This is a genomic window from Psychrobacter sp. FDAARGOS_221 (assembly GCF_002313155.2).
In the GTDB taxonomy this organism is placed as follows: Bacteria; Pseudomonadota; Gammaproteobacteria; order Pseudomonadales; family Moraxellaceae; genus Psychrobacter.
In genome coordinates, this window is sequence record NZ_NWFK02000001.1 from 1,499,461 (window position 1) to 1,557,131 (window position 57,671).

The window sequence follows — 57,671 nt, forward strand, 5'->3', positions numbered from 1 at the left end:
TACCAATGCAAAATTGATTTTCGTAGATGAACCAACTGAGATATCAAGTGCCATGGATAGTGCTATGCAAAGCTACTCTAGTGCAGGAGGTAACCCTTACTATCTATGGGGTGGCGGTCATTCTTTGGTAGGGGCAAAAGCATATATTGATGCAGTTGAAGAGTTAGCTGACTTTCGAGAAAAAACACATTGGTCACCAAAGTATATATTTCTTGCCTCAGGTACAGGGTCTACTCAAGCAGGTATAATGGCCGGTTTAGATAAATATGATTTTAATGATACGTCAGTTATTGGTATCTCCATTGCAAGAACTAAGCAGAATGCTGAAGCTATTATCAGTAAATTCTACAAAGAACTGTGCCTTAAATATAATATTACGCCTCGCCAAAAGACTATAGTTGTTGATGATTATCTTTTTGGAGGATATGAAAAGTTTAATTCTGGAATAGCTGAGCTTTCTAGAAACTCTTTAAAGTATTACGGTTTTATTTTAGATACGACCTATACTGGTAAAGCTTTTTATGGGATGCAGAACTACCTAAACAGTATGGAGGAGGACGTATTGTTTTGGCATACGGGTGGTTTATTAAATTACCTTAAATAAAAACTCTCTACATAAAGAGCAAAATTATATGAACATTTTATTCACATGCGCCGGTCGCAGGAACTACTTAATTAATTATTTTAAAGAAGCTTTAAATGGTAATGGTTCAGTTTATGCTGCAGATATGCAAAGCTCAGCTCCTGCTTTGATTGATGCAGATCATTCAATTATTGTTCCTTCTATCTATGATGCTAATTATATCAACACTCTCGTTGATAATATTAAAAAGCATAATATTGACGCTGTAATATCGCTTAACGATCTCGAATTACCTATATTATCAGAACACCGTACTCTCATAGAGAATGCAGGAGCAAAATTACTCGTTTCTAACGAGTCAGTCATTGATATTAGCTTTGATAAATGGAAAACCTTCCTCTTCTTAAAAGACATAGGCCTTAACTCACCGCTAACATTTACTAACTACCATGACGCCTTAACTGCTATTGAGAATAACACCTTAAAGTTTCCTCTAGTATTAAAGCCAAGATGGGGCAGTGCTTCTATAGGTATAGAGTTTCCTGAAAGCTTAGAAGAGCTGGAGTTAGCATATAAGCTACTGAAACTGCGGCTCGAGAGAACGATCTTAGCTAAAGCCAGCCAAGAAGATATTGAACAAGCTATTCTTATCCAAGAGAAAGTTTCAGGTGATGAGTATGGAATGGATGTTCTAAATGACCTAGATGGCAATTATAAAGGCTCTTTTGTTCGTCAAAAGCTATCTATGCGCTCAGGCGAAACAGACAAAGCAATATCAGTAATTGATCAGCGCTTTAATGAAATAGGAAAAACTATCGGAAGCAAACTAAAGCATATTGGTAATCTAGATTGTGATGTTCTAGAGCGCAATGGTGAACTATATGTCTTAGAACTAAATCCTCGCTTTGGAGGTGGTTATCCTTTTTCACATGAAGCAGGAATGAATACTTGTAGGGCTTATATATCTTGGTTAAAAGAACAAGACACCTTTGATACTGATAATCAATATCAAGCAGATGTGCAGTTTGCAAAATGTGATCGACTATTAAAAATAAAATAGCAAAGCATTACTATATTTTTTGAATAGATAAAAATCAGGCTAAAAACTATGCTAAATACCCCTTTTCAACCTTGGCCTAGCTTTACCAAACAAGAAGCTGATGCCGTTAGTCGTGTATTACTGTCTAATAAAGTCAACTACTGGACGGGCACTGAAGCTCGTGCGTTTGAAAAAGAATTTGCTCAATTTTCAGACAGCAAATACGCCATTGCTGTCAGCAACGGTACAACAGCACTTGATTTGGCGCTACATGCCTTAGACTTACAGCCTGAAGATGAAGTTATCGTTACGCCACGTACTTTTATTGCCAGTATCTCAAGTGTGGTCAACGCTGGTGCTAAGCCTGTATTTGCAGATATTAATGAAGATAGCGGGAACATCTCACCTGAAACTATTGCTGCTGTTATCACAGACAAAACTCGCGCTATCGTCTGTGTACATTTAGCTGGTTGGCCATGTGATATGGATGGCATTATGGCATTGGCTGATAAACATGATCTGTATGTGATTGAAGACTGTGCTCAAGCGCATGGCGCTAAATACAAAGGCCATAGTGTGGGTAGTATCGGTCATATTGGTGCTTGGAGCTTCTGCCAAGATAAAATTATGACCACTGGCGGTGAAGGCGGTATGGTCACTACCAATGATGAGCGATTGTGGCGTAACATGTGGGCTTATAAAGATCATGGAAAGAGCTATAAGGCAGTCTATGAAACTGAACACCCACCTGGCTATCGTTGGTTGCATGAGAACTTTGGTACCAACTGGCGTCTGACTGAAATGCAAGCAGTTATTGGACGTATTCAGCTGACTCGTATGCCAGAATGGACTGCTAAACGTACTGCAAATGCTCAAGCCATACTTAATGCTTGCAAACCTTGGGAAGAAAAAGGCTATCTGAATGTGCCTGTGATGGAACAAATAGCCGGCTTTGAAGACTGTGTACATGCTTATTACAAGCTGTATGTCTACGTCCGTTCAGAAAACTTGCCTGAAGGGTGGTCTCGCGATCGAATCATCAGTGAAGTCAATGCATTAGGCGTCCCCTGCTACTCCGGCTCAGCTTCTGAGGTATATTTAGAAAAGGCGTTTGATAATACTGGATTACGTCCCGAGCCAAGATTACCTATCGCAGAACAGCTGGGCGAAACCAGTTTGATGTTCCTTGTACACCCGACACTATTGGATACTGAAGTTGAGAAGACAACACAAGCGATACAAGAAGTATTTACTAAAATCGACAGTATCCCTTAAAATAGCGGCGCTTAACAATTAAGATCGGACTCTACCCCTTCACTGACTTTAAGGCTTTTCATGAAGACTTATAAACTAATTCATACCACTCCTTTTTCATCTAGACTGTGTCAGCTTAGTTTGGTTGTAAGCCTAGGCTTAGCCAGTAGCCTTGCTAGTGCACAGAATATGCAATTGAATGACATGAGCCTTAAGTCAGAGCTTGACTGGCTACAAGCGCAAGGGGTGATTCAGATCAGCACCAGCACGTGGCCAATGACTGCGAATGAGATCAATCGTGCGCTAGATAATGCCAATGTTCAAACCCAAGCGCAGCAGCAGATCGTACAGTCTATTCGCTACACTTTAGATCAACAACCTAAATCACTGGTCACTACCAAACTGTCGGCTTATGCTCAAAGTGATAGAGAGCAACTACCACAAAGTTTTGCTGATGACAAAATGTCAGATTTCCAAGCCAGTGCTCAAGCAGGGATGAGTGAAGACGAATGGGAGTTTAACTTACAGGTTAATGTCAAAGACGATGACCTCATCGATGATGAAGATATTAGCTTTGAGGGCTCTTATATCGCGGGTAAATATGCCAACCAATGGCTAGTGGCTGGGCAAATTCCGACTTGGTGGGGACCTGGGCATGATGGTAGCTTAATCCGTGGTGATGCTAGCATCCCAGTGATGGGGCTAACCATGCAGCGTGACACGCAGACAGCGCCGAATAACCGATATCTGAGTTGGATTGGTCCATGGCAATACCAACTGTTTGCGGGTCAATTAGATGACTATAAAGCTGTCGATCATACTAAGCTCATCGGGATGCGCTTAACTGCTCAGCCACTAGACTGGTTAGAAGTTGGAGCTTCACGTAGCTTTATGTGGGGTGGTAAAGGACGTCCAGAAAGTGCCAGTTCTTTTTGGGATGCACTTACCGGTGTTAAAGATAATAAGCCAGGCAGCCCATCTAATCAACTGGGAGGCTTCGATGTTAGAGCTAACTTATCATCCCTGATTAGTCAACCTATAGGCATCTACGCCCAATATATAGGTGAAGATGAAGCTGGTGCGATGCCTGCTAAGAATATGTATCTTGGTGGTATTGACTATGCTTCTAGCTTAAATACGACTCAATTAGGCACTGTTCCTTATCAGCTGTATACTGAGTATACTGATACTCGCACCAGTGGTGATGTTCGTGGTATATCTTACAACCACAGCTCTTATACAGATGGGTATTATCAGCATGGCTACCCTCTAGGTTATGCGCTTGGTGGGGATACTCAAAGCGTCGCTGTAGGTGGCAAGCTGTGGCTAGATAATCAAAACTTTATTACCACTAAACTGCAGTACGCTAAAGTAAACCAATCTGGTGAAGTGGGTAGTAATTCATACCGTAATAACAAAGCCTTCCCTGAGTCAGACAAACTAAAAGTGGTTGATGTCGCTTGGGAACACCGTCTAAACCCAAAAACTAAAATCTCAAGTCGTATTTGGGCATCAGACTCTGATATCCACTCGACTGATGTCGGTGGTGGCGTAGGTATTGAATATACTAATTTTTAATTAATTAAACTCTTACGTTTATAAAATAATTAATAGTTACTATAACCACACTACTTATTTTACTGTATAATTATTAAAAGGTGCTTAATAGCACCTTTTTTTATTCTAAATTAGTTGGATTAGCGTTTACATATACTCAGGAGTAGTCTCAACATGTCTATTAAGCAGTTTCTAATCTTAACCATTAACACCCTAAGCCAAATATAACCACATCAAGGAAAATTAACATATGTCAGATATAGGCAAAAAAGAGATATTTACAATAGCATTAGGATCAGTCATTGGTTGGGGCGCATTTATGCTGCCTGGCAATGTATTTTTACCGGATTATGGAGTCAGTAATACTCTAGTCGGTTTTATCATAGCTATCATGATGCTGGTCTTTATCGAAAAAAGTTATACCAAAGTTATGCAAAAAGTCCCGAAAGCTGGTGGCGAATATAGCTTTGCTACCGAATTACTTGGTAGGAAATCGGGCTTTATAACCGGTTGGGGACTACTACTGGCCTATGTCTCCATCATTCCTCTCAATGCAACTGCCGTACCTATGGTTCTGGATGCTGTGTTCCCTGCCTACTCGAAAGGTAGTTTACTCTACACTGTCTCTGACTACCCTGTTTACCTCAATGACATCTTAGTATCTTTAGCTATTATTGGCCTATTTACCTTTTTGAATTTAAAAGGCATAAAAGGCGCGCTACAAGCACAAAACCTATTAGTCTTTGCTTTATTGGGTTCATTACTACTCATTTTAGTAATGGCTTTCTTCAATATTGGCTCAACTCAAGTTGATAACCTGAGCTCTAATATGAGTGAGTTGAATACATCTTCTATTATTAGAATTATTGCCTTTGCTCCTTGGGCGTTTATTGGTTTCGATGCTGTCGCTCAATTATCTGGCGATCATAAAGTCTCCTCAAAGACAGTATCACGTATGACCATGCTAGCCATCATCTTTGGTGCTATCATCTATAATTTATTGAATGTCATTACCGCTCTAGGAGTCAATCACCAACAACTATCCGACTCATCGTGGGCAACTGGCGCATCTGTAAAAGCTTTAGTTGGTAATGGTGTATTTTACTTCTTAGCAATTGCTATGTTTGGTGCTGTGGTATCTGGGTTAAACGGCTTTTTCATCAGCTCTACTCGCTTAATTACTAGCATGAGTGCGGACTATGATATTGGCGGTGTTAAACCAATGAAAAGTGAGAGTGGTACAGTGCATATCCCCAAATGGATCATGTACTTCATTGCAGTCTGTGCAATGGTAGTACCTTTCTTTGGAAGAACTGCATTATTATGGTTTGTAGACTTGTCATCAGTTGGTGCCTCAATTGCCTACTTTATGACCTGCTTATGCGCCTATAAAATTGCCGAAAAAACTTCTGACTTTATAATTAGTGGCATAGGTATGCTAGTTTCATTGGCCTTCTTAGTCTTTTTATTAACCCCTATTTTCGATTCAAATATCTCTATGCCTTCATATTTCAGCCTTCTGTTCTGGATTGCTCTTGGGACTGTCGTTTATATCTATATTAAGAATAGAAAAGTATCAGTGATCACAGTATAACTTAATGAAATAAAGCTAACTTAAAGCTCGATTTTAATAAAAAAAGCGCTAGATCCTATGATTTAGCGCTTTTTTTACTACTGAAACTTCTTATCTCCCAATCCGACTAATCGTTAACCCACTAAACCCAAACGCAATGGTTAACAATAACGACAAATAACAAAAGAAGGCATAAGGTAAGTACTCAAGTACCGGCACGCCAAGTGCTTGACTGATAAACACCCCACACACACTCCAAGGCACTAATGGGTTAATCACTGTACCCGCATCTTCAATGGTGCGTGATAAATTCTTCGGGTGCAATTGTAGACGCTCAAAGGTAGATCGAAATGTCGTACCTGACAATAAGATACTTAAATACTGCTCACCGATAAGCACGTTGATACTCAGTGCTGACATAGCGGCCGCAAAGATGGCCTGGCCGGCAGTGGTTAAATGGTCACGCACGCCTCCCAGCAACGCCGGTAAGATACCTAATATCTTTAATAGGCCGCCTAAGCTTAATGCCAAGATAACGATGGTCTGAGTAAAGAACATACTCTGCACACCGCCGCGTGACAGCATGCCACCTACTTTGCCCAGCTCCAACGATTCTGCTGGTGCATAACCGCCGAATAAATATCCGCCCAACTGCTCAAGCGTCGGTGAGCTATGAGTATAGGTCACTATTAAGGCGGCTATAATAGTACAGATAATGGTATAAATCGCATTAACCCGCAACAGCGCCAACAGTACCAGTACCACGAAAGGTAACACCGCATGGGTGTGTACGAGGCCACTGTCAATCAACTGGTTTTGTAATAACACCACTTGGCTTAAATTAGCGCTATGCGTCTGCCCAGATAATGCCCAAAATAACAACACACTGATAACCCAAGCTGGCACTGTGGTATACATCATATTGCGCAAGTGCTCGAACAAATCGATACCGACCACAGATGATGCGATGGTGCCTGTATCTGATAACGGAGACATCTTATCACCAAAAAAGGCACCTGATACCACTGCACCTGCGGCAATAGCGATATTGGCATCGAACGCCTGACTCATACTGATAAAAGCGACCCCTAAGGTCGCTACAGTGGTCAAGCTACTTCCTAAGGCAATACCAATAATTGAGGTCAATACAAAAGCGGAGATGTAATAATAACGAGGCGATATAATCTCAAAGCCGAAGTACATTAAGGTGGGAATAGCACCTGACATCATCAGCGCTGCCACCATCAACCCAATAAAGAAGAACAAATAAATGGCGCCAATACCACTCATCACCCCGTCTGCCATTCGTGCCTGCATTTCTTGAAACGAAATACCACGGATCACGCCGATTAATAGCAGCAGACATATCACCAGTATTAAAGACAGATGTGGCACCCACCCAAAGTGAATCATGGTGACACCCATCACCAGGATCACCAGTCCAGCGATACAGAACGCTGACTTTGCTGACAGTTGGTGTGGCGATGGAGGCTCTGGTTGTGATTGGGGTTGGTTGGCTGATTGAGTGTTATTGATGTTGCTATCTGCAGTGCTGTTGCCAGTGGTCATAGGGGTACCAATTATACAAAATAGGCGGATTTAAAGAGTGTGATGTAAACCCAACCTATCATAACAACTTTTACATTATTCTGAAACGTTAACCATATTTAATTGACCGTTTATGGCAACAGCTAAGCCACTACAGAGAGCGTTTTTTATCATATTTGTAGTCTTTAGAAAAACATATAGCTATCAACAAACTCCTAAACAAACATCGTCGCAACGTATGATTATTTTAAACGATCATTTTTAATTGATTTCACACTTAATTTCATGATCAATTCAAGTCAGTATATGTTGCTCGCTGTCGCATAAATCAACATTTTGCCTAAATCTAACATTGAGTTAAAAGCCAATCTGGTTTATTCTTAATCCTAGTGTGACCTACAACCCTCTGTAAGGAAAAAAAATGTTTGAACGTGTCGAATTTTATGCCGGTGACCCAATCCTTGGACTGATGGTCGAATATGCCAATGACAACAACCCAAATAAAGTAAACCTAGGGGTTGGTGTTTATTATGATGAAGACGGTAATTTGCCTGTGCTAGAGTGTGTGAAAGCCGCTGAGCAGCGCATTGCTGATCCTATCTCACCTCGTCCTTACCTACCAATGGAAGGCTTACCTGGTCATCGTAAAGGCTGCCAAAACTTATTATTTGGTAAAGATGCCCAAGTATTACAAGACAATCGTGTCGCAACCATTGCAACCATCGGTGGCTCAGGCGCCTTGAAAGTGGGTGCTGAGTTTATCAATCAATGGTTCCCACATGCCAAATGCTACGTCAGTGACCCAACTTGGGGCAACCACATTTCTATCTTTGAGGGCAGTGGCATGGAAGTGGGTAAATACCCTTACTATGACAAAGCCACAGGCGGCATCAAATTTGACGCTTTGATTGAGTTCTTCAAAACCTTAAACAAAGACGACGTGGTGCTATTACACCCTTGCTGCCACAACCCAACCGGTGTTGACCTAACTCAAGAACAGTGGGATCAATTGCTACAAGTGGTACAAGAGTGTGAACTGATTCCATTCATGGATATCGCCTACCAAGGCTTTGGCGAAGACATCGACGCAGACGCTTATGCGATTCGCAAAGCGGTTGAGATGGGCTTACCATTATTCGTGAGTAACTCATTTTCTAAAAACTTATCGTTATACGGTGAGCGTGTCGGCGGTCTATCAGTAGTATGCCCAAACTCAGAAGAAGCAGATTTGGTATTTGGTCAATTAAAATTCACTGTACGCCGTATCTATTCAAGCCCACCATCTCACGGTGGTCGTGTGGTTGATATCGTTATGAATGACGATGCTCTACATGAGCAATGGGTTGGTGAAGTTTACGCCATGCGCGATCGCATCAAAGCCATGCGCTTAAAGTTAAAATCAGTACTTGAAGCCAAAGTACCCGGCCGTAACTTTGATTATCTAACCACTCAAAACGGTATGTTTAGCTTCACCGGCCTAACGCCTGAGCAAGTTGAGCGCCTAAAAACTGAGTTTGGTATCTACATGGTCTCTAATTCACGTATGTGTGTGGCTGGCCTAAACAGCAACAACGTTGATTACATTGCTAATGCGATGGCAGAAGTATTAAAAGACTAATCTGCTATTAGGTTTAACTTAAAAAGTAAAAGCTGAGCATCTCATTGATGCTCAGCTTTTTTATTAGCTACACATAGGCTAGATAATTTAGTTAACTGTCTCACTCTAGACAACTATTCCTTAATTACCTTAAATCAGGCACAATAACCTCTTTAGCCAAAATATCGCCACACTCTAAACAACCTATCCATTCTGTCAGATAGTATTCAACACTGTTAAAACTCAGCCCTGTAGGTGACTCATGCTTGTCTTACTTGCGAAACCAAACTCAAGCTCGCGTCTAAAACCAAAACAGCATTCAGCGTTTGCTATTAACTTAAAGTCTGTCGCTTATATAACGATTATGCTGCTACTGGCTAGCTGCTCCAATGATTCGCAGCCGAGCATTAAAACTACTGAAAGTCAGTCACAAACAAAGTCGACACCTTCATCTGACGTTTTACGTATCGCTGCTGCTGCAAATTTAGCAGGGGTACTACCGTCGATTATTGAGGCTTATAATCACGATGAGATGGCACAGAGGGAAGTAGCAGCAACCAAGACTGAAGTCACCTACGCCTCATCCGGTAAGCTGTACGCTCAGATTAACTCAGGAGCGCCCTATGATGTGTTTTTATCTGCTGATCAGCAGTATCCAGCCCAGTATAGGCAGTCGCATCCTAGCACTAAGTCAGACAAGCAGACTTTTACTTATGCGCGTGGACAACTGGCGCTATACAGCGATATCCAGGATTTAAGTTCGGTCAGTAGCCTAAATCAAACCAGCTTACAACAGCTGTGGCTCACCGATGGCATGCGAACAGGTAAAGCCAGGCATCAAGCCCTATCGAAAATCACGCTGGCCAATCCAGAGTTAGCACCTTACGGTGCATCAGCGAAGGCTTTTTTGCAACAAACTCAGCTATACGAGCCATTACAGCAACAAAAAAGGCTCATCCAAGCTGAGAACATAGGCCAAGCATTCCAATATACTTATACCGCCACTACTGACTATGGGTTTGTGGCGTTATCACAATTAGTCAGTGCCAAGATTAACCCAGCCAAATATCGGATACTCGCAGCAGACAGCTATCCTCCAATTTTACAAGATGGCGTTGTAATTAGTGACCACCCGCAGGCAGTTCGTTTCGCCCACTATCTACAATCTGCAGCAGCGCAAATGAAGTTTTCCGAGGCTGGTTATCTAGCCATAAATAACTAGTGGCTGCGCAAAAGCTTAGATTGAGATAGGCCCTGCTTTACTCTATACTGATACTCAAATATTTGGTCTCGAATACTAACTTCCAGAAACCTCTAAACTCACCGTTGCGGTCGTACCCAACCTATGTCACTTGTACCCTTTCATCTCTCTGACATGCTGCTTCCGCTATGGCTGAGTATTAAACTTGCCGGCATTACTACCCTTTGTCTTATCTTATTTGCCACGCCGCTAGCCTATTGGATAGCAAAGCCCTCTGGCAACACCCTAATTGCACGCCTAAAAATCATGTTAATGGGCGCTATTGCTATGCCGTTAGTACTACCGCCGACTGTGCTTGGTTTTTATTTGTTATTACTACTAAGCCCTAACTTTGGTCTTGGACAATGGCTGATTGCTCATAACATAGGCGCACTCGCCTTTACCTTTCAGGGGCTGGTGATCGGTTCAATCATTTATTCGCTGCCATTTTATATGCAGCCGGTATATGCTCAGTTCCTACGTATCCCGAGCAGTGTCAGAGACATGGCGCTATTGATGGAACCCAATCGTTTGCGCCGCTTTACTGCTGTGGCACTGCCGCAAGCCAAGAGCGGGATTATCTTGGGCAGCTTGATTAGCTTTGCGCATACCATTGGGGAGTTTGGGGTGGTCTTGATGATCGGCGGTAGTATCGCTGGTGAAACCAAGGTAATCTCGATCGCCATTTATGAGCAGGTCGAAGCGCTCAACTATGGTATGGCGCATACCATGTCGCTATTATTGGTGGTATTGGGGATTGCTTTGGTGAGTTTGATTGCCGGTATTAATAATCGGATAACGCGCGATAGATAATAAAATGCATGCTTATGAATAATCTATCCATATATCTAGAAACGTTAACAATTCATCCCCAGCCCTGGGAAGCTAAGCTGTGCTTGACTGATAAAAAAATCCATCCCCAACCCTTCCTTTGAAAAAGGAAGGGGGCACACTGTTATAAAAGTTAAAGCTGTGTTTTATCTCTGCTCAAGGGTTTTAGAAGGTTATCGCGTTGAGTGTGGGTTGAAGACGGGGTTTAGCCTTGATTGAAGCGGATATACTTGGTAAAGCACAGGGTTGCAGGCGCTTGCTCAGAGGTGGTATCGCAAAGTCAGGAACGCATCTGGGCTTAGCGCCTGCCGCTGTGCGTACCAAGATAGTAGCGAAAAGCGAGAATAGCTGCGACTTAAATTAAAGATTACGCTGACTGGAATTAAAGCCCACGCTTAAGTCTACAAGTAGCTAGTCACCGCTATTCTATTAAACCCAAACTAACCTCAAATCAACCTCAGACTAGCCCTAAAGCAACCCAATGCTAACCATTGTTACTGAGCCACTTTGACGGCTCATCGACATAAAACTCTTGTTTCCAAACCGGAATGTCGGCCTTAATGGTGTCCAAAATCCAACGGCACGCATCAAATGCCGGATAGCGGTGCTTGGATGACACCCCGACCCACACCGCCATATCGCCGATATCTAACGCGCCAATGCGATGGATGGCGACTGCGTTTTCGATATCAAATTTGCGTTTGGCCTCTTCGATGATGTGTTTGCCTTGGTTGATGGCCAGTTTTTCGTAGCCGTAATAGGTCAGGTTGGTGACTTGGCTGTCGTTGTTATGATTGCGCACCCAGCCTTCAAAGGTGGCTAACGCGCCGCATTGCTCGTCTTGCAAAAAGTCTTTTAGGCGTTCAGCATCGATGGCCACATCCAGTAAGGCAAAGCCTTGTTGCTGTGCAGTTTCATACGCTTGCTCGACGCTTAAGCTGATGCGGCTGGCGTGTTGGTGTATATCGCTGTTGTTGGTTTGGTTTGACATAATAAGCGGGCCTTTCCTTTATCAATCAGTCGGTCAGTGTGATGTGTTGCGCGGTGTATTAGTAGTGAATGGTTAATAATAGCTGTCAATTAACCACCTGCTACCGGAGGAATAAAGGCCACCGTGTCACCCTCTTCAATCGTATCGTCCCAACTGGCAAACTCATCATTAATTGCCACTCTCACCTTTCCTGGCGTCAATTCAAAGCCATGCTGAGACTGCAGCTGACTGTATAGCTCAGGCAAAGTGAGCGCCTTATCTAGGCTTAACTGCTGCTGTCCTTGCTGAGCTTGATCGGCCAAACTGGCAAAATATAACACCGTGATATTCATAGTGATGCTTACCTTCGATTATTATGTACTGTTGTGTTATTTATACTGAAATGCGGATTAGTTAGTGCTTGCTGGTTAATGCTTATTGGCTACAGCTCCAGAGCTTAACCTTGATAATCCGATTTACCGCCCGTTTTACGCAGCAGACGCACGTCACTAATGACAATGTCATGTGACAGCGCCTTAGTCATGTCATATAAGGTCAGACAGGCAGCGCTGACCGCAGTAAGCGCTTCCATCTCCACACCGGTTTTGTGAGTGACGCGCACCGTGGCATTGACCGTAATCGCATGCTTTGCATCGTCATATTCAAAGCTAACGCCGACCTTATCCAATGGCAATGGATGACATAGCGGAATCAAATCATGAGTACGTTTGGCACCCATAATACCGGCAATGTGCGCGGTTTGAGTGATACTGCCCTTTTTGGTCATGCCGTCAGCGTCTTTGATTTGCTGATAAATCTGCGGCGGGAAAATAACCTGCCCTTGAGCAATGGCTTCTCGCGTGGTCACCGTTTTGTGCCCGACATCAACCATATGAATGTCACCATCGGCATCCAAATGTGACAACTGCTTGTTGGTTAAAGGCTGGTTTGACATAACAAACGACTCCGATATTAGGAACTAACAATAATTTTAAGCGCAACCTAACCAAATAACTGCTGACAGGCTGCCTCAAATTGTTCAGGGGTATTCAGATTGGACAAGCTATACCACGCCTTTGGCATGGCCAGCGACTGACCGATAGGACTAATAAAGCGCATCACTCTGCGCTCTCCACTGTCCAAATAGGCTTGTAGTGACTGAGCCAAATCAACTTGATACAACGCCAGTAACGGATAGTCTCGCTCATTATCAGCCAGACAATATATTTGCGGCTGTGGTTGAGTATGTTGACCCATTAAGCGTTGAGTATTGAAAGCATCAGCAGTTAAAGCATGAGTCGTCACATACTGCCAGATATCAACAGTATTGACCAAGCTATCGCAACTCACAACCAGCAACCATTTTGAGTCGCTGTCATTTAAATCATTTGAATCACTTGAACCAATATTAGAACAGCTTGAACCCAATAACTGCTGCATGCCAGCCACAATCGCACCCAACGGACCCGCCGAGTGCTTTTGCTTAAACTCAGAGTGGCTACTACGTGGCTGATAGTCTTTAATATGCGTTATCGCGCAGTCTTCAACGTCTAATTCAGTGGTAAATCCTTGCTGATTGTCAGCAATCAAGATGGGCACCCCAAGTTGTGCCGAACAACATACATGATAGTCGAGCAGCGTCTCACCAGAAGGCAAAAGCAATTTCGCCTTTGGAGAGCCCATGCGTGTTGATAAACCACCGGCTAAAATCAATACGCCGGCCAGTAGCTTCTGAGCTAAATAGTTTTCACAGCCACTATTAAACTCAAGCTCACTATTAAGCTCAGAGCTGCTATTAATCATGCCCTGGGTTAACACGCATCAAGTGCGGCACAAAGTTACACGGACCAGTGCGGCTATCCAGTTGCTCTTTAATAATCTTTGTCCAACCTGTACGGCACGCACCTGATGAACCAGGTAAGCAGAAAATAACCGTATTATTGGCCATGCCCGCAATGGCGCGCGACTGAATGGTAGACATGCCGATTTCATCTTTTGAAATTAAACGGAACATCTCACCAAAGCCATCAATGGTCTTATCAAACAACACACTGACCGCCTCTGGCATGCTGTCACGGATATAAAAACCAGTACCGCCAGTGGTAATCACCGCATGTACGTCAGTATCAGCAATCCAGCTACTAATCACCGCACGAATCTTATAAATATCATCGCTAATCAACTGACGATCAGCCAAATGATGGCCAGCTTCTTGTAGCGAGTCGGCCAAATATTGACCTGAAGTGTCTTGCTCTATGCTGCGGCTATCAGATACGGTTAATACCGCAACATTAAGTTTGGTGAATTGTTTTTCTTTTGACATAACTTATTGTCCTTTTATGTTTAGATCTGCTGTTCTGATATTGGGTATTTATTGTGTTCAGTTTTTAGCCGCCAATCATCGACAAATTATCCATGATACCGCTATTTGACTGTTCTAAATGATGATGTTCCGGCTTTATCGGCATAAAACCATGTAATACTTGCATTAAGCCCTCGACATCTTGGCGCTGTAGATAATCACGGATGTCATAATTGCCCTGATCGAATAAGCACAGATGCACTTTGCCCAAGCTGCTCACGCGAAGACGGTTACAGCTTTCACAGAAATGCGGTGCATAGGGCGCAATCATGCCAATACGGCCCACATAATCAGGATGGCTGTATTCAATGGCAGGCCCATCGGTATGGCCTCTTTGATGTGGACGCCAACCATTTGCAAGCAAATACTGAGTAATTAAATCCGACTGCGCATGCTGAGCAAAAAATAAATCACTATTGTCACTGGTCTGCATAAACTCGATAAAGCGGTAAGTCACCGGCCGCGTCTTGACATACTCTAACGCAGACAGCAGGGTCTCATAAGCGGTGTCTTCCATTAAGATACCGTTTAGCTTTAGCTTAATATCGGTGCTCTCAAGCAAGGTATCTATATCGTGCAGCAGCTGCGGCAACATATCAAAGCCAGTCATCTGCTTAAATACTTGAGGCTCAAAGCTATCAATACTGATATTGAGCTGATCCAATCCTGCTTGCTGCCAATCGGCAATGTGCTTGCCCAGCTTATAACCATTACTGGTCATCGCCACCGTTTCGACACCCGGCGTGGCTTTGACCAGCTCGATAATGTCACTCACATCTTTACGAATCGATGGCTCACCGCCAGTTAAGCGCACTTTCTTAGTGCCGACATTGGCGAAGGCCTGAATTAATACCTTTATTTCATCTAAGCTCAGCTCATTTTTGGGACGTTTGCCTTGATAACCATTGGGCAAACAATAGCCGCAGCGAAAGTTGCAAAAGTCGGTAATAGATAGACGCAAATAAGTCAGTTGCCTAGAAAAACCATCAGTCAGCACTTGCTGGGTTAACGCTTGATACGAATTAGGTTTGGCTGCTGAAGATATCGCAACTTTGGCTGAGTTAGCTGATTCATTAAACAACTGAACCGCCGGCATATTGGCAGTGGGATCAAACAGACGAACAGATCGCTGAAGCACAGGCGACTGTCTGTTTGTAATGGGTTTAACCGTACCATGACCATCAAATACAGCAGCTTTGGAGGAAGAAGGATATAGCCTAGCATTCACTAGGTTGGACTTTATAAGGGTCATATTGGGTACCGTTAACCTAATAAATAAAAGTGTGCTCTAAGCGTTGCCTCAGGTTGTGAATGGAAAATAATAATAAACAAATATCAGACTACTTATTATAGCAGTTTGCCAATCAATAAATACTCATCAAAAGGAGCGTTACTCTTATCGTTACTACTGCTTTGGTAGTATTGTATTATTTGAAATATTATATTATGTATACCAAGGGAACAGCTGAACGTCAACGGTCTCACCAGCGTTCATACTGCCCGCCTGTTGCGGCAATACCATCAGGCAATTGGCAAAGCTCAGCTGCTTGATACGATGTGAATCTTGCTTGCCGGCGGGCACCACCACATAGCCGTCTGCTTCTCGACTTAAAATACCGCGCTGAAAGTCGGTGCGCCCTGGTCTTTTTTTGACATCGGCTCCGAGCTTAGCCTGCACGCTTAGGGTCAACGGCATATCTGATGCATTGATGCCCGATAAGCACCATAAGGCGGGAATAATAAACTGCAACGTGCCTACCACCGATGACAGCGGATTGCCTGGTAAACCAAAGTACAACACTGGGGTTTCTAGATTCTGTGTCAATTCACCAAACACAAACGGCTTACCTGGCTTCATCGCCACTTTGTAATGATTAATCTGCCCCAGGTCTTCTATCACAGTGGTCAAAAAATCATAATCACCAACTGATACGCCAGCGGTCGATAGTATCACGTCACACTCTTGCATCGCGCTCAGCACGGTTTTGCGTGTCATTTCTAAATGGTCTGGCACGATACCATAGTCATGAATGACGACCGGTAGCGAGGCGAGCATACTCTTCAATGTTGGGGTATTGGAGTTATAAATCTGTGCCAAGGTTTCTAAGGGCTCTCCAACTGTGACCAACTCATCACCTGTGGCTAGAATTCCAATTACCAATGGCTTATACACGTCGACTTCAGCGATACCAAGATTAGCAAGCAGGCTAATATCTGCTGGGTTTAGTCGCTTACCGGCTTCTAATACCACTTCGCCTTGGGTGATTTCTTCGCCTTGTTTACGGATGTTTTTATCGACACTGGCAGTTTGGGTGAGTTTAATCGCATAGTACTGAGTTTTATCAATAGATTCGGCAATCTCGGCAAAATTGGTATTCTCTTGCATCACTACCGTATCACAGCCTTCAGGCACTACAGCGCCGGTAAAGATACGCACACCCTGCCCTGGCTTCAGCTCACCGTTATAAGCGGATCCGGCCTGTGATTCTCCGATAATTTCGATTGCAGTACCTTCATCAAGTTGGCTGCCTTTGGCCAGTGCATAACCATCCATAGCAGACAAGTTTTGTCTGGGCACATCAAAGCCCGACTTAATATCGGTCGCTAAAATGTGGTTTTGACTGTTCATCAACTCACGCCTCTCTTTGGCTCGCGCCGTTAAAGGGACGTCTTGCTGATTGTAATGGTCGATACGCTGGGTAATGGCCGCTTTTAACTCAGAAACACTAATCATCACAAGCCTCTCATTTTCATTATTGTTATCATTGTTATCATTGTTATGACGTTACACACGCGATTTTTCAACCCTTAAACTGTTTCATCTTTCAGGTTTGTCTATTTCAAGACGACACTAATCTATTGGCATCTATCACTAAGCCAAGCCATCCACTATAGCAGTTCAGTAAGCGCCTGTCTGTCTGCGTCAACGAAAGCCAGCAACAGCTCAGTTAATGCCGGATACACATCGGTTTTAACTCCAATTTTTTGGCAACGTGCACTAAACTTAGGTAGCCAATTTAACAACGCACTGTCTAAAAACTCACCTTGGCGATGTGCAATACTGGTCTGCTGCTCTTCTACAGTTCCGGGCTGCTCCATACTGGCATTAATCCATACCGCCATCACTTGCAAATAGACGCTGATATGATCTTTTGGCTCACGAAAATCGGGATGCAAATCAAGCTGATGACTTTTTAAAAACTGAGCCATTTGTTGCGCCGGTTTACCATAGAGCATTTTGTCAGCTTCAATGTAATAAGAGGCATAAGGCGGTGCACTGTCTTGACCGCTTAATAAGAATATTTGTGCAAAATCTGCAGCCAACTCTAATGCCCGATCAGACTGAACAATCACACTGAGATGACTTAACGCCTGCTGCAAGCGCACACTTTGCTCAGCAAGGCCCATACCTGAGAATGCCTGATGCATCGCCTGATAATGGTTATTTAGTTGCTCTAGATTAGCCGGCGTTAATTCACGGGCAAACATATCTGCAAACCAGCGATATATCGCAGCACGCCCCTCATTCACTGCTTGCCACTGGATATCCTGATTGTCCAATTGATCTGAGCTTAAGCTTTGTTGAGTATTGTTATTAACCAGCGTTTCGTTGTTTGTTGTGCTGCTTGTTGTATTGCTTGAAGAAGACGTTGTTTTAGCTGTCATTAGGGAGTCCCTATTATTGTTATGTTCACGGTTTGCTCATTATACAATCTGGGCTAGCGTTTCTTTAATTAACTGAGCTTTGAATAAAAAAGGACCTTGCTAAACAACAAAGCCCTATATTTAAATCATAACAGTTATAAAAATTAGCCTATCAATCAGAGCGTTAACACACTAAATAAACAACTAATCTGTTTTTATTTACCGGCAATGTTAACCTCTGATTCCAATGACACTTAGTTACTTGGATACTAGTACTAGCTAACCATTAACCCTTGGTTTCTGGCGCTGGTGTACCGTCTGGATTGACGTAAGTTGGACCACCAAACGAAGTCACTGCCGGTGCTTTACCGGTAAACTTCTCAATCTCAACCAAGCAAGTATTAGCACTTGGGCCTTGAGCCAACATAGAAGTACCAATGTCTAAGGTCAAGGTATTGGGGTCACCATAGGTGTCAATAGCACCGATTTCAGGGCCAGTCGGACCATACCAAGCACCCTCTTGGATGCGGATAATCCCTGGTGGGAAGTTGTCCGATATCACCGCGCCTGCCAATAACTGGCCACGGTCATTAAAGACGCGAACCAAGTCGCCATCTTGAATGCCACGAGCTTTGGCGTCTTCAGGACCAATATAGCATGGCTCACGGTCTTGAACGGTATAAGTGGCGCGGCGCTCTTCAGACTCACAAGTTTGTGAGTGCAAACGGGTGTCTGGATGCACAGACTGTAACCATAACGGATACTTGTCTGAGCCTGGACCGCCATGCGAACGTTCTGTTTTTTCCATCCAAATCGGATGACCTTTACAGTCTTCATAGCCAAAGCTAGCGATTTTACGGCTACTGATTTCAATAAAGCCGGATGGCGTGCCTAACGCATTCACCTCTGGATCTTCACGGAAGTCAGCGTGACGTACCCAAGGATCGCCTTCAGGGAATAGCACATAGCCTTTTTCCCAGAAGTCTTTAAACTCAGGCATAAAGAAGTCTTTTTTCAGGTTCTCAGCGCGGCAGTCTTCATAAATCTGCTCAATCCACTGCATTTCATTCATGGCGCGGCTGTACTCTAACTCACGACCCATACGCTTGGTAAATTCATACCAGATATCGAAGTCCGACTTAGAGTGATATAACGGGTCAATCAGCTTGTGCATCGCAATCACACCACGGTTACTATACGAGCCGTAAGCATCAATGTCATTGCGCTCATAAGGCGTACAGGCTGGCAATACGATATCAGCAAAGCGGCAAGTCGCGGTCCAGTTGTAATCAACCGCTACCACCGTCTCCATATTGCGATAGCCTTTTTTCATGCGGTTGCGATCTTGGTGACGGTGCCACTGGTTACTACCGGTAAAGATACCCATCTTCAATGGCGGCAAGGTAACCTCATGACCATTAAAGTTAATCTTTTTACCAGGCTCAAGCAAACAATCTACCATACGTGCAACAGGAATAACCGAGCTATAACCGTTGTAATCGCTGTTGTCATATTTTGGCTTACGACCGGTATCCAAGTTCAATGGGAAAGCGCCTGGCATCGACGCACCTGAAGTTGGAACCCCAACCGAGCTGTAGTGATGCGAGTAACTGATACCACCGCCTGGCAGACCGATTTGACCCAATAAGGTAGCGATAATCGCACCCATCCAATAAGGCTGCTCACCATGCTGCTGACGCTGAATCGCCCAACCAAAACACAACTGAGTGCGGTTGCTGGCCATTTTACGTGCCAGCTCACGGATTCTGTCGGCACTGACGCCACAGATTTTCGCCGCCCATTCTGGTGTTTTTTCGACCTTATCTTCGGTTTTACCCATCAAGTAAGGAATAAATTCATCTAACCCAAGCGCATACATATCAATGAATTCTTTATCATACAAGTCTTCAGTGATTAAGGTGTGCGCCAGACCCAGCATAAACGCCACATCAGTCATTGGGTTAACAAACTGATGCTCACATTCTAAGTAATTTTGAGTTTTGCTTTTTACCGGGTCAATACAGATGACTTCGATTTCTTTATTTCTGACCTTATCGCGTAAGATTTCGTAGTATTCATACGCTTCGTGGGTCTCTGTGTTCCAGCCCACTTGTAGGTTTTTGATCGGGTCATTGGCCCAGAAAATAATCAGCTTTGAGTTTTCTAAAATTAGCGGCCAAGACGTGCCTTGCGAATATACTTCGGTTGAACCCAAGATATACGGCAAAATCATCTGACCAGCACCAGTTGAGTAGTCACCGGCAGTACCGACACTGTTGCCATGCATACCCACCGCACGTAGCATGTGGTTACCACAACTGTGAATATTACCTACCGAGCGCCAGCCGACGTTGGCGGTGTGCAGTGCCCAAGGACCGTAATCCTTTTGGATGCGCTCAAGCTCTTCGTACAAAATATCTAATGCTTCATCCCAGCTGACACGCACAAAGCGGTTATCACCACGTTGCGAGGTATCACTGTTTTGACGGTTTTTGTACCAATCGACACGAATCATCGGATAGCGAACCCGTGACGGACTATAAATAATCCCTGGCACACCATCTAGAATCTTAGTCGGATACTGGTCAAACTCGAACGGTTTGATTTCAACCAGCTTATCGGCCTCAACTTTGGCTCGGAACGCACCCCAGTGCGCGCCAGACATTTTCCAACCGCTCCAGTCTTGTTGCTCACCACCGGTTGCTTTGGTTAAGACACTGTCGTCTGCAAGTAGTGGCATCGGTAATACCGCTGAGCCAGACAAAGCCGCCAGTGATTTTAAGAAGCCCCTACGATTTATCGTTTTCATAACTTACCTCTAATATTTTGATGCTTATTGCGGCAATGCATTAAGGTCTGGCCATTTGAATGGTGTTCTCTAGCGAACCTGCTCCGTGTGAGCTTGATGCGAAGTCAGATGAATTTAACTGTAAATACTTCAATACCAAGCCGCCGGTGTCATCATCTAAGTTGGTAAATCCAACCATACCACTCCATAGACCAGGCCACTGGTTGGCATCATGTCCAGCTGGATCTGGCTGACGGTGACACACACTACAGTTGTCATCATAGGTCTGACCCGCGATATCCCAAGCAGTCTCAAGACTGTCCATCAATAGACCATCTTCTACCCAGAACTGACCACTCACGTTCTGCCACTCAAGTCCTGTCATTGGGTCTTCTTTGGACTCTTTAACAGTGACAATGCTTTCATCACGTGACAGCTCTTTATCAATAATGGCATCAACAATATTCAAACCGAAATGGGTATACCAAACACGGCCGAAGCCTTTATTCTTACGCCACATATCCAGCTCAATCTGAGTCATCCCGTTTTCATGGGCAATCACTTTTGCTGGTGCGGCTACTTCAATAATACCCACTTGTTTTGATTTACCAGAATCTAAATATAATGGCTGTGGCACAACATTATAGTAAGTTTCGCCGACATTAATCTTAGTGCTGCCTGCTTCTGAAACCAATGAATCAAAGGCTGGGTTGTGCATACCTTCCATCTCTGGCAATTCATGCGCAATACCTTTGTGACAATCGACACAGCTGGCATCACGTTCTGCCGCACTACGCATAATCATCTGTGAGGTCACACGCATTTTGCTGAAGTCCATACTGTCATAGTCGTGACAGTTACGACATTCTTTTGAATTATTGGCTTTAAAACGCGCCCATTCACGTTGAGCTAGCACCCCACGGTGTGCCAAAAACTTCTCACGCGTACCAATATCGCCCATCACATGTGACAACACCTCACGCGACGCTTGCATCTTACGCGCTACTTTATCAGTGAAATCATGCGGTACGTGACAGTCCTGACACTCGGCACGAACACCGGTACGGTTCTGCCAATGCACGGTTTTTTGTAGCTCTGGCAGCATATTGTCTTTCATGGTGTGACAAGACAAACAAAATTCTTCACTGTTGGTGGCATCTACACCGGCATTAAACCCGGCCCAAAACCAAACACCACCGGCAAAACCGATAATGATCAATAGGCCCAAACCAATTTTGGTTGACGGTTGAAATATAAGCCGACGCAGCCAGCTAAATAGGCGTTTAATTGCGTTCATGATAATTCCTTGCCAGTTATATCGTATCAAGGTCGAGAATTTAAATAATTAGCGTAGTTTTATGCGTATCAGGTGATAGTTATTAGTTAGTAGATACTGTTAGATTAGCGGCTATTAGGTTGGCGGACCCCAAAATAGCATTTGGCCAAACCAAACAATAAAGCCATACGCACAAATAAATAATAAAGCGATGATTGGCAGGGCAATAAAAGACATAACCAGCGCTGTTAACCATTGACGCTTGATAGGTTGTTCCTTAGTTTGCATACGTTACCCCTTCATTTTTAATGATAAATATTTGAATGAATCCGTTGATAGCTAACCATTGATATCCGTTAGACCCATACTAGAAAGTATAAATAATTAGAAGGTATGAATACGCACTTGAATCAGCAGTTATATCAAGGATTAGATCAATGTCTGAGCTTATTATTAACAATCTATTAGCAACGATTTATCAAAGTATTAACCAGTTGTTGTTAGGTGCTATCGCCTATTTGCGACAGTCGGACTTATTGGTTTTGATATTACTGGGTTCAAAAGTACAGATATCAGGTTTATTGCTAAGTTGTTGCTACTAGATTATTAACTACAAGCTATTTTAATTAGGACAACTAAAGAGTATTACAGAAATATTTGATGGTGATTTTTTGTCGAAGTCAATGCAGTTGATATGACATAAATGACTAACGATGGGTAAGAGTATGTCAGTATGGCAATTAGACCCATACCTAATGACGCCTTATAGATTAAGGCTTTCAAAAAACCACAATATCCTTATTATAGATAAGGTTATTATAAATAACCAGTATTAAAACCCTGTTTTTTTTAGTATTTTAACTATAAACCGCTACTAAATAAAAACAGGGTTTTGAGAAACTTAACAATATTGCTTGAGCATTAAGCTAATGTTAAATAATTATTTCTGACTAAGTTTTGACCCTACTTGAAACGGCCTGCTCGATTAGATTGTAAGCATCAGACTGTTAGATACAGAACAAGTTTGTTAAATCGCAGACATAAAAAAAGCCCCACTATGACAGTGAGGCTTCTTTTAGATCTAGGTTGCTCTAAGAGCGAATTTGGAGCGGGAAACGAGATTCGAACTCGCGACCCCGACCTTGGCAAGGTCGTGCTCTACCAGCTGAGCTATTCCCGCTTAGGGTGTAGATTGCGCTATTTATCTTTAGCTAAGACAGGTATTATAAATGAAATTAATACGCTGTCAATATGCTGATTTACAGCATTTGCTTTACATGGATAAAATAAATCAATGTAAAAGCGAATTTGGAGCGGGAAACGAGATTCGAACTCGCGACCCCGACCTTGGCAAGGTCGTGCTCTACCAGCTGAGCTATTCCCGCTTAAGCAATTAAAGAGACTCGTTTAACTTTAAAATCGATAGTGCGTCTCGATAGGTTGGCTATTATAGATTATATTTGAATTCTGTCAACACTTTTTTGCACGGATAGTTAATTTTTATTGATTGGCGGCTCAAAACCAGAAAAAACAACAGAAAAATGTGCTTAAAATAAGCCTAATAGCACCACCTCAACAAGCTTCAGCAACAAAACTAAGTTAACTTTACAATTTACAGCTGTTTTATTATTGAAGATTCGCTAAGATTAATTTCCATTAAGCCCTATGCTTGTCGTGATTTTGTACTTGTCAAACTTTATATTTGATTTTATTTTTAAGTCGCTTTATCTTGGATGATAGATAAATATTTTACGCCCCCTACTAACGAGGACCGTTATGAAGAAATTTTTAATTCGAAGTACCTTAGCTGCATCATTGTCAGTGATGGCCTTAACCGGCTGCAGCTCTACTACTAACTCAGGTGTGTTAGGTAGTGAAAGACAGCAGCTGCTACTGGTATCAAATGAGCAAATCATGCAGGCAGCTACTCAGGGTTACAACGAGTTGATACAGGATGCCCAGCGAAAACGTATATTAGATACCGACCCAGCACTAAGCGCCCGTTTAAATCGCATTTCACGTAACTTAATTCAGCAAGTCGGATTATATCGTGCTGATGCCACCAAATGGAATTGGGAAGTTCATACTATTAAGTCTAATGAAATGAATGCTTTCGTATTACCCGGTGGTAAAATTATGTTCTATACCGGTATTGTTAATAATCTACAGCTAACCGATGCTGAGATTGCAGCGATTATGGGTCATGAAATGGCGCACGCTATTCGTGAGCACTCACGTGAAAAAGCCTCTAGCCAGCAGCTAACTCAGGTTGGCTTAGGTGTGGCAGCCAGCGTATTTGGTCTGTCTCAAGGTCAAGCCCAAGCAGCATCTATTGTCAGTGACTTAGGTATTAACTTGCCTAACAGTCGTACTCAAGAGTCTGAAGCAGATAAAATTGGTTTAGTATTAATGGCGAAAGCGGGTTACGATCCAAACGCTGCAGTAACTCTATGGGAGAAAATGAGTAAAGCTAGCCAAGGTGCGCCACCACAATTCTTAAGCACTCACCCATCAAGCACCACACGTATCAATACTTTAAGATCACTTATCCCTAGCGTGATGCCTTACTATAAGAATAGCTAATGCTAATTGCTAATATAGTAGAGCAACGCTTACGATAGCTCTTATCGTATGTGTATTGTAGAAACCAACAGCCAGTCGCTTAAGCACTGGCTGTTTTTTTATGCCTTTTTACTCAATTTATAGCAGCCAATCTTTATCATGTGCTTTTATTTTTGGAATAAATCGTTTACACTTGTTCACTGAAACTAAGATTGCTTAAATACCCCGATTCCAGGTTTGGGGAATTTAAGATGATTTTTGATAGTTGAGTTTCTAATTGCTGAACTTAGATTAGTTTGGGTTTAGCAACATTTAGGTTTAGGTTTGGAGTTTAAATTTAGGTTTAGAGTTTAGGTTTGGCATTTAGATATGAGGATAGGCTGACTTCTGTTGCATTCGGATACTAGAGTAAATAAGCCATTAACTGATATCATAGTTAATTATTTATCTTATATTAATTTGGTATTCATTTTGGAGTCTGATTTTGCAAGTATATAATGAAGTGATTGAGCGCATGCAGACGCTTGAGCCTGAGCATATTGAGCTGATCAATGAGTCGATGAATCATGCCGGCTATTTTGAGGGTAAAGAAAGCCACTTTAAGCTAACCGTGGTGAGTGATGCCTTTACTGGTAAGCGTCTAGTGGCAAGACATCAGCTGATTTATCAACTGACTAATGAGCTTATGACTGCTCAAGGTGGCACCATTCACGCGCTTGCGATTCATGCCTATACGCCAGAAGAATGGCAGCAGTTGCAACAAGATAATCAAGGTGTGCCTGCCAGTCCACAGTGTGCGGGGCAAAACAAACCTTAACGGTTGCATCTTGGCCTCAGCATCTAAACTTTTAGCATTTGAACCTCAGCAATAGGCAAGCGTGGATAAACGCTGCTTGCATTGAGTACAACCAAACCTACCTGGGAAGCTTATGAAACACTTTCACCTACTTATGGTGTTAATCACGCTTATATTGTTTGTATGGCAGGCTTATTTGGCTTTATCTGGAACCGCCGGTTTCAGTAAAAAGTTAAAAATAGCGACCCATATTGTGTACACCTTTTTGATTGTTTCTGGTGCATTGACCGTCATGCCGCTGTTGTCGACCAACGCCCCACTACAGTGGGTAATGGCCAAAATTATATTACTCCTAGCGGCAATAAGTGCTAGTATTAAAGCATTTAGAGCGACGGCAACACCAGCGCAAGTGAAGGCAGGTGTGTTTATCGCTGCGATTGCCTATTTTGGTATATTGGTCTTGGCCGTGGTCAAACCAGCTAACTTTATATAGGTTTTATATATTAACTTAATATATAAGTTTAATAATAAAACGTTATAATCAATAGGCTACGACTTATTTAGACAGTCTGTTTTAGACAACCAGTCGTTTAGATAAACCGCAAATTTAAAACAAACAATACGAGAATTTTTATGTCAAAACTTAATTTAAAATCAGTGTCAATGACCAGCTTAGCTTTAGGCGGCTTACTGTTTATGTCAGGCTGTGCCAGCACAGGTAACGTTACGCCTCAGTACATTCCGCCAAGTAACTATCAAAGCTATGACTGCTCTGGCTTGTCGCAAGAGTACAACCGCTTGAACAACTATATTGCCAATGAACAAGGCAAGGCGTCATCAGGTATTACCACCACTGGTGTTGGCGTGGGTATCTCAGCTGGTCGTTGGGGCATTTCACCTAATATTAACGTTGGTCTAGGCCGTAGCAATAACAACAACGCACGAGATGCTAAGCTATCTCGCTTATATGGTGAGCGCGATGCAGTGATTCAATCAGCACATATGAAGCGCTGTGCGTTTGCTAACGACTTAAAAGTGTATGGCGAGAAGTAAACCGTTGTTAGAAAGATAAAATATCGTTAGAAAAAAGTATCGTTAATAATAAAGTGCTTTGAACAATAAAATGTTTTGAACAGTGTTTTAACAATAGAAAGTAGCGTTATCAACCATAGCGCTACCGATTTAGTAGTAACACCTGCATGACCATAACAACAAAACTAGATAATAAAACTAGGACTACATTAGCATTAAGACTAAGTTATAAGGCAGTAACATCATGAGTCAGCCCGTATCAAACGTCAAAAACAGCACCACACCAACCAAGCCTGCACACTTCGAGCGTGATGATCATCAGCGTGTGGTCATTACTGGTATGGGTGCGATCACGCCTTTGGGATTGGATGTCGCCACTACTTGGCAACGTCTTATCAATGGCGAAAGTGGTATCAAGCCCATTACTCACTTTGATGCCTCCGATTACCGTACTCAGTTCTCAGGTAGTATCGAAGGCTTTGATGCCAGCCAGTATATGGCAACCAAAGAAGCGCGCCGCTATGATACGTTTGTGCATTATGGTATAGCCGCAGCCAGTATGGCACTGAAGCAAGCCGGATTTATTGATGGCGTATCTGCAGAGCCTGCACTGGTAGAAAATGTCGACCCAAACCGCATTGGTGTCATCATTGGCTCAGGTATTGGCGGTATTCAAACCATTGAAGACAACCGTGATACTTTGGCTCAAAAAGGCCCACGCCGAGTATCTCCTTTTTGCTTACCTGGCTCTATTATCAATATGGCCTCAGGTATGGTAGCCATCAAGCATGGCTTACGCGGTCCTAACTTAGCCACTGCGACAGCTTGTACCTCTGCAGCACATGCCATTGGTCTAGCAGCACGTTTGATTGCCTATGGTGATTGTGATGTTATGCTAGCGGGCGGCAGTGAGAAAGGCTCAAGTAACTTGGGTATGGCCGGTTTTGCCTCTATGGGCGCACTGTCTACGCGCAATGATGACCCTACTCGTGCCAGCCGACCTTTTGATAAAGACAGAGACGGCTTTGTTCTCGGTGATGGCTCTGGCGTCCTAGTATTAGAAAGCTTGGCCCACGCCAAAGCTCGTGGTGCGACGATTTTAGCAGAGCTGGTTGGCTTTGGCATGAGTGATGACGCGCACCATATTACAGCGCCACCAACCGATGGTGATGGCGCCGCTCGAGCGATGCAAACCGCTATTAATGATGCCGGTATTGATGCTTGTGAAGTCGGTTATGTTAATGCGCATGGCACCAGTACACCTGTCGGTGATATTGCAGAGTCGCAAGCCATTGAAGGTTTATTTAGCCAGTGCCCTCAAATGCCGTTGGTCAGCTCAACTAAGTCTATGACGGGTCACTTACTGGGTGCCGCAGGTGCAGTAGAAGCCATCTTTACGGTGATGGCACTGCAAGAGCAAATCATACCGCCGACCATTAATTTAGATAATGTCGATGAGCAGTGCCGTTTAGACTATGTTCCTTATAAGGCGCGTTCTGTGTCTGACCTCAACTATGCGTTATCGAATAGCTTTGGCTTTGGCGGTACCAATGGCTCGTTATTGTTTGCGCGTTGGCAGCAGTAATAGACCATTCCCCCATTATCAATCAACAGCAACATTGCATAACATAGGCGCAAAAGGTATTTTAAAACCGCTGATTACAATAAATCAGTGATAATAAATACCTTGTTGCGCCTTTATTCATCGTGGTACTTTGTACTTTTGCAATAAATAGACTATATTATTAGCCAGTTACTCATTATTAGTCAGCTATTCGCATCAGTATCAACTCATTCCGACACGGAGACACCTTTAGATGACCCAAGTTGCTTTCTCGCATCAATTCTCACAGCGCTGGATTGATACGCCTGCAGAAATTAAAAGTGCATTAATACAAAGGCTGGATGACATCGTTCGTCTGTTAGATGTAGAAACCGACTTGCAAGATTTTCAGTTTAGCGTGCCCGACTTAGACGCTCATCTTGATGAGCTATACAGCCAATTAGCAGCAGAACGACAAGCGCTGGCTGAAGAGCAGGCACTGGCGGAACAGCAAGCTGCTGAAGAAGCACAAACACTATCTGATACTGCAGATGCTGACCACGCTTCGATGGCTTTAGCCGACGCGGATTCAGAACAGACCTTTGATGTGGATATCGATGAGCTTGAGTCATCAAATAATGAAACCGCTGTTGAAACTGAAAATGGCATTGAAAGTGATATCGAAAGCGATAATAGCGCTGATGTCGAAACAGACACGGAAGAAAGTAACGCCGGTGTGGTTGAAACTGAACCGGCACCTGCAACTGCCGTTGATACAGTAGACGATAACTCTGTCTCAACCAACCCAGTATCAAGCTCCGCGCCACCTGCCTTTGCCTTTGAGCAGAGCCAAGGTGAAGTCGATGCTGAGTTTATCAAAGGTTTAGAGCGTAGTATTGATGACTATCTAAGTGAACAATTGAGTAGTATGTCTGAAGACCTGAAAGCTTGGTTGCGTGAGGCGATTAATAGCCGCCTTAATGAACAATCTAACAAATAAGCCGAGCCAAAACCAAACAGACGGGCTTAAAAGTTTAAAATAAAAGCAGCTAATATTAAAAAAGTGCCACTTGTGTGGCACTTTTTGTATTTTGCATCTTGTTTATCTATTTTATCCTGCTTGTAAGCTATACCGGTCTTTATTCATGCAATACCTTATAGATGGTATTGGCCATGACTTTACCGATGCCTTTTACACCCTCTAGCTCTTGCTGAGAAGCACCCAATAGTTGCTGTAACCCACCAAAGTGATTCAGCAAATCACGGCGACGCTTCTCACCTAGGCCTGGAATAGCTTCTAATACCGAAGATGAGCGGCGCTTATCACGCTTTTTACGGTGCGCGGTAATCGCAAAGCGGTGCGCTTCATCACGGATATTCATAATTAAATGCAGCGCTTTTGAGTCCATCGGTAAGTCTAAAGGCTCATGCTCAATAAAGTGCAGTACCTCAAGCCCAGCTTTACGACCCTCGCCTTTGGCCACACCAATTAGCAGCGTTTCATTTAAGATACCCAGTTCAGTGAGTACCTCTTTGGCCATATTCAGCTGCCCTTTACCGCCATCTACCAGTAAGATATCGGGTAATGGATGCTTTTTATAGCGGCGGGTCAAGGCTTGCGCCATCGCTGCATAATCATCACCGTCTTGCACGCCATGAATCGCATATTGACGGTAATCACGCTTGCGCGCCCCACCTTGGTCAAATACCACACAACTGGCAATGGTCGCCTCACCCATGGTATGCGAGATATCAAAGCACTCAATGGTACTGATATTACTCTGGCTGACCGGCTCAAGTACTTCTTTTAAGGCGCTAAATCTGGCATGTAGCTCTAGATAATCACCGAGTTTGGTTTTTAGCGCATTATTGGCATTTAATTTAGCCAAGTCCAACCACTCTGCTCGATGCTCACGCACCACAGTCTTAATCACTGTTTTACTGTCAAAGTGAGTCATTAATGCTTGCTGCAAAGCTTCTTGATCCGGTAGCTCATGGCTAATAATAATTTCTGGTGGCAAGTCATCCGTGACCTGAAAGTAGAACGAGCTAATAAAGGCCGATAGATTGTCTGCTAGTGGTTCACTGCTATCCACGTCAGGGAAGTAGTTCTTACCACCCAATACCCGTCCACCACGCACAGTCAATACGTTGACACAGGTAATGCCTGCTTGACTGGCTATAGAGATCACGTCAGCCTCACCAGCAACGGTATACACCGCTTGTCGCGATTGCACTTCACGCAGCATCGACAGTTGGTCTCGATATAACGCCGCTTTTTCAAACGCCATCTCTTCAGCGGCAGCTTCCATCTTATTAATTAATACTTGGTGAATGTCGCTCGACTCACCTTTTAAAAAGCGGATGGTGTTATTAACATCTTCTGCATATTCTTCTGGCGTCACTAAGCCCACGCAAGGCGCTCGGCAGCGTTTGATTTGATACTCTAAGCAAGGGCGTTTGCGCTGACGGAAAAAGGTATTGGTACATTGACGCATTTGAAACATCTTTTGCATCAAGGTCAGCGTCTCTTTTGCCGCATAAGCAGAGGGATAAGGGCCAAAGAACTTACCCTTTTGATGTTTGGCTTTACCGCGTCCATAAGCCAATCGTGGAAACGGCTTATCAGCAGAAATAAAGACATACAGATAGGACTTATCATCACGCAGCAAGACGTTATAAGGCGGACGATGCTCCTTGATTAAGTTTTGCTCAAGCAGCAAGGCTTCAGTCTCGCCGCGGGTAATAATGGTGTCGATATTGTGTATGCGTGATACCAGTGCACGTGTCTTGGGATGATCAATAGTCTTTGCAAAATAACTATTAACTCGGCTCTTAAGTGACTTTGCTTTGCCCACATACAGAATGTCGCCATTTTTACCGAGCATTTTATAGACGCCGGGTAAATTTGGCAGACGCTTAATCATATGTTTAAGACGGGCTTGTTTATCATCAACTGCTGATGCAGATTTATTAACCATGGCTTACCAAATAATAAATGGGTGTATATGCTTATTAATGGGGCGACATCACCGCTATTACAAGCAGTGACACAGATTAGCAACAGTCAGATGCAAGGCTGTATCGCTTCAAAGCACTATACTGTCGATTATAAATAAAACCTATTAGCGACCATGCTCTAGGCAGTTTTTAGGGTGTATAACAGTACAATGCCACCAGTAATGGCAGCCATGCCAAAAATAATCAGCGCTATGGCCAGTATTCTTCTCATGATAGGTGTCCTTGATTTCATATCTGATGTGCTTATAAGCAACTTTTGCACAAACAACTACTTGGTGAGCAGTAAAGTAATGTTGTCATAATGAGCTAAAGCAATTGGCTGAGCAAGTTAGCAGTGGATTAAAAAAAGCCGGCACCAAGGCCAGCTTTTTTATTTTATCTATAACTTATGTGGTTTCAGCATATCTGCCTAACTGAGTGCTGTCACTCAAAATGAGAAATCAATATGAGCAACTCTAGGTAGACCTATTAATGTCTAAAGCTCGACATTAATGCTGGGATACCTGGCAACATACCGACCATTGCCATCACCGCTGTCAATAAGATGAACATAAAGGCTGGAATAATCCAACGGCTCATGCGGCTTAGGCCAGCACTACGCTCTTTAGAACCAATCAGACCCATATTATCAAGTAACACGGTCAATGACCAACCAAAGGCTGGATTAACCAAAGCTGATGCGAAAACAACAATAGCAGCAGACTGAGTGGTTTTACCTTCACGTGTCATTTCCATACCCGCTTCTAGAAGTGGAATAAATACACCCACAACTAACGCCACACACATCACAGGCTCCCAAATAGCTAAGTCCATTGGATAGCCCCAAACTGCAGCAATGATACAGAATAAACCAGTTAAAATCGCACCAGCTGGAATCGGACGCTTGGCAATAGCTGCCGGTACAATATAAGTACCCCAAGATGAGGTAAAGTTAGCGCCACCTAGCACAGAACCGACAACCTGACGTACTGAAGCACTGGCCATAGTATCGTCAATGTCCATGATCACACGCTCAGTGCGCTTTGGATAACTGATCTTTTGGAATACCTGGTGACCTAAGAAATCAGGCGACCACATAGCAACTGCCAGTACCGCAAAAGGTAGTACAACCATAAAGCTTTCAAGGTTAGGCAAACCTAGCATCCAACCTGTGTTCTCACCCCACCAATACATAGGGCTCAATTCTGGCATACCTGGACCAGTTTCAAAATGAAAAGGTGCGCCTAACAGATAAGCGGTACAACCACCTAAGAAACAGCTTAATGGTACTGCCAACCAGCGTTTTTGGTAGTTCTCTAGAATCGCATACAACACGATGGTGCCTAAAATAACAATAAACGCGATATGCGGCATATTGATATCTTCAGACCATGCCAATAGTTTAGAAACTTGCGAAGTGGTTCCAATAAACCCGAGGTACAGCAGTAGTCCCCCACACACCCCTTTACTGGTCAAGTTAGCGAGCAAACTACCACCCTTACTGATCGCCAGTATTAAACCAAATAGACCAATTAATAAACCAAAGGCCATTGGGTGACCTCCGGCTAATACCACAATCGGAATTAGTGGAATAAGCGGACCGTGCGTCCCTGCTAAGTTCGCAGTGGGTAGAATGAAACCAGAGAATAAAATAACAAAAAACGACACGATTAATAATTCATAACGGACGTTTTCTAAGATGAAAGCATCACCTAAATTTAGCGCACCTGCGAAAGTTGCTGCAATAGCCCCCACCATCACAACTTTACCAATCGTCGCTGCTAAGGCAGGAATGGTATCTTCAAATTCAAAATTGTAGTCGCGAAAAGGAAGGTTGGGACGCCAGCGCTTCGGCTGCATGATTTGAAGCTCATGATTCAGATAGGCATCACGGCTTTCAAAGCTAGAGCTGGGTTTATGGAGTTCTTTATAAGTGCCTGAGATAGGCGTGACATCGTCGTTAAAGGCCTGCCCTGAGTCCTTATTCATAATATCTCCTTATACGGTAGTTTCATCCCTGATTGGAATTGGAGGTTGTGTCAATTCAGTACACTTGTTACCTTATTGTAAGCCAACTTTACAAAAAATACGAGTAGAAATTAAGACTAAAACACTGATTTATTGGAATAAAATACAAAAAAAACCCCCAGCCCAATTTGGACTGAAGGTTTTTTGTTATCTGCTATTTTAACGCTTATCTTTAATGCTTTGTTAACTCAGATAACTAGTTCAGATAGCTAGTATAGTCAGGTCTTAATAGACCGACTCAATTAAATACCTGGTGCTGTTTCAGTTGCGTCTGGAACGCCAGCATCAGTTTTGCTCTGAACACCTTCACGGCGTAGAGACAGCTTCTCACGAATACGTGCAGATTTACCTGAACGCTCACGTAAGTAGTAAAGTTTCGCACGACGTACGGCACCACGGCGTTTCACTTCAATGCTGTGGATGATTGGTGAATGTAGCTGGAATGCACGCTCAACACCGATACCGCTTGAGATTTTACGAACGGTGAAAGATGAATTCAAACCACGGTTACGCTTAGCGATAACCACACCTTCAAAAGCCTGAAGACGCTCACGCTCACCTTCACGAACTTTTACTTGAACCACTAGCGTATCACCAGTAGAGAAGTTTGGACGCTCTAATAGTTGAGAATTTTCAACTGCTTGTACTAATGGGTGTACATTACTCATGAGATTGCTCCTCACATGGGATGGCATAGGCTAAGGCGCGTACCACCCGTTTATAATAATTACCTCTTTTGCTCCGTCAGAGTCAAAAGATGGAAACAGGAATAAGAAAAAGCTTTAAAGCGACTGTCAAAATAAAGACTATAACCAGAAAAGGTCTATCGGCCTTCTCTTTTAGGATACATCCTTTACTTTTTGTTCACTTTTTTGAGCAAGCGGGCTTGCTCTGGGTTTGGCGTAAATTGTTGCCACAAGTCAGGTCGCCTTTGTTTGGTGCGATTGACTTGTTGTGTAAAGCGCCACATTGCGATATTGGCATGATGTCCAGATAACAAAACTTCTGGCACCGCCAAACCTTCAAATTCATGAGGCTTGGTATAGTGTGGACAATCAAGCAATCCTTCAACAAAGGAGTCTTGCTCAGCAGATTTTGCATCACCCATCACATCGGGTAATCGCCGAATCACACTGTCCATTAGCACCATCGCAGGTAGCTCACCTCCGGTTAATACAAAATCTCCAATCGAGATTTCCATATCAACATAACGCTGCAAAAGTCGCTCGTCGATGCCTTCATAACGACCACATAGTAAGATCATGGCATCATAATCACGCAACGAAATCACTGTCTCTTCATCTAACTTATCACCTTGCGGGGATAAATAGACTACAGGACAATGTTCTGCTTGCGTACGGCAGCCATGTTTACTGGCTTGCGACTTAGCAAATTTAATGGCTTTTGCCAAAGGCTCAGCCATCATCACCATACCGGGACCGCCACCAAAGGGGCGCTCATCTATACGGCGATAATTATCAGTCGTAAAATCACGTGGATTTATACAGTCGATGACTACTTGCTTATTTTGAACCGCTCTACCAGTAATACCATAGTCACTAATAGCGCTAAACATTTCTGGCAAAATGGTGATGACAGAAAAGTACATTAGGTCACCTCCATCTTATGAATGGGTCAAAAAATAGGCAGTTAATTGAACATTTAGAACACTAATTATTAAGCTTTAACCTAAATTATCAACTTATGTTGTTGGCTTAAAAATCTCGTTCCCAATCAACAATCATCTGTCCTGCAGTCAAATCGACTTCGCCGACCGTTTGTTTATGCCAAGGAATGAGTCGTGGCTCATCATCGATACTGTCACTAGTCGGTACTACCTTCATAATAGGATGGGCACCGGTTTCGAACAGCTCTTTGACGCGACCTAGACATTCCTGTTGCTTGTTAATCACACTTAGGCCAACCAAATCGGACCAGTAATACTCGTCTTCTTCAGTGGCAGGTAAGCTGCCTTTGTCAATCCAAATGCTCACGCCATTCATGGTTTCAGCAACGTTACGATCAGGAATCTGCTCAAACTGAGCCACGATACCAGATCCTTGCTTTCTCCAGTTGACGACGGTCAAAGGCTTAAAGCCTGTTGCCGTTTTCATCCACCAAGGTGAGTAACTAAAAATAGCTTCTCGCTCCTCAGTTTCACTAAAAACCCATAACCAGCCTTTAATGCCGTATGGTTTTTTTAGCTGTCCTATTTGCATAAGACTGTCAGCGTTTGGGGTTGTCATAAGACTTACTCAGCAACGATAATCATTATGAATGTAAGCATTCACAATATTTATTAAAAAAGAATTACTCAAAACTGTATTGCGATGCGGTACTATCTAAACAGAAGACCGATTACAATACAAATATGTCTTAAGCTTCTTCAGTTGCAGGCTTGTACCCTTTTGCTAGTGCTTTAACGCGATCTGAAGGCTGTGCACCTTTTTCGATCCAAGCATTATAAGCTTCCATATCTAAGCGAAGTTCAACTTCTTGACCTTTCGCTAATGGGTTATAAAAACCTAGATTTTCGATGTAACGGCCATCGCGTGAACGACGTTGATCTGCTACAACAACTTGATAGAATGGGCGTTTTTTGGCACCGCCCCGTGCTAAACGAATAACAACCATTTGAGTTCTCTCTTCCGTAGGTATACCAAAAAGGGCATAATTATATCAGAATACTACTGACTTGGAAACCTTAAAGTTAATAAAATTATTAACTCTCGTTAAATCTTTTACCACATAGACATAAATAATAAAGCGATTTTGCCAATGACTAACTCTTCATCTCGTTCTTTTTTATCTCGGCTCAGTTTAAAACCCAGATCCAACACTTGGCAAACTACCATAGCAGTGATGCTAATGGTCAGTATTAGCGTGGTTGTCTCTATTTGGTTTTTCTGGCGAAGTTTGTATCTACCCGAGTTAAAAAACCACGCGCGTTACTTAACCACTGAGTTAAAACTAGTGACAGCAACCCGCGAACACTGGGCAGACAACGAGGAAGTCAGCGATTGGATTCTCACTAATAACCATATCGTGGTCGTTGATGATCCAAATGAGTTTCCTGATGTTTCAGATAAAGCTGTGGCTGAATTCTTTACCGATGTTATTCAGAAAGAAATCAGTCAGCAGCTCGGTCGCGAGAGTGTGGTCTACTTTAAATTCAAACCAACACCCCAGCTCTGGGTTCAGGATACAGCATCTCCAGAGTTTTGGATACGTGAACCTGTTATATTTTATGCACAATACAGTCCAAGCACCTTCGCTTTCTTCATATTGGGCATCCCATTATTTACATTAATTACCATTTTACTACTGGTACGTCAATTAAATCGACCCCTGCGTAAGCTACAACAAGCCGCGACTAACTACATGCGCCTTGGCACAGCAACCAGCTTGCCAACCAAAACCGGTACCACCGAAATTCGCCGGGTTAACATGGCGTTTAACCGTCTGTTTACCACGTTAAGCCAAGCACAAAAAGAGCGTACCATCATGCTTGCTGGTATTTCACACGATCTGCGCACGCCATTAACCCGCATGCGTTTGACTGCAGAAATGCTACCAGACGAGTTTTTCCGCGAGGGTCTCATTTATGACATCGAAGATATGGATGCCATTTTAGAACAATTTATCTCATTTATGAAGGATGGCTCAGATGAAGCAGTCAGTCTCACTGATCTTGATAGTATCTTTAACGAAGTCATGGTGCAGTTTGCGCCGCTAGAATTCATTTATCAGTCTGAAGGTCTGCGTAAAGTCGCCGTGCGTCCTTTATCGATTAAGCGTTTGATTATTAACCTTATTGTGAACGCTCAGCGCTATGGTAAGCCGCCAATTTATCTGACCGCTACCATTAACCCGACGTTTAATGCTCATGAAAATCACGATCAAGATGAGGAAAGCACCGTCTCTACCCCAGGCATGGTACGTAACGCTAAAGAGCAGCTTATTATCTGTGTGCGTGACTGTGGTCCTGGTGTGGCAGATGACCATCTAGAACGCATTATGCAGCCGTTTGAGCGTGGTGAGTCGGCACGTACTACCCAAGGTAGTGGTCTAGGTCTAGCCATCGTACAGCGCATCACAGCACTGCACCACGGTACCGTTGAAGCCATCAACCATCCTGAGGGCGGACTGCAAGTATGCGTGCGTATTCCACTGTTGTCTGAAACCCTGCCAGAGGAATCAGAGGATGAGAAAAAACAACAAGCGCTTCCAGAACCGGTCGATCCTACAGAAAAAGAGACTGATGCCGATATCGCTGATGACACTGATCAGGAATTAAAGCCATTGAGTGAAGATGATAGCTTTGATGCTGAAGACAATAGCTCAGACGTTAATTATGAGGCTTCACAAGCTGAACAGCATCTGAATGAACAGGACGATCAACCAAAGCGTTAATCACAACCTGCTGATAAGTAACACAGTCAGTAACCATAAAAAAAGCCAGAGACGATTAAACGCTCTGGCTTTTTTGATTTAAATGTAGCTATGTTTAAAAAACGATAAGCCTAAAAATTAACTACTCATACTAACTATTTATCATCAGCAATAATCTTGCGCTCGCCCTTCTCTTGCGTCAACTGATCGGCAGCGATAGTCTGGGTCAACGGACGTACTGGCCAACGCATAATAAAGCGTGCCCCGCCCAACTCTGGGCTTTCATCGACTGACATTTTACCGTTAAACCAGAAAGCAATACGCGACACAATCGACAGACCCAGACCATAACCACCTGAGGCTCTGGTACGGCTGTCATCTAAGCGTGCGAAAGGTACGAATACTTTATCTCTGTCTTCCTCAGGAATACCGTGACCATCATCTTCAACACTGACAAAGGCATCACCCTTGTGTACACCAGCGCTGATGATAATCTTAGTTTCGGCATAACGCAGCGCATTACCCGCCAAGTTCTGAACCACACGGTGCAAGTAGCGTCTATCGGCAACGGCAGTAACTTTGGCAGACGGCGGATTACCAATCACTTCAATAGGCTTACCTAACGCATTGGTTTCACGCACAATTTGCTCGACCAATTCACGCAGATTCACTGGCTCAAGATCAAGCTTAGGTGAGCCCTCTTCAAGCTTAGCGTAAGTCAAAATCTCATCAATGAGACTGTTGAGTGACTCGATGTCCTCGTCAATGTAGTCGCGCTGCATTTGACGTGATTCTTCATCATCGGTATCAGCTAACATATCTACCGCAAAGCGAATACGCGCAACTGGCGTTCTAAGCTCATGTGATACCGCTCGAGTAAGCTCACGTTGTGATTCAATCAAGCGCTTAATGTGCTCAGTCATGGCGTTAAAGGTCGCTGCCAAACGCGCAATCTCATCTTGACCAACGACTTGCACTCGAGTATCTAGGTTACCCTCGCCTACCTCATTAACACCGGACTGAATCAGCTGTAGCTTACGCTCTAGTGGGAAAATTAAGGCATAGACGCCCAAACTAATCAGGAACATACTGATCAGTACCACACTAATAATTAGGTTAAATGGGAACCACTTAAACAGGCTGACAGGACCAATCACCACTACCATGCCTTCTAGCTCAGATGGCGCAATAATCTTAATGGAAGAATCGTCGGTGCGGGTACTGTCACGGAATAGCATCACCACTTCATCACGCTCTAAACGGCGCATCTGGTCGTCATCTAACTCCATCTGCTCAATGGTTTCGATGCTCAGCGGGAACGCAAATTTATCCGATATTTCAGTCAGGCGCTCGCGCTTGGCTTGCAACCCCTTATAATATGATAAATCGTTGAGTAACAGCACTGCCATCGCTCGTACTTGCTGCTCTGTGACTTTACTGATACGCACAGTAATGACATTATCTTCACCTTCGATAGGATGAAAGATATCGGCATGCGCGGGCTGTGCAACATAACGCACCACCGTTTTTTCTTCTTCTAAGCGCTTAAGTTCACTGGCTTTGAAGTCGATTTCTGAGGCTGGCTCAATACTAAAACTATTACCGAATAATTGGCTAATGTCATTTAGCCAATACTCACGCTGTGTTTCAGACGCCTGCTGCTGCAACCCTGATCCAATAAGGTATAACGCCCCAGTTGCGACGTTTTCGCGGTAGGCTTGGATGCGTTCTTTATTAATGGTATCTACTAATAATTGCGCAAACATGGCCACAAACAAACAGACCAATAACAGCCCAGCATAAATACGCAAAAAGATACTGTGTTTTAAGGATGAAAAGATTGGCATATGGCAGCTTATTACACTTCTTTTTTTAGTCGTTTTTTTAGTAGTTTCATTTTAACTTAAAAAAGCCAGCTACATAGCTGGCTTTCTTATTCTGTAACACAAACAATCTAAAAAATAACTTATAACACCATAGCCATCATAGATTGTGCGTACATTAGGTTCCAGCTCGGGCTTAACTACCCTCTTTTACGAATAAGTAGCCTTTACTGCGAACGGTTTTAATACGTTTTGGATTTTCTGGATCATCACCAATCTTCGGACGAATACGTGAAATACGCACGTCAATCGAACGGTCTTGACCATCATATTCAATACCACGTAGACGCTCGAAAATATCTTCACGTGACAGAATACGACCAGCATTAGAGGCTAATAACCACAATAGGTCATACTCGGCACTGGTAAAGTCAACTAGCTCGCCATTTAGAGTTACTGAACGGCCACCGTTATCAATAATCAGTTCACCAAACTCTAGGCGCTGTTGCACCTCTTCAGATGGTGCATTTTCAGAACGGCGCAATAAGGCACGGATACGCGCTAATAACACACGTGGCTGTGCAGGCTTAGCAACATAATCATCTGCACCCATCTCTAGACCCAATACTTGGTCCATATCTTCGGTACGGGCAGTTAGCATTAAGATTGGGCTATGATAGTGTGGACGAACTTCACGACAAACCGTTAAGCCATCACTACCAGGTAACATTACATCTAACACAACTAAATCTGGTTGCTCATTAATGATACGGCGAATAGCACGGTTACCATCAGTTTCTATAGCAACATCCATACCATTTTTAACCAAGTAATCCTGAGTCAACATCGCCAGACGTTCATCGTCTTCAACAATCAGAATTCGTGGGGTTTGTTCTTCTTCAGTATTAGACATTATTATTTCCTTAAAAAAGTTAAAATCTTAACCGTGGTCATCATAGGTTATCTTAATGTAGGCTCAATTATTGATATTAAAACAACCGTGCGCCCCCAGTATATATAATTTTCAGACTAAATGTAATTAGTATGTTTATGATATGAAATTCTAAACAAAAAAAACAGCCTAGAGTAAGGCTGTTTTTTATTGTTTATTTAAAATTGCTGAGACTTCATGCTCAACAGTATCTATTTAACACTTTTGTGTTATCGACTTAAGCACGGTTACGGTACTTTTTCAGTGTCTCTAACTGTGCAACAGATTCTGCAAGTGATGCCAAGGCAGCATTGGTTTGCAATGTTTGCGATTGGTTCACCAGCATTTGCTCAGCTTTTTTACGAGCTTCAACAATCTTAGCTTCATCTAAGTCGTGGGCACGTACGGCAGTGTCTGCAAGCACAGTGACTAACTTAGGCTGAACCTCAAGAACGCCACCAGAGACATAGACTACTTCTTCATTGCCATCTGGTGTTTGAATACGCATTGAGCCCGGCTTTAATAGAGTGATGAGCGGGGTATGTCCTGCTAGAATACCTAGCTCACCTTCACTACCCGTCGCAATTAACATACTGATTTCACCAGCATATATCTCTTCACGAGCACTGACTACTCGGCACTGTAAGGTTGCCATGCGACTCTCCGTTTTTAACTCATTATTTAAATAAATTTACTGATTACTTAAGCACTAATTGCTTAGGCAGCAGACTTTAACTTCTCAGCTTTAGCCACTGCTTCATCGATGCTACCTACCATGTAGAATGCTTGTTCAGGTAAGTCGTCGTACTTGCCTTCGATGATATCACGGAAGCTTGAAATGGTGTCACGTAATGATACGTACTTACCAGGTGCACCAGTGAATACTTCAGCAACGTGGAATGGCTGTGATAAGAAGCGCTGGATCTTACGCGCACGGTATACAACCATCTTATCTTCTTCTGAAAGCTCATCCATACCTAGAATCGCGATGATGTCTTTAAGCTCTTTATAGCGCTGTAGAACTTCCTGAACACCACGAGCAACGTTATAGTGCTCTTCACCGATGACTAATGGATCTAGCTGACGTGAGGTTGAATCTAGTGGATCTACCGCTGGGTAAATACCTTGAGAAGCAATGTCACGGCTTAGTACAACAGTCGCGTCTAAGTGAGCGAAGGTTGTGGCTGGTGATGGATCCGTTAAGTCATCCGCAGGTACGTATACCGCTTGGATAGAAGTAATAGAACCTGTTTGAGTTGATGTAATACGTTCTTGAAGAACACCCATCTCTTCAGCTAGTGTTGGCTGATAACCAACCGCTGATGGCATACGACCTAGAAGTGCTGATACTTCAGTACCTGCTAGAGTATAACGATAGATGTTATCAACGAATAATAGAACGTCTTTACCTTTACCGTTCTCATCTTTTTGATCACGGAAGTACTCAGCCATGGTCAAACCAGTTAGTGCAACACGTAAACGGTTACCTGGTGGCTCATTCATCTGACCATAAACCATCGCAACTTTAGAGTTGGTGAAGTTTTCAGTATCAACAACGCCTGCTTCTTGCATCTCGTGGTAGAAGTCGTTACCTTCACGAGTACGCTCACCCACACCAGCAAATACTGATAAACCTGAGTGTTTAAGAGCAATGTTGTTAATCAACTCCATCATGTTAACGGTTTTACCAACACCGGCACCACCGAACAGACCAACTTTACCACCTTTCGCGAATGGGCATAGTAAGTCAATTACTTTAATACCTGTTTCTAACAGGTCAGTACTGTTTGACTGCTCATCGTAAGAAGGGGCTTGACGGTGAATTGACCAATGGTCTTCTGAATTAACAGGACCTTGCTCATCAATAGGACGGCCTAGAACGTCCATAATACGACCTAGTGTCGCTTCACCAACAGGAACTGTGATAGGCGCATTGGTATTTGAAACAGTTAAACCACGTTTCAGACCTTCAGTAGATCCCATGGCAATAGTACGTACAACACCATCACCCAGCTGCTGCTGAACTTCTAATGTGGTATCTGTACCATCAACTACCAAAGCATCATATACTTTTGGTACTTCAGTGCGGTTAAACTCGACGTCAATAACTGCGCCAATAATCTGTACTATACGACCGCTACTCATAGCGTTCTCCTTGAACTTCTAAAATATGGGCTTTCTAAATAAGTGGGTCAATTAGGAAACAGCAGCAGCACCGCCGACAATCTCCGAAATCTCTCGGGTAATTGCCGCTTGACGCAGCTTGTTATAAACTAACTGTAAATCATTAATTAGGTCACCAGCGTTATCAGTTGCTGCTTTCATAGCAACCATACGTGCTGACTGTTCTGAAGCAATATTTTCCATGACCGCTTGATAGACAATAGACTCAACATAACGGCCTAGTAAGCCATCAATTAAGCTCTTCACATCTGGCTCATAGATATAATCCCAGTTGGTTTCAGTACGTACACCAGAGCTGTCATCAATCGCATCTTCAGGTAAAGGCACCAACTGATTAACAGTTGGCTTCTGAGTCATCGCATTCACAAACTTGTTATAAACAATGTAGATACGATCTAAGTGGCCTTTGGCGTAATCATCAAGCATCGCTTGCACAGGGGCATTTAACTGCTCGAATGATGGGTTATCACCATAGTCAGTAACGGCTGAAGTGACTTTACCACCAAAGCTTTTGAAGAAGCTAACGCCTTTTGAGCCAATAACCGCAAATTCTGCTTCTACTGACTGCTTTTCATAGTCTTGTACGTGATGCATCACCTGTTTGAACAAGTTGATGTTTAAGCCACCAGCCAAACCACGATCAGAAGTTACTAAGATATAGCCTACACGGTTTACCGAGCGACTAGTCATATAGGGATGTTTATAATCTGAAGACGCATGGACCAAGTGGGAAACCACACGACGCATACTCTCGGCATAAGGACGACCAATCTCCATACGCTCTTGAGCACGACGCATTTTACTGGCGGCAACCATTTGCATCGCACGCGTAATCTTCTGCGTACTCTTAATGCTGGTAACCTTAGCACGAATTTCTTTTAAACTTGCCATAACATTTCCAATTCGGCGGGGTTTAAATGAGGTTAAATCTTAAGCTCAGACAACTTACAAGCTCACACTATTTAATAGTGCGACCAGCCTAGCCAGTCGCACCCATTAAATTAGAACGTGTGGTTTTGTAAAAAGGTTTCAACTGAAGATTTTAAACGGCCCGCAATATCATCATTATAGTTTGCAGTGTCATTGATCTCTTTCATCAAGTCTGCTTGCTCATCAAACATGTAACGTAGGTAAGCTTCTTCCCAAGCACCAATTTTTTCTACTGGGATATCAGCTAAGTAGCCTTCGTTCGATGCATAGATAACAGCAGCTTGTTCAGCGATTGACATTGGCTGATACTGCTTCTGTTTCATAAGCTCAGTTACACGCTCACCATGGTCAAGCTGTTTCTTAGTTGCATCATCAAGATCTGATGCAAACTGAGCAAAAGCAGCCAATTCACGATACTGTGCTAGAGCTGTACGAATACCGCCTGATAGCTTTTTGATAATCTTAGTCTGAGCGGAACCACCAACACGAGATACTGAAATACCGGCGTTAACAGCAGGACGAATACCTGAGTTAAATAGGTTAGATTCTAAGAAGATCTGACCGTCAGTAATTGAAATAACGTTGGTTGGTACGAATGCAGATACGTCACCCGCTTGGGTTTCAATAATTGGCAATGCCGTTAATGAACCGGTTTTGCCTTTTACTTCACCTTTGGTGAACTCTTCAACATAATCTGCGTTTACACGAGATGCACGTTCTAATAGACGTGAGTGAAGATAGAATACGTCACCTGGATAAGCTTCACGACCTGGTGGACGACGTAATAATAGTGAAATTTGACGATACGCTACCGCTTGTTTTGACAGATCATCATATACGATTAATGCGTCTTCACCGCGGTCACGGAAGTATTCACCCATGGTACAACCAGAGTATGGAGCGATATACTGAAGTGCTGCTGGCTCAGAAGCTGAAGCCACAACAACTGTTGTATAAGCTAGTGCACCAGTCTCTTCTAGTTTGCGAACCACGTTAGCGATAGTTGAACGTTTCTGACCAACGGCTACGTACACACACTTAATACCAGAATCTTTCTGCGCGATGATAGCGTCAATGGCCATTGCTGTTTTACCAGTCTGACGGTCACCAATGATAAGCTCACGCTGACCACGACCGATTGGAATCATGGTATCAACCGCTTTATAACCGGTCATTACTGGCTGATCAACTGATTGACGAGCAATAACACCTGGCGCAATCTTTTCTACTTTATCAGTAAGTTTTGCGTCAATTGGGCCTTTACCATCAATTGGGTTACCTAAAGCGTCAACGACGCGGCCTAATAATTCAGGACCTACTGGAACTTCAAGAATACGGCCAGTACAGTAAGCTTTTTGACCTTCTTGTAGGGTTAGGTAATCACCTAAAACAACGGCGCCTACTGAGTCTTGTTCAAGGTTCAATGCCATACCGTAGACATCGCCTTCAAACTCAATCATCTCACCGTACATCGCATCTTCAAGACCATGAATCTGAACAATACCATCAGATACTTTGACAATAGTGCCTTCATTTTTAGCGGTTGCACCCGTATCAAGGTCTTGAATTCGCTGCTTAATCAGTTGACTGATTTCTGCTGGATTCAATTGTTGCATTGCCTTGTTTCCTTTAATTTGTGATTGCCTGCTTACTCGCTGGTTTATTGATGCTTTCGTAACCCATTCATTTATATTCAAAGTCACTATAAAAGCACGTTAATGATAGTGAGCTTTGATTACAAATTAGCAAATAAACCTTAGCCACTTTCATTAGTTTTAATTATGCGTTAAGCAGTTAGCTGTGTTTTTAACTGTTTTAATTTTCCACGCACCGAGTCATCAACAAGCTTATCGCCAATTTTGATAGTGGCACCCGCTAATAAACTAGGATCTACCTCTTCATGAATAATAACAGATGCTTTTAACGATTGTTCTAATCGTTGTTGAATCATGACACGCTGTGTCTCACTTAGCGGATATGCAGACGTCACATATGCGTTGACTTCTTTGAGTGCTTCAGCACGAAGTATTAGAAACTGCTCATATACCTGAGGTATTAAGCTTAAACGTTCCTGTTCGGCCAATTGATGCACAAAGTTTTTGATTTGAGTAGTAGCGGCCGGAAGTGAATCAGATGGCTGCCCTTCTCTTTTATGACCTTGAGCAGTAAAAAGCAACGACTTAAGTGCCGTTGGCTCATTAGAGGTAACTTGCTCATCATAGATGTTAACAAGCATCTCAGCTTTTTGCTCAGCATTAATAGCAGGGTTGTCTAACATGTGCACAAAGGCAGAATCCCTGACCACGTTGCTGGCGATCAGCAAGAAATCTACCCATTCACCAATGACTGAGTTTTCATGTGCGTAGTCAAATGCTGCTTTGGCGTAGGGTCTCGCTAGTGTAGATAATTCAGCCATTATGTCCTCTTAGCCACATTTTGTATGAAAAACTTTGTATAAACAAACCAAACCAGATGATATGTATTGACCAATTGTAAGTTCATGGACCAGCTGCATATATGTTTTCAACCAGTATAAATTGAACCATTGTGCTTAGCTTTAATGTTGATGTATAAGATAGAACGTTTCAAGAACTTGTAAAATAAGAAAAGATAACCAATTTAAGTATCAGTGATAATCATAAGCGGCTGTTTAAATGCGACCTTGACTCACAGCAATGCTTTATTTTTGACTAACAATCAAACTGTTAACGAATAGGATTATCTGCTTAAAACTGAATAAATCAGCTCAATCACAAATAAGCCAATGCCAACAATAGATCGTCATAAAAAATTGTTAAAGGAGGATATTGTTAGCTTGAGTTATAGAAAAAAGAGGACGGGCCTCCTTGACCATAACCGAACACTGACAACAAAATACTTATAACAAATAAGCTGGGCTGTAAAACCACTGATGACCTAACTTACCTACCTAATCTATTTAACTCTTTAATGTTCTTAACTGTCTCTATCGACATCATTCGATTAAAGCTTAGCTGCCAACTCATCTAGCATACTGGCATGCTGCTGCATATCGATTTTTTCTTTTAAAATTTGTTCAGCACCTAGTACTGCAAGTTCTGAAACTTGAGTGCGTAAGCTCTCACGTGCTTGACTGATCTCAAGATCGATCGACTCACGGGCTTGCTGACGAATGCGTTCGCCTTCCACTTGTGCTTGCGCTTTTGCTTCTTCAATAAGCTGGTTTGCGCTCTTATTTGCTTGTTCAATAAGGGCAGCAGCTTTTACTTTAGCAGTAGCAAGTTCTTCTTCTGCTGATTTCTCAGCACTTGCTAGATCTTCTTTTGCCTTTTCAGCAGCATTAAGACCCTCTGCGATTTTTTGCTGACGTTCATTTATGGCACCCATTAAGAATGGCCATATAAACTTCATACAAAACAAGACAAAAATTGCAAACGCTATGGACTGACCGATTAGGGTTAGATTAATATTCACACGATCACCTCTTTATTAATAAAAATCAGTATCATTGACCATCCGGTATCTGATAAAAGTCAAACGCTACATCGAATGGTCAACAGGACTCACTGATGTTTAAATTAAGCTAGAGGGTTAGCGAATAATAATAACATCGCAATACCAACACCAATCATTGGTACCGCATCAAGTAGACCGGCGACAATGAACATGCGAGTTTGCAACTGTGAGCCTAGCTCAGGTTGGCGTGCAACGCCTTCTAGAAACTTACCACCTAAGATAGCAAAACCAATGCCTGTGCCTAGTGCGCCTAGACCGATTAGTAATGCAACTGCGATAACTGTGTAACCACCTAATACTGGATCCATTGATGTATCCTCATTTACCTATAAATAACTTTTGATTAATGTTCGGTTTGTGACGCTAGTGATAGATATACTATCGTTAACATCATAAATACGAACGCCTGAAGTGTAATAACTAAGATATGGAAAATTGCCCAAGGTACTGATAATGCCCACTGAATCCAAAATGGCATCAAGGCAATCAATACAAAGATCAGCTCACCTGCATACATGTTACCGAATAAACGCAGACCAAGAGAAATTGGTTTAGCAATTAAAGTAACAAATTCTAAGATAAAGTTGATTGGAATTAAAATAATTTTTGCAATAGGGTTGCTGGCACTGAACGGATGTAGTGTTAATTCACTGATAAACCCGCCTAAGCCTTTTTCTTTGATACTGTAGTAAATAATAAGTGCAAATACCGAGAACGACATGCCTAACGTCACGTTCGGATCTGTACTTGGTACAATTTTAAAGTAGACATGGTGTGGATCATAACCCATCGCCGCACCAATCTTCTGTGCTAATACTGGGATGTAGTCGATGGGCATTAAGTCCATCAAGTTCATCAAAAATATCCACACAAAGATAGTTAATGCCAATGGTGCAATCAGTTTTGACGTACCATTGTAAGAGTCACGCACGTTTGTATCAACAAACTCGACAATCATTTCGACTGCTGCTTGTAACTTGCCTGGTACCCCAGAAGTTGCGCGTTTTGCTACGAACCAAAACAAGGCACAAAATATAACACCAAGTCCAACTGACCAAAGCATAGAATCCAAGTGAATGGCATTAAAGCCCATTTTACCTGCTTCTTCAGCAGTATGAGCAACTTTCCAGCCTTCACCTGGCAAATAGCCAAAGGTCCAGTTAGTTAAATGGTGTGCAATATAATCAGACGAGGATATTTCAGCTGCCATAATCTAAGCTTCTTATAAGTTTGTGTTAACCATTAATTTATTTAGCAAAAAATATTAAATTTCATGCTTATACTTTGCTAAATAAACCTGGCGCTTAAACCAATCTCTATATTAATGCAGGCAAAGAGAAGTGTAAAGAAAACGTTTAGTTTTGACACAACCTTTTCTGGATTATTATAAAAATTAGACTGTAAATTTAAATACTGGATAAAACTGCAACGTATCATACACTATTTATACATAGTTATCACACACTATTTATACATAGTTATCATGGCCTTATACTTTCACTTTCTTACAACAGATAGACAACAAGAGATAGCGTAAAAAACACATAATAAATTTATTATAATGTATCACATTTACCTAAAGATTTCGCCTTTGTTTGTCCTGCCTGTTGTGTCATTTATCGGATACGCCATAGGCTAATAAAATGCGCAAGCTGCATGAGTACAAACCCATAAATGACTGCGCCTACAGAAAGTGGTGACGCTGCATAAAAGACCAATGCAAAACCAGCTAACGTTACTATCCATTTGGTTATTTGACCAAGATAAAGCTGGCCAACGATGCTATGTTTTGCTTGTGCACCCGTATATCTAAATACAAACCAAGCAAAAACCGACTGTGCTGCCCAATTGATAAGCGCGCCACAAGTGGCACCTTTGGTTACCAATAAGTCACTTTTTATTAGAGTCGCATCTACCAGCCAAGTTACCACGATAATAGCCAGCAACATAGTCGATCTTAACCGAGCTTGTCGTCTAAGCTTAATTCGTTGCAGCTCTTTTCGTTGCGACGCGCGTAACGGCGTATTTGAATGAGTAAACATAGCTATTCTATGACACAAAACGCGAACTATTATAGATATGCAGTCATAGTAAAGCAAGAAAAAAAGTTGTATTTGTCAAATAGTTTTTATATATCTTGTGTAATCAAGGCTGTAGGATTTTATTTGCTTTCAGGCCTTTATTTTATTAATCAATAATACTTTATTTGTTTGAAATTTTATTAATATTAATTTAATAAAAGCCTATGCATTACACACAGGCTTTTGCTAATTGACTGCTATTTAAATCTGATTTGGCTAGTAAATAATTCACTATTTAATGAACGATTTGATGAACTGTTTAATTAATGACAGAAATAATCGTTTTTTTGGCTATTGATTGAAAATGATCGGTATCTTCAACTTTCTATGTCATTAACCCCTACCAATACATTGATTGATATCTTGGGCTAAACTTCGCCAGCCACTTAAAAAGTCATCAGAGCCACTCATATCTTCTTGCTGGATGGTGCTGGTCACAGGCTTTAATTTGCTTAATACGCCTTGATTGCTGTCGGTCTGTAGCACCATACACATCTTAGGCTTAGGTCGGTTTTGTCTTAACCAATGAAATTGACTGGCCTTAGGCGGCAAGTGATGATCGGTAGTCAACGCACCAACCATGTTAAGCCGCAGTGTCGGCTCTATATAATGAAAAGCATCGTGATAGGCCCAGTAAGGTTGCTCAGTGCTTGCCTTCAACTGTGACTGGCGTACAGCCTCATCCATCTGCTGTGCAAACTGGCGCACATTATCAGCATATAATGCTTTATATTGTGGATTGGCACGACTAAAGATAGCGCCCAATGCTCTAGTAATGGCCTTGGCATTGTCTGGATCTAACCATATATGAGGATCTAAAGTATCTTTGATTGGCTCGCCTTTGACGTCACGCAAGGGCTGACGATTAAAAACATTTAGCTCAAATAGACTGATGCTATTGGCGCTGCCACCCAGAGATTTGACCAGATTAGACTCTAACTCATTACCAAACCAAACCACATAACGGCTGTCACGAACGTTCTTCATATCACCTGGGCTTAAGCTGCCATGATGGCCTACGTCACCTGGATCTAATAATAAGGTGGCATCAGGCGCGCCTTTAGTGACGGCTTGACTTAACAGGTATAAAGGATAATTACTGACCGCCACTTTTGTTCTATTACGGATATTCTCAGGCAGTGCGTCAACACTGATATTACGCCAAGATTTTGGGGTTATCTTTTTTGCCAAATGACTGTTATCACTACTGCTAGCTGTTGTGGCAGATTCAGCAGCATGGGCTGTATTGGCGATATTTGGCGCAGACATCGCTAACGGTGCCAGTGTTAATAGTACCATAGGTAGGCCACGACGGATTGTCGTCATTAACTTTTTTTCTGTTGTCGATTGTTGTATGGTTAGCGACTGATTGATTATCGACATAGCTGCCTCGTTTATTATTGTGTATGAGTATATATGAACTGGATGTATGTGCTAGGGAAATAATTATCAGATATGTTATACTATAACTCATAAAAAATTAAGTCATTTCATTTAAATCGTTTTAAACGCTTAATTATCTTTAGCAATCGCTATTCACGATATAATCATTAATACTAAAAATTAAACCCTAATTATTTATTTATAAATTAATGGTTCCCCTGACTAAGGAGGTAGGCCATGACCAACTCGAGCAAGCTGACTAATAGCAGCCAAACATACAGTGTTGAGCAGGCGACGTGTGGCTCTCATGCAGGTCCTCATTTACATGACGTGCACGCGTTTTCTGAGCAGCAGATTGAGCAGCGCTTGTTGGCAGCAGAAAAACTGTGCGCCGAAAAAGGGGCACGCTTTACGCCGTTAAGAAAGATGGTGTATCAGCTGATCTTACAGTCAGATAAGCCATTGGGTGCTTACGATTTGATTCAAGGCCTGCAAGACAGCCGTACCAAACAAGATGGTGAAAAAGCCAAAATGGTTGCGCCGCCGACCGTGTATCGCACCCTAGAGTTCTTACTGGAGTTTGGCTTCATTCATCAGCTCACCTCCATCAATGCCTTCGTGCCTTGCTGTCACCCTCGTGATCAGCATAATGCGGTCTTTTTGTTATGCAATGCTTGCCAGCGGGTTCAGGAGTTTAGCGGTATGCCGGTACAGCAAATTGTCAATTACGTCAAACAACAGGTCGGCTTTCAAGTACAACAATGTGTGATGGAGCTTAAAGGCCTGTGTGACAGCTGCCTGCCCCATACCTCTGCCCTATCCTCAGCAGAGGCTTAAGCCATGACAACAGAACACAATTCGGCAACTCCTTTAATGCGTTTAGAGTCGATCGGCTACCGACTCAGTGGCCGTGCTCATCATCCTGCTAAGCAAGGAGCGGGCAGCAAACGATTTAACTGGCTCAGTGGTGCACGCTCAGCAAAAAAGACAGCCTCTCAAAGCATAGCTGACACTGAAACACAGCAACAAAAAGTGCTGCTCACCAATATCAGCTTAAATATTCTACCAGGCGAAAAAATAAGCGTTATTGGGCCTAATGGTGCTGGTAAATCAACCTTGATGAAACTGATACTAGGTCTGATAACGCCTACTTCCGGCCATATCCATCGTCACCCTGATCTAAAAGTGAGCTATGTGCCACAAAAGTTTAGTGTACCGCCGATTTTGCCGCTACGCGTGCAAGATTTATTGGCACAAACCAATAATGAGCTAAGCGCCGATGAGCAAGCCTTTTTGTATCAACGCTTATCAATCACGCCTTTATTGAAAAAACAGGTCATTCACTTATCAGGCGGTGAAACCCAGCGTGTGTTATTGGCACGCTCCTTTTTAAGCAAACCCAATCTGCTAATTTTAGATGAACCGATGCAAGGGCTCGATCCTGAAAGTGAGCGCTGGTTATATGAGTTTATTGATGATCTGCCACCGTTTTTGCAGTGTGCAATGGTCGTCGTCTCGCACGACTTACATTGGGTCATGCGCGGTAGTCGCCGAGTGATTTGTCTGAACAAGCATATTTGCTGTGAGGGACAGCCGAGCGATATCGGGGTATCTCAAGAATTTAAACAGCTGTTTGGACATCAATATGAGCAGCCTTATATCCATAAGCCTCATGAATGCCAACATGTTGGGCCGCATGTACATTAACCACTGCCCTTGTGATACAAGTACAAGCAGTATGCAAGCATTGGTCTTAACCTTAGATTGAGTCGTAACCACAACCTAACCCCAGTCAAGATTCAATCACAACCAACTTAATTATCGTGGAATCTCAGTTTTATGCTATCTGAATGGCTTGACATCATTGCCCCTGCTTGGATTGCAGGCAGCCTATTGGCATTATTATCTGCACCGCTTGGCTGCTTAGTACTATGGCGGCGTATGGCCTTCTTTGCCGACGCATTGGCACATGGCACCTTATTTGGTGTGGCGCTGGCTGCGTTATGGCAATGGCCCTCATCGGTCGGTATCGTGATCGTCAGTATCATGGTAGTACTGGGATTGATTTGGTTAGAAGATGAGCGCCTGCCCAGTGATGCTCTGCTTGCCGTGGTATCCGTAACTTTATTATGCTCAGGATTATTAACCTTAACTCATTTGACACAATTACAGTCTAATGTATTGGGCTATCTGTTCGGTAACTTACTGGAAGTAGGCTGGACTGATTTGCCAGTATTGGCAGTATCTGTGGCTGTCGGTGTTGCCGTATTGACCTATATTTGGCGACCGCAAATCATCCTAGCCAGTCATCGCGACTTGGCCTTGGTTGCTGGGGTCAACGCAACCCGTCAGCGCCTATTCTTTATGGGGGTATTGGCCGGATTCTGTGCGTTGGCATTACAAGCCGTCGGTAGCTTATTAATCAGCGGCTTATTAATATTGCCAGCATTAACTGCCAGATTATTCGCTCAGTCACCCAAGCAAATGGTGATTATCGCTATTATTTTGGCACAATTGGCCGTCACTGGCGGTGTTTGGGGCAGTGTGTTATTAGATATTCAAACCGGGTTGGCGATTGTGTTAGGATTGGCATTGGCCTTCTTTGCGTCTTTTATAGTCTCGCGCATTTAGTGGCTGTGGCTGTTACTGGCTAACTCAAGCTCGAACCCAAACCCAAGCTCATACTCAACCTACATCGAAACAAACACTCATTAAGACAACACAAGATAAACAAGCAAGCCTATGCCGAACCGTTCTGACTCCGATCTAAAGCGTCAATATCCGCCAACCGCTATCCACACCGCAGATGGCAACATTAATATTTTGCAGCTAACAGACCCCCATCTGTATTGGGATACAACCACGTCGACAGCAGGCATTAATAACCATCAAAACTTTGTCGCCTGTCTTAATCAAGCCTTAAATGAAGACAGACGTTGTGATTTGATCTTGCTGACCGGCGACTTGGTCAATGAGGTCAACACCCAAATATACGATAGAATCTTTGAGCTGTTACAACAAACCGGCATCCCTCACGCCTGCATTGCCGGTAATCATGATGTCACCGACGAGCTCAATACCCATCTTGCCTTTGAGCAACGTCAATTCGTCGCGCACACGGCAGACCCTCGCCTATTATCACGTCATAGCATTCAATTGAATAACTGGGAATTGCTGCTGCTAGACAGTAGTGTACCTGGGAAGATATATGGTGCAGTCGGCAACAAAAACTTGCAATGGCTACGTCAAAAGCTCGCAAACTGTCATAATCCTGTCATGATTGCCATGCATCATCACCTGCTTCCAATGCACTCTGCTTGGATAGATGCACATATTACCCAAGATGCGAGCGATTTTTGGGCATTAATTAAGCAATTCCCGCAAGTCAAAGCGGTGCTATCAGGACATGTTCATCAAGATTATGAAAGCAGTCAGTCTGGGGTCAACGTCTATACGACGCCTTCGACCTGCTATCAGTTCAAACCCAATGAAGATGACTTTGCATTGGACCCTGATGCATCTCCTGGATATCGCTGGTTAACATTGACAATTGAAGGAGAGATTAACAGTTGGGTGACTCGGCTTACCAAGCCAACTAATTGATTTTATGACCCTCATTTAGCTGCTGAGGTTGAAAAAATATTAACCAGCACTTATATACTAGCTCTAGTCAAATAAAAAAAATTGTGATATAAGAGTCAATTATTTTATTTCAGCACCCCTACTAATGGATATAGGAAACTGTCATGAGTCAAACTGCTACTGACGACTTAACCTTTAAGCCTTACGAAGCGAAAGCAGACGAAGAATACATGTCAGATGCCCAGCTTAAACACTTTGAAGATATTTTAAAAGCATGGAAGCTACAGCTGGCAGGAGATGCTGACCGCACCAAGAACTACATTCAAGATGAGTCTGCATCGCTATCAGATACCAATGATAGAGCCACTCAGGAAGAAGAGTTTGCACTGGCATTACGCACCCGAGATCGTGAGCGTAAGCTGATTCGTAAGATTGATAAGTCACTGGCTGATATCAGCACTGGTGATTACGGATTCTGTGAAACGTGTGGTGTCGAGATTGGTCTACGCCGCTTAGAGGCACGTCCTACTGCTACTCAATGTATCGATTGTAAGACGTTATCAGAGATCAAAGAGCGTCAAAACTGGGGACATTCATAATCTCACGTCTAATGTATTAGACGGGTGATTATTAACCTCAGCTTATGCCAACACATTGCCCAAAACGGCCTGCCGCACACCCTAACGATTCGTTAGCTATGGGTCGTTTTGCGCCCTCCCCGACAGGACAACTGCACCTTGGGTCGCTGACCACTGCGCTTGCCAGTTACTGTCATATTAAGTCAATTCAAGGCCACTGGTTGGTTCGTATCGAAGATACCGACCGTCAACGCTGCCGACCTGAATTTAGCGCTCAAATCTTACGTGATTTAGAACACCTTGGCCTGTACTGGGACGATGAGGTGTTTTATCAGTCACGGCGCGAATCCATTTATAATGAACTGCTGTATGACGGTCTATCGAATCGTCTGTATGGCTGTGGTTGCTCGCGCAAACAGCTTGCTGAATATCCAATCTACCCTGGGTTTTGTCGACCCGAACCAAGTGCTAAATACACACCAAGCGCTACATCTACACCAGACACTCAACCTAAACTCAATTCTGAACTTAATACAGATAACGCCTATCAACAGCGGATTGCAGATTTTACTCAGCGCAAAGTCAGAGTTCAGCTGCCCAATTACAGCATTGGCTTTTTGGATGGCATCCAAGGTATGCAGTGGGCCAATCCGCAGCAAACCTTAGGCGATGTGGTATTACGCCGCGCAGATGGAACCATTAACTACTTTTTGGCGGCTAGTGTTGATGACGGGCTACAAGGCATTACTCACGTGATGCGTGGCTTAGACATCCTACCACTGACGCCGGCACAAATTGCCATAATGTCCTATCTTAATCTGCCTATGGTTGAGCACTGGTATCATCTGCCTTTGGTAGAGAACCAGCACGGCCAAAAGCTATCCAAGCAAAACTTAGCAGAACCCATTGATACGTCGAGCACAAAAAAATGCCAACAGTTAATACTGCAGGCATTGAATTTATTAAAACAAGATAAAGTGGAACTCGATAGTCCTGAACTGATGCTAAAGCAAGCGGTACAGCAGTGGCAAAATAAGCCTTTGCAACAGCAGAGAGTCTTGGGCACAGTTTAATTTAAATTCTCTATGCTTATAACCAGCGCTTACAATCAGCACAGTTCAGTAAAAAGACTAAATCTAGTATCAACATCAGTACTAATATCAGTATTAATTAATAATGACGGCAACGGATAGAGGCAATCTTAGGGCTGGTTTTTTGAATATTTAATAACAAACCGACCATAACTAAACAAATCAGCATCGATGAGCCGCCATAGCTAAAAAACGGCAGTGTCAAACCCTTGGTTGGCATGATACCCATGTTCATACCCGCATTCACCATGATTTGACCAATAAAGATAATACCAAAACCAAAAGCGGTGTAGCTTAAACGCATTTGATGATTGCGCAGTGCGTTATAGCTAATACGCATCACACTGGCGACCACCAATGCTTCTAGAATCAATACCGTTAATACCCCTACTAACCCTAGCTCTTCACCAGTAATTGCCAATAAGAAGTCAGTATGGGCCTCAGGTAAATGCGCCAGCTTTTGCACACTTTCACCATAGCCAACACCAGTCACTTCACCACGACCAAACGCAATCAAACTGCGTGCTAACTGATAGTCTGAACCTTGAATGTCATCAAACGGATCCCAGAAAGAGGCAAAACGTATCACCCGATACTCTTGGAATAAAATCGCATAAGCGCCGCCCAATGCGCCTAGAATGATCAGCCATATTATCTGACTCCAAGGCGCACCTGCCACGAAGAAGATAGACAAAATAACACCACTTAGGATAACCACTGACCCGAAGTCGGGCTGTGACAAGATGAGCGCAATCAAGATACCAACCGTGACGCCTAAACGTATGATACCGCCGATACCTTGGCGCACCTCATTACCACGGCGCACCACAAAGTCAGCAGTAAATAACACCATCACCAACTTCGCAAGCTCGGCGACCTGAAAGTTGACTGAGCCAAATTCAATCCATCGCTTTGCACCGTTAATATCATCGCCTATGAGTAGCGTTAATATCAGTAACAGCAGTACGGTTACCAAAGACACCACTAAAAACAGCATGTCATAAAACCAAGATAGGCGCATTTTGTAAGTCACAAAACCCGCAGTCGCCCCAATGGCTATATACCACAGCTGATTATAAAAAAAGTTCAGCTGTTTTAAGTCGTGCATGTTAGCAAATGGAATGGAAGCAGAAGCGACCATAACCAGGCTTAATACCAGCAAGCAGCACACACTGGTGAGCAGCACACCGCCCGCCGTTGGCACAGAGAATATGCCTGAATAATCACGCTTGCGTTGTGATGATGCCTTTGCTGAAAAGCGAGATGCCGGGGAGGTATTATTTGCCATAAAGGTTCAACTGTACTTAAAACGATGAATGATAAAAATGGGTTGCAAGACTTTTTTGGGGGTAACGCTTTTTAGTTTAACCACAGCTAGCTGGGTTCATTGTCTGCCAATTGAGCAACCAATTGACAAAAATGCTCACCACGTTGGCTATAACCGATGTATTGGTCGAAGCTGGCGCAAGCCGGTGATAACAATACTGCCGCAACTTGTGACAAACTACTTGCGGTTAACGACTGCGCCTTGGTCATCGCCTGCTCTAGAGTATCACAGTGATGTCTCTCAACTGTCTCACTTAACTGCGCTTGCTGCAAGTGCTCGTCGATAATGCCAGCATCTTCTCCGATAAGGATCAGCTGACTCACATATTGATTAAGCAGCGGTACCAGCTCACCAAATTGCTGGCCTTTGCCTTGTCCGCCCAATATCAGTAGCAGCTTAGTCTTACCATCACTACGGCTACTATAGACAGAGCCTAGACCAGAAATGGCAGCCAGCGTCGAGCCGACATTGGTTCCTTTTGAGTCATTGAAGTACTCAACACCTGCCACATTATCCACAAATTGGCAGCGGTGTGGCAATCCAGAAAACTCTTGTAACGTTTTTAGCATGCTGGGCATCTCAATCCCTGCCAGCTCTCCTAACGCTAACGCGGACAACGCATTAAGCAAGTTATGCTTACCCTTAACTTT

General features: G+C 43.1%; 53 protein-coding genes and 2 tRNA genes (2 of these 55 only partly in view). 21 read left to right on the plus strand and 34 right to left on the minus strand.

What is annotated here, in order from left to right; all coding sequences use genetic code 11:
• The 5 genes from A6J60_RS06230 to A6J60_RS06250 all read left to right on the plus strand — a co-directional run.
• Positions 1 to 604, plus strand: partial view of a 1-aminocyclopropane-1-carboxylate deaminase/D-cysteine desulfhydrase gene (locus A6J60_RS06230; RefSeq protein WP_096065211.1) — the 3' portion only. Its footprint begins 296 nt before the window's first position; the window shows 604 of its 900 coding nt (coding positions 297-900); its start codon lies beyond the left edge, outside the window; it ends in the stop codon at positions 602 to 604.
• Between the two features lie 28 nt (positions 605 to 632).
• Positions 633 to 1,643, plus strand: coding sequence for an ATP-grasp domain-containing protein (locus tag A6J60_RS06235; RefSeq protein WP_096065212.1), 1,011 nt, complete (start codon positions 633 to 635; stop codon positions 1,641 to 1,643).
• Positions 1,644 to 1,691: 48 nt separating this feature from the next.
• Complete coding sequence (locus A6J60_RS06240) at positions 1,692 to 2,897, plus strand: DegT/DnrJ/EryC1/StrS family aminotransferase (protein ID WP_096065213.1); 1,206 nt, start codon at positions 1,692 to 1,694, stop codon at positions 2,895 to 2,897.
• A 60-nt stretch (positions 2,898 to 2,957) separates the two neighbouring features.
• Entirely contained in the window at positions 2,958 to 4,454 is a 1,497-nt protein-coding gene (locus A6J60_RS06245) for a capsule assembly Wzi family protein (protein WP_096065214.1), read from the plus strand.
• A 229-nt stretch (positions 4,455 to 4,683) separates the two neighbouring features.
• The gene (locus A6J60_RS06250; RefSeq protein ID WP_096065215.1) at positions 4,684 to 6,027 is read left to right on the plus strand and encodes an APC family permease; all 1,344 of its coding nucleotides are present in this window, start codon (positions 4,684 to 4,686) and stop codon (positions 6,025 to 6,027) included.
• Positions 6,028 to 6,117: 90 nt separating this feature from the next.
• On the opposite strand, the gene A6J60_RS06255 is transcribed toward A6J60_RS06250, so the two are convergent.
• The gene (locus A6J60_RS06255) at positions 6,118 to 7,575 is read right to left on the minus strand and encodes a Na+/H+ antiporter NhaC family protein (RefSeq protein WP_096065216.1); all 1,458 of its coding nucleotides are present in this window, start codon (positions 7,573 to 7,575) and stop codon (positions 6,118 to 6,120) included.
• Between the two features lie 400 nt (positions 7,576 to 7,975).
• On the opposite strand from A6J60_RS06255, the gene A6J60_RS06260 reads away from it, so the two are divergent.
• From A6J60_RS06260 to modB, 3 genes are all read left to right on the plus strand, one after another.
• Positions 7,976 to 9,172 (plus strand): aromatic amino acid transaminase, encoded by a 1,197-nt coding sequence (locus A6J60_RS06260; RefSeq protein WP_096065217.1) that lies wholly within the window; start codon positions 7,976 to 7,978, stop codon positions 9,170 to 9,172.
• 241 nt (positions 9,173 to 9,413) lie between these two features.
• Complete coding sequence (gene modA, locus A6J60_RS06265; RefSeq protein WP_096065218.1) at positions 9,414 to 10,373, plus strand: molybdate ABC transporter substrate-binding protein; 960 nt, start codon at positions 9,414 to 9,416, stop codon at positions 10,371 to 10,373.
• 123 nt (positions 10,374 to 10,496) lie between these two features.
• Positions 10,497 to 11,204 carry a molybdate ABC transporter permease subunit gene (modB, locus tag A6J60_RS06270; RefSeq protein ID WP_096065219.1) on the plus strand — a complete coding sequence of 236 codons (708 nt, stop codon included), beginning with the start codon at positions 10,497 to 10,499 and terminating at the stop codon, positions 11,202 to 11,204.
• 502 nt (positions 11,205 to 11,706) lie between these two features.
• Here the strand turns inward: modB and A6J60_RS06275 are convergent.
• From A6J60_RS06275 to A6J60_RS06330, 13 genes are all read right to left on the minus strand, one after another.
• Positions 11,707 to 12,213 (minus strand): molybdenum cofactor biosynthesis protein MoaE, encoded by a 507-nt coding sequence (locus A6J60_RS06275; RefSeq protein WP_096065220.1) that lies wholly within the window; start codon positions 12,211 to 12,213, stop codon positions 11,707 to 11,709.
• Between the two features lie 89 nt (positions 12,214 to 12,302).
• Positions 12,303 to 12,545, minus strand: coding sequence for a molybdopterin converting factor subunit 1 (gene moaD, locus A6J60_RS06280; RefSeq protein ID WP_096065221.1), 243 nt, complete (start codon positions 12,543 to 12,545; stop codon positions 12,303 to 12,305).
• 104 nt (positions 12,546 to 12,649) lie between these two features.
• On the minus strand, positions 12,650 to 13,147 hold the full coding sequence (gene moaC, locus A6J60_RS06285) for a cyclic pyranopterin monophosphate synthase MoaC (protein ID WP_096065222.1): 498 nt from the start codon (positions 13,145 to 13,147) through the stop codon (positions 12,650 to 12,652).
• A gap of 47 nt (positions 13,148 to 13,194) precedes the next feature.
• Complete coding sequence (locus tag A6J60_RS06290) at positions 13,195 to 13,995, minus strand: molybdenum cofactor guanylyltransferase (RefSeq protein WP_096065223.1); 801 nt, start codon at positions 13,993 to 13,995, stop codon at positions 13,195 to 13,197.
• Positions 13,988 to 14,515 (minus strand): molybdenum cofactor biosynthesis protein B, encoded by a 528-nt coding sequence (gene moaB / locus A6J60_RS06295; protein ID WP_096065224.1) that lies wholly within the window; start codon positions 14,513 to 14,515, stop codon positions 13,988 to 13,990. The genes A6J60_RS06290 and moaB overlap by 8 nt, the downstream gene beginning before the upstream one ends.
• A 64-nt stretch (positions 14,516 to 14,579) precedes the next feature.
• Positions 14,580 to 15,806 (minus strand): GTP 3',8-cyclase MoaA, encoded by a 1,227-nt coding sequence (moaA, locus tag A6J60_RS06300; RefSeq protein ID WP_227526080.1) that lies wholly within the window; start codon positions 15,804 to 15,806, stop codon positions 14,580 to 14,582.
• A 192-nt stretch (positions 15,807 to 15,998) separates the two neighbouring features.
• Positions 15,999 to 17,288: a gephyrin-like molybdotransferase Glp gene (gene glp, locus A6J60_RS06305; protein ID WP_096065225.1), complete on the minus strand. Its 1,290-nt coding sequence runs from the start codon at positions 17,286 to 17,288 to the stop codon at positions 15,999 to 16,001.
• 155 nt (positions 17,289 to 17,443) lie between these two features.
• A complete protein-coding gene (torD, locus tag A6J60_RS06310) occupies positions 17,444 to 18,220 on the minus strand; it encodes a molecular chaperone TorD (protein WP_096065226.1) in 777 nt (258 codons plus the stop codon).
• Between the two features lie 265 nt (positions 18,221 to 18,485).
• Positions 18,486 to 21,008: a trimethylamine-N-oxide reductase TorA gene (torA, locus tag A6J60_RS06315; protein WP_096065227.1), complete on the minus strand. Its 2,523-nt coding sequence runs from the start codon at positions 21,006 to 21,008 to the stop codon at positions 18,486 to 18,488.
• Between the two features lie 40 nt (positions 21,009 to 21,048).
• Positions 21,049 to 22,284: a pentaheme c-type cytochrome TorC gene (gene torC / locus A6J60_RS06320; protein WP_096065228.1), complete on the minus strand. Its 1,236-nt coding sequence runs from the start codon at positions 22,282 to 22,284 to the stop codon at positions 21,049 to 21,051.
• Positions 22,285 to 22,398: 114 nt separating this feature from the next.
• On the minus strand, positions 22,399 to 22,551 hold the full coding sequence (locus tag A6J60_RS13305; RefSeq protein WP_127891435.1) for a periplasmic nitrate reductase, NapE protein: 153 nt from the start codon (positions 22,549 to 22,551) through the stop codon (positions 22,399 to 22,401).
• Between the two features lie 816 nt (positions 22,552 to 23,367).
• Positions 23,368 to 23,443, minus strand: a tRNA-Gly gene (locus tag A6J60_RS06325).
• Positions 23,444 to 23,572: 129 nt separating this feature from the next.
• Positions 23,573 to 23,648, minus strand: a tRNA-Gly gene (locus A6J60_RS06330).
• 391 nt (positions 23,649 to 24,039) lie between these two features.
• Between A6J60_RS06330 and A6J60_RS06335 the strand changes: the two genes are divergently transcribed.
• The 6 genes from A6J60_RS06335 (at position 24,040) to A6J60_RS06360 (ending at position 29,196) form a co-directional block, all read left to right on the plus strand.
• Entirely contained in the window at positions 24,040 to 24,846 is an 807-nt protein-coding gene (locus tag A6J60_RS06335; RefSeq protein WP_096065229.1) for a M48 family metallopeptidase, read from the plus strand.
• A gap of 463 nt (positions 24,847 to 25,309) precedes the next feature.
• Positions 25,310 to 25,642, plus strand: coding sequence for a BolA family protein (locus A6J60_RS06340; protein ID WP_096065230.1), 333 nt, complete (start codon positions 25,310 to 25,312; stop codon positions 25,640 to 25,642).
• Between the two features lie 112 nt (positions 25,643 to 25,754).
• Positions 25,755 to 26,114, plus strand: coding sequence for a SirB2 family protein (locus A6J60_RS06345; RefSeq protein WP_096065231.1), 360 nt, complete (start codon positions 25,755 to 25,757; stop codon positions 26,112 to 26,114).
• A gap of 140 nt (positions 26,115 to 26,254) precedes the next feature.
• On the plus strand, positions 26,255 to 26,674 hold the full coding sequence (locus A6J60_RS06350; RefSeq protein WP_096065232.1) for a hypothetical protein: 420 nt from the start codon (positions 26,255 to 26,257) through the stop codon (positions 26,672 to 26,674).
• 223 nt (positions 26,675 to 26,897) lie between these two features.
• Positions 26,898 to 28,238 (plus strand): beta-ketoacyl-ACP synthase II, encoded by a 1,341-nt coding sequence (gene fabF / locus A6J60_RS06355; RefSeq protein ID WP_096065233.1) that lies wholly within the window; start codon positions 26,898 to 26,900, stop codon positions 28,236 to 28,238.
• 232 nt (positions 28,239 to 28,470) lie between these two features.
• Entirely contained in the window at positions 28,471 to 29,196 is a 726-nt protein-coding gene (locus A6J60_RS06360) for a hypothetical protein (protein ID WP_096065234.1), read from the plus strand.
• Between the two features lie 139 nt (positions 29,197 to 29,335).
• Here A6J60_RS06360 and uvrC read toward each other — a convergent pair whose 3' ends face one another.
• The 6 genes from uvrC to rpsP form a co-directional block, all read right to left on the minus strand.
• Positions 29,336 to 31,177: an excinuclease ABC subunit UvrC gene (gene uvrC, locus A6J60_RS06365; protein ID WP_096065235.1), complete on the minus strand. Its 1,842-nt coding sequence runs from the start codon at positions 31,175 to 31,177 to the stop codon at positions 29,336 to 29,338.
• 508 nt (positions 31,178 to 31,685) lie between these two features.
• Positions 31,686 to 33,185: a DUF3360 family protein gene (locus tag A6J60_RS06370; protein ID WP_096065236.1), complete on the minus strand. Its 1,500-nt coding sequence runs from the start codon at positions 33,183 to 33,185 to the stop codon at positions 31,686 to 31,688.
• Between the two features lie 281 nt (positions 33,186 to 33,466).
• Entirely contained in the window at positions 33,467 to 33,892 is a 426-nt protein-coding gene (gene rplS / locus A6J60_RS06375) for a 50S ribosomal protein L19 (protein ID WP_096065237.1), read from the minus strand.
• Between the two features lie 185 nt (positions 33,893 to 34,077).
• On the minus strand, positions 34,078 to 34,833 hold the full coding sequence (trmD, locus tag A6J60_RS06380) for a tRNA (guanosine(37)-N1)-methyltransferase TrmD (RefSeq protein ID WP_096065238.1): 756 nt from the start codon (positions 34,831 to 34,833) through the stop codon (positions 34,078 to 34,080).
• Between the two features lie 106 nt (positions 34,834 to 34,939).
• Positions 34,940 to 35,470 (minus strand): ribosome maturation factor RimM, encoded by a 531-nt coding sequence (gene rimM / locus A6J60_RS06385; protein WP_096065239.1) that lies wholly within the window; start codon positions 35,468 to 35,470, stop codon positions 34,940 to 34,942.
• A 130-nt stretch (positions 35,471 to 35,600) separates the two neighbouring features.
• The gene (rpsP, locus tag A6J60_RS06390) at positions 35,601 to 35,858 is read right to left on the minus strand and encodes a 30S ribosomal protein S16 (RefSeq protein ID WP_096065240.1); all 258 of its coding nucleotides are present in this window, start codon (positions 35,856 to 35,858) and stop codon (positions 35,601 to 35,603) included.
• A gap of 144 nt (positions 35,859 to 36,002) precedes the next feature.
• On the opposite strand from rpsP, the gene A6J60_RS06395 reads away from it, so the two are divergent.
• The gene (locus A6J60_RS06395; protein ID WP_227526081.1) at positions 36,003 to 37,637 is read left to right on the plus strand and encodes an ATP-binding protein; all 1,635 of its coding nucleotides are present in this window, start codon (positions 36,003 to 36,005) and stop codon (positions 37,635 to 37,637) included.
• 134 nt (positions 37,638 to 37,771) lie between these two features.
• On the opposite strand, the gene A6J60_RS06400 is transcribed toward A6J60_RS06395, so the two are convergent.
• The 12 genes from A6J60_RS06400 to A6J60_RS06455 form a co-directional block, all read right to left on the minus strand.
• Entirely contained in the window at positions 37,772 to 39,463 is a 1,692-nt protein-coding gene (locus A6J60_RS06400; RefSeq protein WP_096065241.1) for an ATP-binding protein, read from the minus strand.
• A 172-nt stretch (positions 39,464 to 39,635) separates the two neighbouring features.
• Positions 39,636 to 40,352 (minus strand): response regulator, encoded by a 717-nt coding sequence (locus A6J60_RS06405; protein WP_096065242.1) that lies wholly within the window; start codon positions 40,350 to 40,352, stop codon positions 39,636 to 39,638.
• A gap of 256 nt (positions 40,353 to 40,608) precedes the next feature.
• Entirely contained in the window at positions 40,609 to 41,025 is a 417-nt protein-coding gene (locus A6J60_RS06410; protein WP_096065243.1) for a F0F1 ATP synthase subunit epsilon, read from the minus strand.
• Positions 41,026 to 41,087: 62 nt separating this feature from the next.
• Positions 41,088 to 42,515, minus strand: coding sequence for a F0F1 ATP synthase subunit beta (gene atpD, locus A6J60_RS06415; protein WP_096065244.1), 1,428 nt, complete (start codon positions 42,513 to 42,515; stop codon positions 41,088 to 41,090).
• 51 nt (positions 42,516 to 42,566) lie between these two features.
• The gene (atpG, locus tag A6J60_RS06420) at positions 42,567 to 43,445 is read right to left on the minus strand and encodes a F0F1 ATP synthase subunit gamma (RefSeq protein WP_096065245.1); all 879 of its coding nucleotides are present in this window, start codon (positions 43,443 to 43,445) and stop codon (positions 42,567 to 42,569) included.
• A gap of 110 nt (positions 43,446 to 43,555) precedes the next feature.
• Positions 43,556 to 45,100: a F0F1 ATP synthase subunit alpha gene (gene atpA, locus A6J60_RS06425; RefSeq protein ID WP_096065246.1), complete on the minus strand. Its 1,545-nt coding sequence runs from the start codon at positions 45,098 to 45,100 to the stop codon at positions 43,556 to 43,558.
• A 170-nt stretch (positions 45,101 to 45,270) separates the two neighbouring features.
• Entirely contained in the window at positions 45,271 to 45,900 is a 630-nt protein-coding gene (locus A6J60_RS06430; RefSeq protein WP_096065247.1) for a F0F1 ATP synthase subunit delta, read from the minus strand.
• A 566-nt stretch (positions 45,901 to 46,466) separates the two neighbouring features.
• Positions 46,467 to 46,937 (minus strand): F0F1 ATP synthase subunit B, encoded by a 471-nt coding sequence (locus A6J60_RS06435; RefSeq protein WP_096065248.1) that lies wholly within the window; start codon positions 46,935 to 46,937, stop codon positions 46,467 to 46,469.
• A 104-nt stretch (positions 46,938 to 47,041) separates the two neighbouring features.
• Positions 47,042 to 47,287, minus strand: a complete 246-nt coding sequence (gene atpE, locus A6J60_RS06440; RefSeq protein ID WP_096065249.1) for a F0F1 ATP synthase subunit C — start codon at positions 47,285 to 47,287, stop codon at positions 47,042 to 47,044.
• A 35-nt stretch (positions 47,288 to 47,322) separates the two neighbouring features.
• Positions 47,323 to 48,189 (minus strand): F0F1 ATP synthase subunit A, encoded by an 867-nt coding sequence (atpB, locus tag A6J60_RS06445; RefSeq protein WP_096065250.1) that lies wholly within the window; start codon positions 48,187 to 48,189, stop codon positions 47,323 to 47,325.
• A 406-nt stretch (positions 48,190 to 48,595) separates the two neighbouring features.
• Entirely contained in the window at positions 48,596 to 49,021 is a 426-nt protein-coding gene (locus A6J60_RS06450) for an ATP synthase subunit I (protein ID WP_096065251.1), read from the minus strand.
• A gap of 372 nt (positions 49,022 to 49,393) precedes the next feature.
• Positions 49,394 to 50,443, minus strand: a complete 1,050-nt coding sequence (locus A6J60_RS06455; protein WP_227526082.1) for a metal ABC transporter substrate-binding protein — start codon at positions 50,441 to 50,443, stop codon at positions 49,394 to 49,396.
• A 237-nt stretch (positions 50,444 to 50,680) separates the two neighbouring features.
• Here A6J60_RS06455 and A6J60_RS06460 point away from each other — a divergent pair, with 237 nt between their 5' ends.
• The 6 genes from A6J60_RS06460 (at position 50,681) to gluQRS (ending at position 55,676) form a co-directional block, all read left to right on the plus strand.
• Positions 50,681 to 51,280, plus strand: a complete 600-nt coding sequence (locus A6J60_RS06460; protein WP_096065252.1) for a Fur family transcriptional regulator — start codon at positions 50,681 to 50,683, stop codon at positions 51,278 to 51,280.
• 3 nt (positions 51,281 to 51,283) lie between these two features.
• Positions 51,284 to 52,150 carry a metal ABC transporter ATP-binding protein gene (locus tag A6J60_RS06465; RefSeq protein WP_227526083.1) on the plus strand — a complete coding sequence of 289 codons (867 nt, stop codon included), beginning with the start codon at positions 51,284 to 51,286 and terminating at the stop codon, positions 52,148 to 52,150.
• A 132-nt stretch (positions 52,151 to 52,282) separates the two neighbouring features.
• Entirely contained in the window at positions 52,283 to 53,074 is a 792-nt protein-coding gene (locus A6J60_RS06470; RefSeq protein WP_096065253.1) for a metal ABC transporter permease, read from the plus strand.
• 111 nt (positions 53,075 to 53,185) lie between these two features.
• Positions 53,186 to 54,046 (plus strand): metallophosphoesterase, encoded by an 861-nt coding sequence (locus A6J60_RS06475; RefSeq protein ID WP_096065254.1) that lies wholly within the window; start codon positions 53,186 to 53,188, stop codon positions 54,044 to 54,046.
• 143 nt (positions 54,047 to 54,189) lie between these two features.
• On the plus strand, positions 54,190 to 54,624 hold the full coding sequence (gene dksA, locus A6J60_RS06480; protein WP_096065255.1) for an RNA polymerase-binding protein DksA: 435 nt from the start codon (positions 54,190 to 54,192) through the stop codon (positions 54,622 to 54,624).
• A gap of 44 nt (positions 54,625 to 54,668) precedes the next feature.
• Complete coding sequence (gene gluQRS / locus A6J60_RS06485; protein ID WP_096065256.1) at positions 54,669 to 55,676, plus strand: tRNA glutamyl-Q(34) synthetase GluQRS; 1,008 nt, start codon at positions 54,669 to 54,671, stop codon at positions 55,674 to 55,676.
• A 97-nt stretch (positions 55,677 to 55,773) separates the two neighbouring features.
• Here gluQRS and ftsW read toward each other — a convergent pair whose 3' ends face one another.
• Entirely contained in the window at positions 55,774 to 56,982 is a 1,209-nt protein-coding gene (gene ftsW, locus A6J60_RS06490; protein ID WP_096065257.1) for a putative lipid II flippase FtsW, read from the minus strand.
• An 86-nt stretch (positions 56,983 to 57,068) separates the two neighbouring features.
• Positions 57,069 to 57,671, minus strand: partial view of a UDP-N-acetylmuramoyl-L-alanine--D-glutamate ligase gene (gene murD / locus A6J60_RS06495; protein ID WP_227526180.1) — the final stretch only. It continues 813 nt past the right edge of the window; the window shows 603 of its 1,416 coding nt (coding positions 814-1,416); the start codon falls outside the window, past its right edge — the gene reads right to left on this strand; the stop codon is at positions 57,069 to 57,071.

What these genes read in the sequence shown, in the direction of transcription:
- A6J60_RS06235 (WP_096065212.1), top strand. Translation starts at nt 633, where the DNA reads ATGAACATTTTATTCACATGCGCCGGTCGCAGGAACTACTTAATTAAT.
- A6J60_RS06240 (WP_096065213.1), top strand. Translation starts at nt 1,692, where the DNA reads ATGCTAAATACCCCTTTTCAACCTTGGCCTAGCTTTACCAAACAAGAA.
- A6J60_RS06245 (WP_096065214.1), top strand. Translation starts at nt 2,958, where the DNA reads ATGAAGACTTATAAACTAATTCATACCACTCCTTTTTCATCTAGACTG.
- A6J60_RS06250 (WP_096065215.1), top strand. Translation starts at nt 4,684, where the DNA reads ATGTCAGATATAGGCAAAAAAGAGATATTTACAATAGCATTAGGATCA.
- A6J60_RS06255 (WP_096065216.1), bottom strand. Translation starts at nt 7,575, where the DNA reads ATGACCACTGGCAACAGCACTGCAGATAGCAACATCAATAACACTCAA.
- A6J60_RS06260 (WP_096065217.1), top strand. Translation starts at nt 7,976, where the DNA reads ATGTTTGAACGTGTCGAATTTTATGCCGGTGACCCAATCCTTGGACTG.
- modA (WP_096065218.1), top strand. Translation starts at nt 9,414, where the DNA reads ATGCTTGTCTTACTTGCGAAACCAAACTCAAGCTCGCGTCTAAAACCA.
- modB (WP_096065219.1), top strand. Translation starts at nt 10,497, where the DNA reads ATGTCACTTGTACCCTTTCATCTCTCTGACATGCTGCTTCCGCTATGG.
- A6J60_RS06275 (WP_096065220.1), bottom strand. Translation starts at nt 12,213, where the DNA reads ATGTCAAACCAAACCAACAACAGCGATATACACCAACACGCCAGCCGC.
- moaD (WP_096065221.1), bottom strand. Translation starts at nt 12,545, where the DNA reads ATGAATATCACGGTGTTATATTTTGCCAGTTTGGCCGATCAAGCTCAG.
- moaC (WP_096065222.1), bottom strand. Translation starts at nt 13,147, where the DNA reads ATGTCAAACCAGCCTTTAACCAACAAGCAGTTGTCACATTTGGATGCC.
- A6J60_RS06290 (WP_096065223.1), bottom strand. Translation starts at nt 13,995, where the DNA reads ATGATTAATAGCAGCTCTGAGCTTAATAGTGAGCTTGAGTTTAATAGT.
- moaB (WP_096065224.1), bottom strand. Translation starts at nt 14,515, where the DNA reads ATGTCAAAAGAAAAACAATTCACCAAACTTAATGTTGCGGTATTAACC.
- moaA (WP_227526080.1), bottom strand. Translation starts at nt 15,806, where the DNA reads ATGACCCTTATAAAGTCCAACCTAGTGAATGCTAGGCTATATCCTTCT.
- glp (WP_096065225.1), bottom strand. Translation starts at nt 17,288, where the DNA reads ATGATTAGTGTTTCTGAGTTAAAAGCGGCCATTACCCAGCGTATCGAC.
- torD (WP_096065226.1), bottom strand. Translation starts at nt 18,220, where the DNA reads ATGACAGCTAAAACAACGTCTTCTTCAAGCAATACAACAAGCAGCACA.
- torA (WP_096065227.1), bottom strand. Translation starts at nt 21,008, where the DNA reads ATGAAAACGATAAATCGTAGGGGCTTCTTAAAATCACTGGCGGCTTTG.
- torC (WP_096065228.1), bottom strand. Translation starts at nt 22,284, where the DNA reads ATGAACGCAATTAAACGCCTATTTAGCTGGCTGCGTCGGCTTATATTT.
- A6J60_RS13305 (WP_127891435.1), bottom strand. Translation starts at nt 22,551, where the DNA reads ATGCAAACTAAGGAACAACCTATCAAGCGTCAATGGTTAACAGCGCTG.
- A6J60_RS06335 (WP_096065229.1), top strand. Translation starts at nt 24,040, where the DNA reads ATGAAGAAATTTTTAATTCGAAGTACCTTAGCTGCATCATTGTCAGTG.
- A6J60_RS06345 (WP_096065231.1), top strand. Translation starts at nt 25,755, where the DNA reads ATGAAACACTTTCACCTACTTATGGTGTTAATCACGCTTATATTGTTT.
- A6J60_RS06350 (WP_096065232.1), top strand. Translation starts at nt 26,255, where the DNA reads ATGTCAAAACTTAATTTAAAATCAGTGTCAATGACCAGCTTAGCTTTA.
- fabF (WP_096065233.1), top strand. Translation starts at nt 26,898, where the DNA reads ATGAGTCAGCCCGTATCAAACGTCAAAAACAGCACCACACCAACCAAG.
- A6J60_RS06360 (WP_096065234.1), top strand. Translation starts at nt 28,471, where the DNA reads ATGACCCAAGTTGCTTTCTCGCATCAATTCTCACAGCGCTGGATTGAT.
- uvrC (WP_096065235.1), bottom strand. Translation starts at nt 31,177, where the DNA reads ATGGTTAATAAATCTGCATCAGCAGTTGATGATAAACAAGCCCGTCTT.
- A6J60_RS06370 (WP_096065236.1), bottom strand. Translation starts at nt 33,185, where the DNA reads ATGAATAAGGACTCAGGGCAGGCCTTTAACGACGATGTCACGCCTATC.
- rplS (WP_096065237.1), bottom strand. Translation starts at nt 33,892, where the DNA reads ATGAGTAATGTACACCCATTAGTACAAGCAGTTGAAAATTCTCAACTA.
- trmD (WP_096065238.1), bottom strand. Translation starts at nt 34,833, where the DNA reads ATGTACTTTTCTGTCATCACCATTTTGCCAGAAATGTTTAGCGCTATT.
- rimM (WP_096065239.1), bottom strand. Translation starts at nt 35,470, where the DNA reads ATGACAACCCCAAACGCTGACAGTCTTATGCAAATAGGACAGCTAAAA.
- rpsP (WP_096065240.1), bottom strand. Translation starts at nt 35,858, where the DNA reads ATGGTTGTTATTCGTTTAGCACGGGGCGGTGCCAAAAAACGCCCATTC.
- A6J60_RS06395 (WP_227526081.1), top strand. Translation starts at nt 36,003, where the DNA reads ATGACTAACTCTTCATCTCGTTCTTTTTTATCTCGGCTCAGTTTAAAA.
- A6J60_RS06400 (WP_096065241.1), bottom strand. Translation starts at nt 39,463, where the DNA reads ATGCCAATCTTTTCATCCTTAAAACACAGTATCTTTTTGCGTATTTAT.
- A6J60_RS06405 (WP_096065242.1), bottom strand. Translation starts at nt 40,352, where the DNA reads ATGTCTAATACTGAAGAAGAACAAACCCCACGAATTCTGATTGTTGAA.
- A6J60_RS06410 (WP_096065243.1), bottom strand. Translation starts at nt 41,025, where the DNA reads ATGGCAACCTTACAGTGCCGAGTAGTCAGTGCTCGTGAAGAGATATAT.
- atpD (WP_096065244.1), bottom strand. Translation starts at nt 42,515, where the DNA reads ATGAGTAGCGGTCGTATAGTACAGATTATTGGCGCAGTTATTGACGTC.
- atpG (WP_096065245.1), bottom strand. Translation starts at nt 43,445, where the DNA reads ATGGCAAGTTTAAAAGAAATTCGTGCTAAGGTTACCAGCATTAAGAGT.
- atpA (WP_096065246.1), bottom strand. Translation starts at nt 45,100, where the DNA reads ATGCAACAATTGAATCCAGCAGAAATCAGTCAACTGATTAAGCAGCGA.
- A6J60_RS06430 (WP_096065247.1), bottom strand. Translation starts at nt 45,900, where the DNA reads ATGGCTGAATTATCTACACTAGCGAGACCCTACGCCAAAGCAGCATTT.
- atpE (WP_096065249.1), bottom strand. Translation starts at nt 47,287, where the DNA reads ATGGATCCAGTATTAGGTGGTTACACAGTTATCGCAGTTGCATTACTA.
- atpB (WP_096065250.1), bottom strand. Translation starts at nt 48,189, where the DNA reads ATGGCAGCTGAAATATCCTCGTCTGATTATATTGCACACCATTTAACT.
- A6J60_RS06450 (WP_096065251.1), bottom strand. Translation starts at nt 49,021, where the DNA reads ATGTTTACTCATTCAAATACGCCGTTACGCGCGTCGCAACGAAAAGAG.
- A6J60_RS06455 (WP_227526082.1), bottom strand. Translation starts at nt 50,443, where the DNA reads ATGTCGATAATCAATCAGTCGCTAACCATACAACAATCGACAACAGAA.
- A6J60_RS06460 (WP_096065252.1), top strand. Translation starts at nt 50,681, where the DNA reads ATGACCAACTCGAGCAAGCTGACTAATAGCAGCCAAACATACAGTGTT.
- A6J60_RS06465 (WP_227526083.1), top strand. Translation starts at nt 51,284, where the DNA reads ATGACAACAGAACACAATTCGGCAACTCCTTTAATGCGTTTAGAGTCG.
- A6J60_RS06470 (WP_096065253.1), top strand. Translation starts at nt 52,283, where the DNA reads ATGCTATCTGAATGGCTTGACATCATTGCCCCTGCTTGGATTGCAGGC.
- A6J60_RS06475 (WP_096065254.1), top strand. Translation starts at nt 53,186, where the DNA reads ATGCCGAACCGTTCTGACTCCGATCTAAAGCGTCAATATCCGCCAACC.
- dksA (WP_096065255.1), top strand. Translation starts at nt 54,190, where the DNA reads ATGAGTCAAACTGCTACTGACGACTTAACCTTTAAGCCTTACGAAGCG.
- gluQRS (WP_096065256.1), top strand. Translation starts at nt 54,669, where the DNA reads ATGCCAACACATTGCCCAAAACGGCCTGCCGCACACCCTAACGATTCG.
- ftsW (WP_096065257.1), bottom strand. Translation starts at nt 56,982, where the DNA reads ATGGCAAATAATACCTCCCCGGCATCTCGCTTTTCAGCAAAGGCATCA.